The 57,671-nt window shown below is 54.5% G+C and carries 45 protein-coding genes, 1 tRNA gene and 3 pseudogenes (2 of these 49 cut by a window edge); 37 read left to right on the forward strand and 12 right to left on the reverse strand.

Annotation, left to right across the window (positions count from 1 at the left end):
- From csgC to ACT3RR_RS04895, 4 genes are all read left to right on the forward strand, one after another.
- Positions 1–199, forward strand: the 3' portion of a protein-coding gene (gene csgC, locus ACT3RR_RS04880; protein WP_496199859.1) for a curli assembly chaperone CsgC. Its footprint begins 131 nt before the window's first position; 199 of the gene's 330 nt are visible here — the last part of the coding sequence; its start codon lies off the left edge, out of view; its stop codon occupies positions 197–199.
- Positions 200–726: 527 nt separating this feature from the next.
- Complete coding sequence (locus tag ACT3RR_RS04885; RefSeq protein ID WP_496200059.1) at positions 727–2,355, forward strand: ShlB/FhaC/HecB family hemolysin secretion/activation protein; 1,629 nt, start codon at positions 727–729, stop codon at positions 2,353–2,355.
- A 17-nt stretch (positions 2,356–2,372) separates the two neighbouring features.
- On the forward strand, positions 2,373–10,769 hold the full coding sequence (locus tag ACT3RR_RS04890; RefSeq protein WP_496199860.1) for a hemagglutinin repeat-containing protein: 8,397 nt from the start codon (positions 2,373–2,375) through the stop codon (positions 10,767–10,769).
- A 4-nt stretch (positions 10,770–10,773) separates the two neighbouring features.
- Complete coding sequence (locus tag ACT3RR_RS04895) at positions 10,774–10,980, forward strand: hypothetical protein (RefSeq protein WP_496199861.1); 207 nt, start codon at positions 10,774–10,776, stop codon at positions 10,978–10,980.
- A 42-nt stretch (positions 10,981–11,022) separates the two neighbouring features.
- On the opposite strand, the gene ACT3RR_RS04900 is transcribed toward ACT3RR_RS04895, so the two are convergent.
- A complete protein-coding gene (locus tag ACT3RR_RS04900) occupies positions 11,023–11,235 on the reverse strand; it encodes a SymE family type I addiction module toxin (RefSeq protein WP_485901504.1) in 213 nt (70 codons plus the stop codon).
- 118 nt (positions 11,236–11,353) lie between these two features.
- On the opposite strand from ACT3RR_RS04900, the pseudogene ACT3RR_RS04905 reads away from it, so the two are divergent.
- The 7 genes and pseudogenes from ACT3RR_RS04905 to ACT3RR_RS04935 all read left to right on the forward strand — a co-directional run.
- Positions 11,354–13,390, forward strand: a pseudogene (locus tag ACT3RR_RS04905) (hemagglutinin repeat-containing protein); the annotation flags it as partial.
- A 111-nt stretch (positions 13,391–13,501) separates the two neighbouring features.
- Positions 13,502–13,906, forward strand: a pseudogene (locus ACT3RR_RS04910) (deaminase domain-containing protein); the annotation flags it as partial.
- A complete protein-coding gene (locus tag ACT3RR_RS04915) occupies positions 13,903–14,271 on the forward strand; it encodes a hypothetical protein (protein WP_485901502.1) in 369 nt (122 codons plus the stop codon). The pseudogene ACT3RR_RS04910 and the gene ACT3RR_RS04915, both read left to right, overlap by 4 nt.
- 99 nt (positions 14,272–14,370) lie before the next feature.
- Positions 14,371–14,574, forward strand: a pseudogene (locus ACT3RR_RS04920) (VENN motif pre-toxin domain-containing protein); the annotation flags it as partial.
- A 269-nt stretch (positions 14,575–14,843) separates the two neighbouring features.
- The gene (locus ACT3RR_RS04925; RefSeq protein ID WP_496199862.1) at positions 14,844–15,431 is read left to right on the forward strand and encodes an Ail/Lom family outer membrane beta-barrel protein; all 588 of its coding nucleotides are present in this window, start codon (positions 14,844–14,846) and stop codon (positions 15,429–15,431) included.
- A gap of 233 nt (positions 15,432–15,664) precedes the next feature.
- Complete coding sequence (locus ACT3RR_RS04930; protein ID WP_496199863.1) at positions 15,665–16,228, forward strand: hypothetical protein; 564 nt, start codon at positions 15,665–15,667, stop codon at positions 16,226–16,228.
- Between the two features lie 139 nt (positions 16,229–16,367).
- Entirely contained in the window at positions 16,368–17,156 is a 789-nt protein-coding gene (locus tag ACT3RR_RS04935; protein WP_496199864.1) for a hypothetical protein, read from the forward strand.
- 96 nt (positions 17,157–17,252) lie between these two features.
- On the opposite strand, the gene pbpC is transcribed toward ACT3RR_RS04935, so the two are convergent.
- Both pbpC and ACT3RR_RS04945 read right to left on the reverse strand, forming a co-directional pair.
- On the reverse strand, positions 17,253–19,610 hold the full coding sequence (gene pbpC / locus ACT3RR_RS04940; protein ID WP_496199865.1) for a penicillin-binding protein 1C: 2,358 nt from the start codon (positions 19,608–19,610) through the stop codon (positions 17,253–17,255).
- A gap of 3 nt (positions 19,611–19,613) precedes the next feature.
- Positions 19,614–25,595, reverse strand: a complete 5,982-nt coding sequence (locus tag ACT3RR_RS04945) for an alpha-2-macroglobulin family protein (RefSeq protein ID WP_496199866.1) — start codon at positions 25,593–25,595, stop codon at positions 19,614–19,616.
- Between the two features lie 227 nt (positions 25,596–25,822).
- Here ACT3RR_RS04945 and ACT3RR_RS04950 point away from each other — a divergent pair, with 227 nt between their 5' ends.
- Both ACT3RR_RS04950 and ACT3RR_RS04955 read left to right on the forward strand, forming a co-directional pair.
- Positions 25,823–25,948 carry a hypothetical protein gene (locus tag ACT3RR_RS04950; RefSeq protein ID WP_496199867.1) on the forward strand — a complete coding sequence of 42 codons (126 nt, stop codon included), beginning with the start codon at positions 25,823–25,825 and terminating at the stop codon, positions 25,946–25,948.
- 150 nt (positions 25,949–26,098) lie between these two features.
- Positions 26,099–27,352 (forward strand): chitinase ChiD, encoded by a 1,254-nt coding sequence (locus tag ACT3RR_RS04955; protein WP_353502828.1) that lies wholly within the window; start codon positions 26,099–26,101, stop codon positions 27,350–27,352.
- Positions 27,353–27,427: 75 nt separating this feature from the next.
- Here the strand turns inward: ACT3RR_RS04955 and ACT3RR_RS04960 are convergent, their stop codons facing one another.
- The 5 genes from ACT3RR_RS04960 to ACT3RR_RS04980 all read right to left on the reverse strand — a co-directional run bounded on the left by ACT3RR_RS04960 (position 27,428) and on the right by ACT3RR_RS04980 (position 29,830).
- Complete coding sequence (locus ACT3RR_RS04960) at positions 27,428–27,556, reverse strand: hypothetical protein (RefSeq protein WP_396132376.1); 129 nt, start codon at positions 27,554–27,556, stop codon at positions 27,428–27,430.
- A 28-nt stretch (positions 27,557–27,584) separates the two neighbouring features.
- On the reverse strand, positions 27,585–27,953 hold the full coding sequence (locus ACT3RR_RS04965; RefSeq protein WP_496199868.1) for a VOC family protein: 369 nt from the start codon (positions 27,951–27,953) through the stop codon (positions 27,585–27,587).
- A gap of 93 nt (positions 27,954–28,046) precedes the next feature.
- On the reverse strand, positions 28,047–28,655 hold the full coding sequence (locus ACT3RR_RS04970) for a hypothetical protein (protein ID WP_496199869.1): 609 nt from the start codon (positions 28,653–28,655) through the stop codon (positions 28,047–28,049).
- An 89-nt stretch (positions 28,656–28,744) separates the two neighbouring features.
- Positions 28,745–28,819 (reverse strand) — tRNA-Arg (locus ACT3RR_RS04975).
- 90 nt (positions 28,820–28,909) lie between these two features.
- A complete protein-coding gene (locus ACT3RR_RS04980) occupies positions 28,910–29,830 on the reverse strand; it encodes a formate/nitrite transporter family protein (protein WP_496199870.1) in 921 nt (306 codons plus the stop codon).
- 182 nt (positions 29,831–30,012) lie between these two features.
- Here ACT3RR_RS04980 and ccmA point away from each other — a divergent pair, with 182 nt between their 5' ends.
- The 10 genes from ccmA (at position 30,013) to mlaA (ending at position 38,138) form a co-directional block, all read left to right on the forward strand.
- Positions 30,013–30,639: a cytochrome c biogenesis heme-transporting ATPase CcmA gene (gene ccmA, locus ACT3RR_RS04985; protein WP_496199871.1), complete on the forward strand. Its 627-nt coding sequence runs from the start codon at positions 30,013–30,015 to the stop codon at positions 30,637–30,639.
- 22 nt (positions 30,640–30,661) lie between these two features.
- Entirely contained in the window at positions 30,662–31,321 is a 660-nt protein-coding gene (gene ccmB / locus ACT3RR_RS04990) for a heme exporter protein CcmB (RefSeq protein ID WP_353502819.1), read from the forward strand.
- 269 nt (positions 31,322–31,590) lie between these two features.
- Positions 31,591–32,325: a heme ABC transporter permease gene (locus ACT3RR_RS04995; RefSeq protein ID WP_034791913.1), complete on the forward strand. Its 735-nt coding sequence runs from the start codon at positions 31,591–31,593 to the stop codon at positions 32,323–32,325.
- Positions 32,325–32,603 carry a heme exporter protein CcmD gene (gene ccmD / locus ACT3RR_RS05000; RefSeq protein ID WP_034791911.1) on the forward strand — a complete coding sequence of 93 codons (279 nt, stop codon included), beginning with the start codon at positions 32,325–32,327 and terminating at the stop codon, positions 32,601–32,603. Before ACT3RR_RS04995 ends, ccmD begins: the two co-directional genes overlap by 1 nt.
- Positions 32,600–33,094 carry a cytochrome c maturation protein CcmE gene (gene ccmE / locus ACT3RR_RS05005; RefSeq protein ID WP_396132383.1) on the forward strand — a complete coding sequence of 165 codons (495 nt, stop codon included), beginning with the start codon at positions 32,600–32,602 and terminating at the stop codon, positions 33,092–33,094. Before ccmD ends, ccmE begins: the two co-directional genes overlap by 4 nt.
- Positions 33,091–35,064 carry a heme lyase CcmF/NrfE family subunit gene (locus ACT3RR_RS05010; RefSeq protein ID WP_396132384.1) on the forward strand — a complete coding sequence of 658 codons (1,974 nt, stop codon included), beginning with the start codon at positions 33,091–33,093 and terminating at the stop codon, positions 35,062–35,064. The genes ccmE and ACT3RR_RS05010 overlap by 4 nt, the downstream gene beginning before the upstream one ends.
- Entirely contained in the window at positions 35,061–35,612 is a 552-nt protein-coding gene (locus ACT3RR_RS05015; RefSeq protein ID WP_496199872.1) for a DsbE family thiol:disulfide interchange protein, read from the forward strand. Before ACT3RR_RS05010 ends, ACT3RR_RS05015 begins: the two co-directional genes overlap by 4 nt.
- On the forward strand, positions 35,609–36,133 hold the full coding sequence (locus ACT3RR_RS05020; RefSeq protein WP_496199873.1) for a cytochrome c-type biogenesis protein: 525 nt from the start codon (positions 35,609–35,611) through the stop codon (positions 36,131–36,133). Before ACT3RR_RS05015 ends, ACT3RR_RS05020 begins: the two co-directional genes overlap by 4 nt.
- Complete coding sequence (gene ccmI, locus ACT3RR_RS05025; RefSeq protein ID WP_496199874.1) at positions 36,130–37,341, forward strand: c-type cytochrome biogenesis protein CcmI; 1,212 nt, start codon at positions 36,130–36,132, stop codon at positions 37,339–37,341. Before ACT3RR_RS05020 ends, ccmI begins: the two co-directional genes overlap by 4 nt.
- A 32-nt stretch (positions 37,342–37,373) precedes the next feature.
- The gene (mlaA, locus tag ACT3RR_RS05030; RefSeq protein WP_353502813.1) at positions 37,374–38,138 is read left to right on the forward strand and encodes a phospholipid-binding lipoprotein MlaA; all 765 of its coding nucleotides are present in this window, start codon (positions 37,374–37,376) and stop codon (positions 38,136–38,138) included.
- Positions 38,139–38,228: 90 nt separating this feature from the next.
- On the opposite strand, the gene fadL is transcribed toward mlaA, so the two are convergent.
- Entirely contained in the window at positions 38,229–39,506 is a 1,278-nt protein-coding gene (gene fadL, locus ACT3RR_RS05035; RefSeq protein ID WP_353502812.1) for a long-chain fatty acid transporter FadL, read from the reverse strand.
- A 415-nt stretch (positions 39,507–39,921) separates the two neighbouring features.
- Between fadL and ACT3RR_RS05040 the strand changes: the two genes are divergently transcribed.
- The 4 genes from ACT3RR_RS05040 (at position 39,922) to sixA (ending at position 44,860) form a co-directional block, all read left to right on the forward strand.
- Positions 39,922–40,254 (forward strand): YfcZ/YiiS family protein, encoded by a 333-nt coding sequence (locus tag ACT3RR_RS05040; protein WP_496199875.1) that lies wholly within the window; start codon positions 39,922–39,924, stop codon positions 40,252–40,254.
- A gap of 157 nt (positions 40,255–40,411) precedes the next feature.
- Complete coding sequence (gene fadI / locus ACT3RR_RS05045) at positions 40,412–41,725, forward strand: acetyl-CoA C-acyltransferase FadI (protein ID WP_353502810.1); 1,314 nt, start codon at positions 40,412–40,414, stop codon at positions 41,723–41,725.
- Positions 41,722–43,872, forward strand: a complete 2,151-nt coding sequence (fadJ, locus tag ACT3RR_RS05050) for a fatty acid oxidation complex subunit alpha FadJ (RefSeq protein ID WP_496199876.1) — start codon at positions 41,722–41,724, stop codon at positions 43,870–43,872. The genes fadI and fadJ overlap by 4 nt, the downstream gene beginning before the upstream one ends.
- A gap of 505 nt (positions 43,873–44,377) precedes the next feature.
- Positions 44,378–44,860, forward strand: a complete 483-nt coding sequence (gene sixA / locus ACT3RR_RS05055; RefSeq protein ID WP_353502808.1) for a phosphohistidine phosphatase SixA — start codon at positions 44,378–44,380, stop codon at positions 44,858–44,860.
- Between the two features lie 78 nt (positions 44,861–44,938).
- Here the strand turns inward: sixA and smrB are convergent, their stop codons facing one another.
- On the reverse strand, positions 44,939–45,484 hold the full coding sequence (gene smrB / locus ACT3RR_RS05060; protein ID WP_034791862.1) for an endonuclease SmrB: 546 nt from the start codon (positions 45,482–45,484) through the stop codon (positions 44,939–44,941).
- A 215-nt stretch (positions 45,485–45,699) separates the two neighbouring features.
- On the opposite strand from smrB, the gene prmB reads away from it, so the two are divergent.
- From prmB to ACT3RR_RS05090, 6 genes are all read left to right on the forward strand, one after another.
- Positions 45,700–46,632 (forward strand): 50S ribosomal protein L3 N(5)-glutamine methyltransferase, encoded by a 933-nt coding sequence (gene prmB, locus ACT3RR_RS05065; RefSeq protein WP_353502806.1) that lies wholly within the window; start codon positions 45,700–45,702, stop codon positions 46,630–46,632.
- Positions 46,633–46,703: 71 nt separating this feature from the next.
- Positions 46,704–47,789 (forward strand): chorismate synthase, encoded by a 1,086-nt coding sequence (gene aroC, locus ACT3RR_RS05070; protein WP_353502805.1) that lies wholly within the window; start codon positions 46,704–46,706, stop codon positions 47,787–47,789.
- A 25-nt stretch (positions 47,790–47,814) separates the two neighbouring features.
- Positions 47,815–48,669 carry a penicillin-insensitive murein endopeptidase gene (gene mepA, locus ACT3RR_RS05075; RefSeq protein ID WP_496199877.1) on the forward strand — a complete coding sequence of 285 codons (855 nt, stop codon included), beginning with the start codon at positions 47,815–47,817 and terminating at the stop codon, positions 48,667–48,669.
- 46 nt (positions 48,670–48,715) lie between these two features.
- Complete coding sequence (locus ACT3RR_RS05080; protein WP_154145402.1) at positions 48,716–49,516, forward strand: sulfite exporter TauE/SafE family protein; 801 nt, start codon at positions 48,716–48,718, stop codon at positions 49,514–49,516.
- 107 nt (positions 49,517–49,623) lie between these two features.
- On the forward strand, positions 49,624–50,181 hold the full coding sequence (locus tag ACT3RR_RS05085) for an elongation factor P hydroxylase (protein WP_353502802.1): 558 nt from the start codon (positions 49,624–49,626) through the stop codon (positions 50,179–50,181).
- 32 nt (positions 50,182–50,213) lie between these two features.
- On the forward strand, positions 50,214–50,498 hold the full coding sequence (locus tag ACT3RR_RS05090) for a YfcL family protein (RefSeq protein WP_353502801.1): 285 nt from the start codon (positions 50,214–50,216) through the stop codon (positions 50,496–50,498).
- Positions 50,499–50,549: 51 nt separating this feature from the next.
- Here ACT3RR_RS05090 and mnmC read toward each other — a convergent pair whose 3' ends face one another.
- Entirely contained in the window at positions 50,550–52,586 is a 2,037-nt protein-coding gene (gene mnmC, locus ACT3RR_RS05095; RefSeq protein ID WP_496199878.1) for a bifunctional tRNA (5-methylaminomethyl-2-thiouridine)(34)-methyltransferase MnmD/FAD-dependent 5-carboxymethylaminomethyl-2-thiouridine(34) oxidoreductase MnmC, read from the reverse strand.
- Between the two features lie 169 nt (positions 52,587–52,755).
- Here mnmC and fabB point away from each other — a divergent pair, with 169 nt between their 5' ends.
- From fabB to ACT3RR_RS05115, 4 genes are all read left to right on the forward strand, one after another.
- A complete protein-coding gene (gene fabB, locus ACT3RR_RS05100) occupies positions 52,756–53,976 on the forward strand; it encodes a beta-ketoacyl-ACP synthase I (protein ID WP_034791854.1) in 1,221 nt (406 codons plus the stop codon).
- A 229-nt stretch (positions 53,977–54,205) separates the two neighbouring features.
- Complete coding sequence (locus tag ACT3RR_RS05105; protein WP_496199879.1) at positions 54,206–54,646, forward strand: DUF2946 domain-containing protein; 441 nt, start codon at positions 54,206–54,208, stop codon at positions 54,644–54,646.
- A 93-nt stretch (positions 54,647–54,739) separates the two neighbouring features.
- On the forward strand, positions 54,740–56,200 hold the full coding sequence (locus ACT3RR_RS05110) for a PepSY-associated TM helix domain-containing protein (RefSeq protein WP_496199880.1): 1,461 nt from the start codon (positions 54,740–54,742) through the stop codon (positions 56,198–56,200).
- 214 nt (positions 56,201–56,414) lie between these two features.
- On the forward strand, positions 56,415–57,536 hold the full coding sequence (locus tag ACT3RR_RS05115) for an SLC13 family permease (protein WP_496199881.1): 1,122 nt from the start codon (positions 56,415–56,417) through the stop codon (positions 57,534–57,536).
- Here ACT3RR_RS05115 and pdxR read toward each other — a convergent pair.
- Positions 57,519–57,671, reverse strand: partial view of a MocR-like pyridoxine biosynthesis transcription factor PdxR gene (pdxR, locus tag ACT3RR_RS05120; RefSeq protein ID WP_496199882.1) — the end only. 1,329 nt of this gene lie beyond the right edge of the window; the window shows 153 of its 1,482 coding nt (coding positions 1,330–1,482); the start codon falls outside the window, past its right edge; it ends in the stop codon at positions 57,519–57,521. The genes ACT3RR_RS05115 and pdxR overlap by 18 nt on opposite strands.

A 57,671-nucleotide genomic window follows, 5' to 3' on the forward strand; every position in this document is an offset into this window, starting at 1 on the left:
CGTCTCACATCGCGCCGAGCAGGGGCAGAGCACCAGCCGCCAGCAGGGAAGTATCAACCTCGCCGCCAACAAAACCCTCTCTCTCGGGCAGATGCGCATCGCGATGCAAAAAGGGGATTGGACCCAGGTGACGGTCACGTTAACCAATGGTCAAGGCTTAAGGCTGGAGAGGCAAATCATTGTGCCAAATAATAGTTAATCCCCGACTAATAATAGGCGCACCCAGAGCAGAAATTCTTTTCATTCACACACTCATCGAATAATTTCACTGCCAAATATTATTTAACCTTATATATCTCTAAGGATAAATGACGATTTACCATGAGGAGCTCGTGACGAAAACAGTTGTTTTTTTCTGATTAGATTTTTGCTTTTTGCCGACGAGATGGCCCGTTCTGTAAGGGTTTGTAGCACAAATGGCTGGTTTATAAGAATAATCCTAATTCATAAGTTGTTAATTTTACTTAGGTAGGTTATTTCGCTTCGTAAAGAAAAGGAAATTTATTGTAAACCAAATTTACATTGGCATAATGCGATGGATTAAGGACGCTTGACCTTTGGATTAATAATAAGGATATTTCCGTGCGCCGCCCCGCTATTAATACTGCCTGCCAGTCACTGGTTATTTCTCTTAGCCTGTTTATTAGCAACAGCCATGCTGCACCTATTACCGGGCCTTCTCCTTTTCGCGATCAGCCTTTAACGGACGGGACTAGCCAACAGGCGATGGCGCCTCCGGGCAATTTACGCGCGGCGGGGGACCAGCAGTTTATTCACCAACAGGAACAGCAGCGTGCATTGCAGCAGCGCCTGGCACCTGATGCGCCGGACGTGCGCCTTTCTCCCCCTGCCAGCAGTTTTGGCCGCATCAATTTTCCGCAGGAAACCCCGTGTTTTACCCTCTCCCAAGTCCGGCTGAGTGGTACCGAGGCCTTGCCGCATTGGCTGCCGCTACAGCACATCAGCAATCAAGCCGTAGGCAAATGCTTAGGGGGGAAAGGCATCAACCTGTTGATGAGCACTTTGCAGAACAGGTTAGTGGATCATGGGTATATCACTACCCGAGTGCTGGCTCCGTCGCAGGATCTGAAAAGCGGCGTGCTGCAGCTGGTGGTGGTGCCCGGCAAGACCCGTCAGGTGAAATTAACGCCAGACAGCGACCATTACGTCACGCTCTACAGCGCATTTCCTGCCCATGAAGATCAGCTATTAGATTTACGCGATATCGAGCAGGGCTTAGAGAATCTGCAGCGCCTGCCGACGGTGCAGGCCGACATGGAAATCGTGCCCGGCGAGCAGCCAGGGGAAAGTGATATTGCGCTGCGCTGGAAGCAGGAAAAAATGTGGCGCGTCGCGGCGGGCCTTGATGACTCAGGCACGCGCAGCACCGGCCGCTATCAGGGCACCGCGACCTTATCGCTGGATAACCCATTCTCACTCAGCGACCTGTTTTACATTTCCGGTACCAGCAGCCTGCCTCACAAAAGTGGCAAGAGCACGGGTAACGTCACCGGGCACTATTCAGTGCCTTTCGGCTACTGGATGTTTGGCCTGACGGCCAACAGTTACGAATACAACCAGACCACCGCCGGGCTTAATGGCGATTACCGGTATCGCGGTAAAAGTAAAAATCTCGATTTTCAGGTTAGCCGCATGTTGCATCGCAACGGTAGCCAGAAGACCACGCTGACCTATGACGTGCTGGCGCGCGAGTCCAGAAACTACGTCAATGATACTGAAATCGAAGTGCAGCGCAGGCAAACGGCGGCGTGGCGCTTGGGCTTACAGCATCGTCACTATATTTCGCAAGCCACCCTCGACACGGGCATTAGCTATCAGCGCGGTACCCGATGGTTTGGCGCTACGCCTGCGCCAGAAGAGTATGGCGGCTACGCCACGGCGCTAAGCAAAATCGTCCAGCTTTCCGCCCAGCTTGATGTGCCTTTTGCCATCGCCAATCAGAAATTTCGCTACAACGTGCAGTATCAGCGCCAGTACACCGACACTCACCTGACGCCTCAGGATCAATTTGCTATCGGTAACCGCTGGACGGTACGCGGCTTCGACGGTGAACTCACCCTGAATGCCGATCGCGGCTGGTTTGTGCGTAACGACCTGGCATGGGTGACGCCGCTGCCTTCCCAAGAGCTTTATCTTGGGGTGGACTATGGCGAAGTGGGCGGCAACGGCACGCAATATTTGGTGGGCAATCACTTAGCGGGCGGCGCAGTTGGGGTGCGTGGCAGAGCTTTCAGGGTCGGTTATGATCTGTTCGCCTCGGTGCCTTTCTCCAAACCTGACGGTTTCTCAACGGATCCCGTCTCGCTGGGCTTCAACCTCAACTGGTCGTATTAGGGTAAGGACACTCTGCCATGAACAAACATCTCTATCGCATCATTTTTAATAAAGCCCGTGGCCTGTTAATGGTGGTGGCGGAAATTGCTTCGGCAGGCCGAGAGGGTGGACGCCGCGTGCGCCGCAGCAAGACGGCTATACGCCAATGTCGCTTGAGCAGCCTGTCCTGCGCCATGCTGGCGCTCTTTGGATCGGTGGTGCTGGTCAACAGTGCTCAGGCGGGGATCGTGGCCGACGGTCAGGCGCCGAGTAACCAGCAGCCGAATATCGTCAGCACCGCCAACGGCACTCCGCAGGTCAATATTCAAACTCCAAGCGAAGGGGGCGTTTCCCGCAACACCTACAGCCAGTTCGACGTCGATCAAAAAGGGGTGATCCTTAATAACTCGCGAAATAACGTGGCGACGCAGCAGGGCGGAATGGTGCAGGGGAACCCTTGGCTGGCGCGCGGCGAGGCGAAAGTGATCCTCAATGAGGTCAACTCGCGCGACCCGAGCCAGCTTAACGGCTATGTCGAAGTCGCAGGCCGTCAGGCACAGGTCGTGATCGCCAACCCGGCGGGGATCACCTGTAACGGCTGCGGCTTCATCAATGCTAATCGCGCCACCATGACCACCGGGCAGGCGCAGCTCAACAATGGCCAGCTCACCGGGTTTGATGTTGAACGGGGCGAAATCGTGATCCAGGGCGCTGGGATGGACAGCAGCCGTCAGGATTACACGGACATCATCGCCCGCTCGGTGAAAATTAACGCCAACTTAGTGGCAAAAGATCTCAAGGTGACGGCAGGCCGCAACAAGGTAGATGTTGATCATCAGCAAATCGATAAAAAAGCCGCGGACGGTTCACCACGGCCGATAATGGCGGTAGACGTCGCCCAGCTCGGCGGCATGTACGCCAATAAAATTCGCCTGATCGGCACCGAAGACGGCGTCGGGGTGCATAACGCCGGTAATATCGGCGCGCAGGCGGGCACTCTGGTGGTCACCGCCGATGGCCGTATTGAAAATAGCGGGCAGATGAGCGGTCAGGCGGGCGTCGCTATTGCTGCTAACGGCGTGATGGAAAACAGCGGCGCGGTGCGTTCCGGCGCCGATGCCAACCTGATTGCGACGGGCGACCTGCACAATAGCGGCGCAATCACCGCCAATAACCATCTGCAAACAAAAAGCGCGACGTTAAATAGCGAGCAGGGAAGCGTGCTGGCGGCGGGTGTTAACCAGGACGGTAAGCTGGCAGGAAGTAGCAATCTCACCCTCGATGCCTCGGGGCAGTTACGAGCTCAGGGGCAAAACTTGGCCTCCGGCGACCTGACGGCTCGCGGGCAGGGCGTCGATGTGCGCCATAGCTCGACCAGCGGCAATAACGTCACTCTGGACGCCGGGCAGGACGATCTGCAGACCGGCAGCGCGCAGGTTGCGGCGCAACAGCAGTTGACCGCGCGCAGTGGCAAAATGCTCAATAACGACGGCGGAAAGCTGCTCGGTGATAAGCTAAATATCAGCGCGGGCTCCCTTTCTAACCAGCAAGGCGCTATTGCGCAATTGGGCAGTGATTCCCTGCAACTCTCCCATCAAGGCTCCCTTAACAACCGTGGCGGCAGCATTGCCAGCAACGGCAAAGATCTCAAAATCAAAGCCTCGCAGATCAACAATCAGGGCGGCAAAATCTTGCACGCCGCCGACGGCGACCTGTCACTGGAAAGCGCTAGTCTGCAAGGGGAGCAGGGCCAGATGCTCTCCAACGGTCATTTGACCATTAACAGCGGCGATGTCCTGCTGGATGGCGGCACCACCTCTGCCGATCAATTCACTCTGACGGCTAATCGACTCTCTAACCGCGAAGGCAAAATCTTGCAGACCGGCAGCGGCGCGATGACGCTCAAGGTATTTGACGGCGTGGATAATCAGGCTGGGCAAATTGCGGGCAATGGCAATCTCGACCTGAAAGCCGCCAGCCTGAATAACCAGCAAGGGCAGCTCGGTGCGGGGCAAACGCTTACCCTAAACACTCGCACGCTGAGTAACCAGCAGGGGAACATTGCAGCACTTGGCGATATGCAGTTGACCAGCGTCGGGCTAAACAATGACGGCGGGCTGGTGCAGTCGGGCGGCGGTATGGCTCTTGAGCTTCAGGGGGGAGCCTTAAGTAACCGCAATAGTGGCGATAATCGCGGGATTGTTAGCCGTGGGCCGATGTCGATCAACAGCGGTTCACTCGACAACCAGCAAGGGCTTATCGCAGCAACGGGCGATTTACGGCTGACCTCCGCTGATTTCAACAATCTCAACGGCACGCTGGCAAGCGACGGTGAACTGAACCTGACGACCGGGCAATTCACTAACCAGCAGGGGCTGGTGCAGGCCGCCCATAACTTAAGTTTCAATAGCCGGAATCAGGCAGTTGATAACACCAACGGCGTCCTGAGCGCCGGTAAAAACCTGAATTTATTGACCGGCGCGTTGCTTAATCAGGCCGGACAGATCCGCACCGGCGGTGATGCCAGCATCAATACGCAGGGGCAGGCGCTGAATAACGCGCAGGGTAATATTGCCGCAGGCGGAAATGCTCAACTTGATATTGCCGGGCTGAACAACCGGGGCGGGAAACTTCAGGCGGCGGGCAATGCCTTGATCAATGCCTTTAACGGCCTGGTGGATAATACCGCCGGTTTGATTCGCAGCGGCGCGACGGCCACCGTAAACGCCGCGCAGATCGCCAACCGTGATACCAAAGCTCAGGACACCGGGCTTGAAGGCCAATCGGTTCGCCTGAGCAGCGACTCCCTCGACAACACCCAAGGCGCGCTGCGCGCCAATGACCTGCTGGATATCCATACCGGCTCGCTAAACAATGCCCAAGGCCTACTCTCTTCCGCCGATACCTTAACGCTGGCTGGCAATGGGCTGGCGCTGAGCAACACCGGCGGCACGCTGATTGCCGGTAAAAACCTGCAATTATCGGCCTCGTCAGTAACCGGCGACGGGAGCCTGCTGTCGCAAGGGGCGATGACGCTGAATATGGCTCAGGGGTTCAACAACCAAGGCGACGTGATTGCCAACGGCGACCTGAATTTCAATATCGGCCAGGGGCTGGAAAACAGCGCGCTGATCAAAGCCGGTGGCACGCTCAACCTCAACGCCGCCAGTGTAAACAATGGCGCAACCGGGGAGATCAGTGCCGCGCAGAACCATATTCTAACCTCGGGCGACGTCACTAACCGTGGGCTTATCGACGGCAATCTGACCCATATTCAATCGGCGACGCTGAACAATATCGGCAGCGGGCGCATCTATGGCGACCATATCGCCTTGCAGGCCGGCACCCTCAACAATTTGGCGGAAAACGGCACCGCGGCGACGATTGCCGCCCGCGATCGTCTGGATATCGGCGCGCAGACCGTCAACAACCGCGACCATGGCCTGATTTTCAGCGCTGGCGACGTGGCCGTGGGCGGCCAGCTAAACGACCAGTGGCGGGCAACCGGTCAGGCGTCAGTGTTCAACAACAACAGTTCGACGCTGGAGTCGGTGGGCAACATGGTGTTGAACATCGGCGAAATAAACAATCTCAACGATCACTTCGAAACGGAAGTGGTGGTAACAGAGGATTCGCCACATCACGAGGCGGTGTTAAAAGGTTCGACTCAACGCTATGACTGGAGTGACGTTGATACATCATGGAAAAACAAGTACGGCGTTCATGATGCGATCATGCCCGATGGCTCGCGCAGCAATGAGTTTTATGAATACCAGTACCAGCGCACCATCAAGGAAACACAGGTAAAAGAGAGCGATCCGGGGCAAATCATCGCCGGGGGTGATCTGACTATCTACAGCAACCAGCTTAATAACATTAATAGCCGGGTGATGGCTGGCGGCACCTTGGGTGGACAAATCGACGTTCCCAATAACGTCAGCACGCCAGGTGAGCGCACCATTACGGATGTCGGAACCCAGACCCGCTGGTACGCGAAAAAAACCAAACGCCGTTTTGGTGGCACCAAGACCTCACAAGGCAAGGACAGCAATAACTACAGCCCTGATGTCATCATTCAAGCTGTTGATTTAAAAGCAATGGTCTATGCCGAGCATACCCAGATAACGGGCAGCGGCACCACCATTGCCGGGCGGGATACATCGACGCTTAATCAGCAGGCGGGCAGCGCGGGCGCGGTGAACAATGGGTCGACGCTTCAGCCCATCAACCCTCCCGCCGGGCAGATATTTGAGATCCAGCCGAAGAATAATCTGGACACAGTTGTGCGCATCACCAGCCCGAACCTCACGCTGCCGGACAACAGCCTGTTCCAGCTGCACGGCGACGTGACCAGCCATTACCTGATCGAGACTGACCCGCGCTTCACCAACCAGAAGCAGTGGCTCGCCAGTGACTATATGCAGAATGCCCTTGGCCAAGATCCCGATCATATGTTGAAGCGTTTGGGTGACGGCTTCTACGAACAGCGGCTGATCCGCCAGCAAATTGCCGACCTCACCGGCCAGCGTTATCTGGCGGGATACAACAACGATACGGATCAGTACAAAGCCTTGATGGACGCGGGTATCGCTTTTGGGAAGCAGTACAACCTGACGCTAGGCGTGGCGCTCACTCCGGCACAGATGGCCTTACTGACCAGCGATATGGTGTGGCTGGTCAAGCAGGATGTGACGCTGCCGAACGGCTCCGTGCAAAGCGTGCTGGTACCGCAGGTTTATGCGCGAGTGAAAAAAGGCGATCTTGATGGCAGTGGGGCGCTGCTCTCAGGCAACAATCTAGTGCTAAATAGCCAGAATGACTTAACCAACAGCGGCAAAATTCTTGGCCGGGAAGTGACGCAGATTAATGCCGATACGCTCAACAACGGTGGTTTTATCGGCGGGAATCAGGTCAATATCAATGCTCGCACCGACATCAACAACCTCGGTGGCACCCTGCAAGGTGGCGACAGTCTGGTGGCGATTGCCGGGCGCGACATTAATGTCAGCAGCACCCTCGCGGGCAACGACGCGAATCGATATCTCGACCGTGCGGCGGGTATCTATGTGCAGAATGACGGAGGTAAACTTGGCCTGCAGGCCTTGAATAATATCAACCTGACGGCGGCGCAAATCAGCAACACCGGCGCGGACAGTCAGACCAAGATCATTGCGGGCAATGACCTTAACCTTGCGACTCTCAATACGACGCATACTGAGAACAGCGACTGGGGCAAAGATAACTATCGTCACCTGACTCAGAACCAAGACGTGGGTACGCAGATCAACGTCGGCGGTAACCTTGGCCTGAGCGCGGGGCATGACCTGAATGCCAAAGCCGCGTCGGTGACCGCCAAAGACAGCATCACGGCGGTGGCGGGTAACGACATCAACCTGACCGCCGGTAATGACTCCTATCATCTGACCGAGCACAGCAAGCAGAGCAGCAAAGGCATGCTTTCCAGCATGTCGCTGGAGACGCACGACGAAGTGCGTAACCAGAGTGCGCTGGGCAGCAACATCAGTGGCGACAGCGTCACCCTGCAGGCGGGGAATAACCTGCTGGTGCAGGGCAGCAAACTGGCGGGTACTCGCGACGTGAACCTGCTGGCGGGCAACGACCTCAACATCACCGCCGCCGACCAGTCGCGTCAGGAAACGCACCTGCGCGAAGAGAAGAAAACCGGCCTGGCCGGCACGGGCGGCGTTGGGGTGAGCTATGGCAAGCAGAGCACCAAAATTACCGATGACGGCAGAACCCAGACCAGCGCGGGCAGCACCGTCGGCAGTACGCATGGCAACGTCAACCTCAGCGCGGGCAACGGCCTGACGGTAAAAGGCTCGGATGTCTTGGGGGGCAAAGACCTCAACCTGACGGGCAAAGAGGTCAACATTCTGGCGGCGGATAACCAGAGCGTGCAGACCCACACCGTTGAGCAAAAACAGAGCGGGCTGACGCTAGCACTGTCCGGCGCGGTAGGCAGCGCCATCAACAGCGCGGTGTCCAGCGCCAACGATGCCAGCACCGCCAGCAGCGGGCGTCTGGCCGCGCTGGATGGCATCAAGTCAGCCCTCGGTGGCGTGCAGGCGTATCAGGCCTCGCAGCTCGGCGAGGCGCAGGGCCAGGACCAGCAGAGCCTGTTTGGCGTCAACCTCTCCTATGGCAGCCAGTCGTCCAAGTCGGAGCAGACCCAGACCAACAGTCAGAGTCAGGGCAGCACCCTGACGGCGGGGAACAACCTCAACATCCGCGCCACGGATACCGACATTAACGTGCAGGGCGGCCAGCTGCAGGCGGGCAAAGATATGGGCCTGATGGCCAACCGCGACGTGAACCTGGTTTCGGCCACCAACACCTCGGTGCTGGACGGTAAAAATGAGAGCCACGGCGGCTCGGTGGGCGTCGGCTTAAACTTCGGCGGCAGTAACAGCGGCTTTACGGTGAACGCCAGCGCCAATAAGGGCAAAGGCTCGGAGAGCGGCAACGGCGTGACCCACACCGAGACCACCCTCAATGCCGGTAACAATCTGAACATCGTCAGCGGCCGCGACACCACGCTGACCGGCGCGCAGCTCACCGGCGACAAAGTCACGATGGACGTCGGCCGCAACCTGACGCTGACCAGCGAGCAGGACAGCGATAACTACGACTCTAAGCAGCAGAACGTCAGCGGCGGCGTTAGCGGCGGGCTGGGCTCGTTCAGCGCCTCGGCCAACCTCAGCCGCGACAAAATGCACAGCACCTACGACTCGGTGAAAGAGCAGACCGGCATTTTCGCAGGCAAGGGCGGGTTCGACATCACCGTCGGCGAGCACACCCAGCTCAACGGCTCGGTCATTGGCTCCACCGCCGATGCCGGCAAAAACCGGCTCGATACGGGCACGCTGGGCTTTGGCGACATTGAAAACCGCGCGGATTACCGCGTCGAGCACCAGAGCGTGGGGATGAGCACCGGCGGCAACACCGGCGGCCAGTTCGTCGGCAACATGGCGAACAGCCTGCTGGTGGGGGTGAATGGTAAAGGCAGCGACAGCTCGACCACCCAATCGGCGGTGTCCGACGGCAGCATTGTCATCCGCGATAAGGACAAACAGACGCAAAACGTCGCCGACCTGAGCCGCGACGTCGAGCACGCCAACCAGACTCTCTCGCCAATCTTCGACAAAGAGAAAGAGCAGCGCCGCCTGCAGGAGGCGCAGAAGATTGGGGAGATAGGGAGTCAGGTTAGTGATATTGCGCGGACGCAGGGTGATATCAACGGGCTGAATGAGGCGAAGAAAACTCACTCTGGCATGTCCGCTGATGAACTGCGCAAGACCGACGTCTACAAAGCAGAAATGGCGAAATACGGCACCGGCAGCGCTATTCAGCAGGGATTACAAGCTGCGACGGCAGCAATACAGGGGCTGGCGGGTGGTGATATGGCGAAGGCCATTGCCGGAGGCGCGGCACCGTATCTGGCGGAGGTGATTAAACAGGTTGCGCCGGATGAATCCAGCCGTGTAATGGCCCATGCCGTCGTTGCCGGAGCGCTGGCAGCAGTACAGGGCAACTCAGCCGCAGCGGGTGCGGCAGGCGCTGCGACGACAGCCTTAATGGGTGAAGCGATAAAAAATGCGCTGTATGGCGATATCCCTGTCAGCCAACTGAGCGAAGAGCAAAAACAGACGCTGGTTGCTTTGGGAACCGCAGCGGCAGGGCTGGCAGGCGGTCTGACCGGCGACAGTTCAGCCAATGCCATGGCAGGAGCGCAGGCAGGTCAGAACGAAATCAGCAATAATATGGCGAGTATCGGGCTGATCCAACAAATGACGGCACATGCGATCATGAGCTCAGCGGCGATGGCGGAAGCAGGCAGCCAAAACCCGGATGACCAGGCGGCACTGGCGCTGACAAAAGCCGCGAAACAGGGGCTGAGCGCGGGTTGCCTGGCGAATGACGCTTGCGTGATAATGGCGATAATAGCAGTGCAGAGCCAGTCTGACTCGGACAAAGGCAGTACGCCGAATATTGGGAAAGATCTGTCAGATGCCGATAAAGCTGAGCTTGGAGGGACGGGTTCAGGAACGCCGGGTGGTTGGGGGCCGGAGGATGAAGAGAAGGCTAGGAATAGTGATGCTCATAGTTCCACTAGTGGAAAAGATCTAAATTCTGAGTTAGTCGGTGAGGAAATATCCAATGGTCATGCGTTCGATAAACATGTCATCGAACAAGGCGAATTCAAGGAATTGGGGATCTCGACTAAAGAGCAGTTTGCTGCCCATATAGAAAAAGTAGTCAGGGATCCTACATCGAGCAAAAATTTCAGTGGTGGTCGTACAGCATATTGGGATGAATCGTCAGGTACAGTCGTTATCCGTAACCCTAAATCGGCAGATGGTGGGACTGCGTTCAGGCCAACCAATGGCAGAGCATACTACGATAATTTAAGGTGACTTTATGGAATTAGTAAAACTGGAAGGGCGTGGTGCAGTAGTGACATTAAATGAATCTGAATTATTGATGTTGAATGCTGCGCTTAATGAAATCTGTAATGGCATTGATATTCAGGAATTTGATACCCGAATTGGCTCTTCTAAAGAGTCTGTAGCAAATCTTCTGGGAAAGATCGGTGGGGTTTTAGATCAAATAGAATCGTCTAACTAAACAGAAATCCCGGCCAAGTCGCCGGGATTTTACTTTATAGCCTCAGTCGCCCACCTCAGTCCTGATCACCAGACACCCGTTCTCCGCCGTAATACTCACCGGCTGGCCGGTACTAAAGCCCAGCTGTTCCAGCCATTTACCCTTAATCGTCAGCTGCGGGCTGGGGTTCGGTCTGCCGCCGTTAGGGCGGTAACCGACGGTCAGGAAATAGCTGACGCCTTCAGATAAGTCAAACGACTCAACTGAAAGCGTCAAGCCATGTATGATTATTATAAAACAATAAGTTGCGTTTTTTTGGCGCTCATTTTAATGCTGCATTTGTCGCGGTTGCTCTTTAACATGGTTAGAAAATTGAGTAAGTAACGACCGTCGTGAGGATATCGGGCTTATCGCCAAGCGCGACGTCAATCTGTGGTCTAGCCTCAACACCTCGGAGCTTGACGGCAGCAACGAGAGCCACGGCGGCTCGGTGGGCGTCGGCTTAAACTTCGGCGGCAGTAACAGCGGCTTTACGGTGAACGCCAGCGCCAATAAGGGCAAAGGCTCGGAGAGCGGCAACGGCGTGACCCACACCGAGACCACCCTCAATGCCGGTAACAATCTGAACATCGTCAGCGGCCGCGACACCACGCTGACCGGCGCGCAGCTCACCGGCGACAAAGTCACGATGGACGTCGGCCGCAACCTGACGCTGACCAGCGAGCAGGACAGCGATAACTACGACTCTAAGCAGCAGAACGTCAGCGGCGGCGTCAGCGTAGGCACGGGCGGCAGCGCGTCAATCAACCTCAGCCGCGACAAAATGCACAGCACCTACGACTCGGTGAAGGAGCAGACCGGCATTTTCGCAGGCAAGGGCGGCTTCGACATCACCGTCGGCGGGCACACCCAGCTCAACGGCTCGGTCATTGGCTCCACCGCCGATGCCGGCAAAAACCGGCTCGATACGGGCACGCTGGGCTTCGGCGACATTGAAAACCGCGCGGATTACCGCGTCGAGCACCAGAGCGTGGGGATGAGCACCGGCGGCAACACCGGCGGCCAGTTCGTCGGCAACATGGCGAACAGCCTGCTGGCGGGGGTGAATGGTAAAGGCAGCGACAGCTCGACCACCCAATCGGCGGTGTCCGACGGCAGCATTGTCATCCGCGATAAGGACAAACAGACGCAAAACGTCGCCGACCTGAGCCGAGACGTCGAGCACGCCAACCAGACCCTCTCGCCAATCTTCGACAAAGAGAAAGAGCAGCGCCGCCTGCAGGAGGCGCAGAAGATTGGGGAGATAGGGAGTCAGGTCGCGGACATCGCCAGAACGCAGGGTAAAATAGCGGAAGAAAAAGCGCTGAAAGATCCGAACGCTATCCAGGCGGCGAAAGAGGCGCTGGCGGCAAAAGGTAACCTGACGCCGACAGACAAGCAGGTCACCGATCAGGTACGCAATACCGCATCAGCCAGTTATGGCACCGGCAGCGTATTGCAGCAGGGAATACAGGCGGCCACGGCGGCGATACAGGGGCTGGCGGGCGGAGACATGGCGAAAGCCATCGCGGGCGGCAGTGCGCCGTATCTGGCTGAAGTTATCCATAAGATGACCACCGACCCGGTGACCGGCAATGTAGACCGCACGGCAAACCTGATGGCGCACGCGGTAGTCAACGCGGCGCTGGCCGCGGCGCAGGGCAACAACGCGGCGGCGAGTGCTGCAGGCGCAGTCAGCGGCGAAATGGTTGGGATGATCGCGCAGCAGATGTATGGTAAAAAAGCCGACGAGCTGAGCGAAAGGGAGAAACAGACCGTATCGACCCTGGCGACCTTGGCGGCGGGACTAGCAGGCGGCTTGACGGGCGATAGCTCAGCGGATGCCGTGGCGGGGGCGCAGGCAGGGAAGAATGCGGTTGAGAATAACTATCTGAGCGTCAATGAGAAATCAGAACTGGAGATACAGAAGCAAAAAGTCCAGAACAGTAAAGATCCGGCAGGGCGTGAGAAGGCGCAGCAAAAAGTTAATGAGCTGATCGAACTGGACATCAGCCGTGATCAGAAAGTGATTGATGCCTGTGGTAACGGTAAGGCTGCAAGTCCGGGATGCGCCAATGCAAGGCTGGAAGTTATTGCGGCGAAAGGCGAGTACGAAAATACGGGTAACTACTACTCGAAAGCCAGCCAACAATACTCGGATGCCTACAGCCAGATAGTGAACTTGCTGAATATCACCAGCGTTGATGCGCAGAATCAGCAGCAGGTGAAGGATGCGATGGTGAATTATGCCATGGTACAGCTTGACATAAGTAAAGCCACGGCAGAAGCATACATCGAAACTTATAATGGGATGAGGATTGTAGCGGCCTCTATGTCACCAGTTCTAGGTGCACCTGCGGCCAATAAATTGGCTGGGTTAGGTAAAGAAGTTGTCGCAAAACAATCAGGAGTTTCAGGGAGTACTGCAAACTGGAATAGCTATTTAGATAGTGAAAAAGCTATTCAGCAAAGTGCGCTGATGAAGCAGCAAGTGACTGATATCCGTGCTGGATTATCATCCACTCCGAAGCGTTCTGGTAACGTTGCTGTTGCCGATGTAAATATTCCGGGCATGCCAAAGCAAATGGCGGCGCATAGTGGAGTTGATGAAGCAGGTAAAGGGTTGGTAGGTGAAGGGAGTCAAAACTTCCAATATCAAACCTTGCCAAATAATAAAGGTATTCCTATTGGTAGAAACACCGATTCGGAATACAAAATTCTTGATAATCTTGCTGATCAGTTAGGTAGTAATACCTCAGCAAAAGGAACAGTTACCATCTTTACTGAACGTCCGGCTTGTGGCAGTTGCTTAGGTGTGGTTGAACAGTTCCAACAGAAATATCCTGACATCCAAGTTGATGTATTGGATAACAATGGTGTCTTGCTTAGACCGGGAGCTAAAAAATGAGTTACGAAAGAATTGATTATCAAGAAATTAAGCTATCTTTTTTAGAAAGTTGTTATAGTTGCTGTCGCCATAAGCTAAAAGATATTAACAGGGGCGGCTTAGGATGGGGAAAAGGTGAGCATGAGATAGGTTATGCCTACTATCAGTTTGAAACTGCTTACGAGTTACCTGTTGAAAAATTAATGTTAGAGGTTGTTACATTAATTTTATGGGCGGGGCGTTGCCCAGAACAATCTGAGATGTTGCATCGAAAAGAAATTAAACAGATTTTATCAACCCATTCGCTTGATGAATTGACGAAAAATCTATCAGAAGAAGAACGTGAAGATATTTTTTTCGACATGAAATTATTAAAACTTATATAGTAAGTAACCCCAGCTAGGGCTGGGGTTACTTTATTTAAGCCCTAAATATATATATCGACTTCTCGCCGCCGTAATAGAAGCAGACCAATAATCAAAGTCAACTCGACCACCAAATCGGCGGTGTCCGACGGCAGCATAGTCATCCGCGATAAGGACAAACAGACGCAAAACGTCGCCGACCTGAGCCGCGACGTCGAGCACGCCAACCAGACCCTCTCGCCAATCTTCGACAAAGAGAAAGAGCAGCGCCGCCTGCAGGAGGCGCAGAAGATTGGGGAGATAGGGAATCAGGTGGCTGACATTGATTGATGGCATTCATACATCAAATTGATAATAAGCCGTTCGTCTGCGGCTAGGATAATTCTATCCATGCTTAAATTATTTCTTATAATTAGCCTTAATTAGTTGGATCGGTGTTTTAATTAAAAAGTTCATCCGGTACTATTCACACCGATTGTATATCCAATTATGCAATTTTATTTATAATTCCGACTAACTACCAATCTATGTTGCTAATCCATGTCGGGTATGAATCATTACTTTTTTATAATATTTTTAGTTAAGGATAACACATGAAGTATGGCATATTATCTCTGGTAGTTTTAGCCGCTGTCGGCGTATCAAACGTTGCAAAGGCCGACTCACATACTATCAGTCTGGGCTATGCGCAAAGTAAGGTGCAAGACTTCAAGAATATTCGCGGTGTGAATGCTAAATATCGCTATGAGTGGGACTCGCGGGTAAGTATTCTCGGTTCATTTACTTATATGAGTGGCTCGAAGGATACATACGAGCGTTTAGGTCGAGATGTGACTGATAATTATGCTGCAATTAAATATTATTCTTTAGGTGTCGGACCTGTTTATCGTATTAATAAGTACGTAAGCGTCTATGGGCTTGCCGGACTGAATTATAGTAAGGTTGATTATCGCAATAGCTGGGGAGCTTATCAGGGCGCGTACCCTGGTGATAAATACGAGCATCAATATGATGGTAGTGGCAGTAAAAAAGTTGCTAACTTTATGTATGGAGCTGGTATTCAGATTAACCCATTATCTAATATCTCGGTAGATGTTGGATATGAAGGTTCAAGAGTAAATGATGGTTATAATAATTATTCGGTAAATGGGTTTAATGTGGGTGTGGGTTATCGTTTCTAATCTTTAGTATGGAGAAGTAACAAAGAAGTGAAATATTTCACTTCTTTATTTATTTCTTAATATAATAATGTTTTATTAAAAAATAGCAAAAAGCAGATGGGGAGTTGTGAGTGGGAGCGATATAGAACCACAATGTAAAAAAAGCTATGCCCCTAAAGGAATTTAACCTGACTCCGATAACCATATAAATGTAGTAGTGGGAAATGTTTTTATTTAAATAACAGGATGAAGTCATGACTTTTAGATTTTTTTATGCATGTCCCTTGGCTATTTTTCTTTTGTCTGGGTGTCAACTCGATACTCGCCATGCTTTTGTGGATTATACAGGGAATGATGCAGCCAAAATTAGAGTATTGGATAAAGGAACGATTGGGCTGAAAGTCTATGAGAAATCGGGAGATTGCTATAAAGAGGTTGACGCAAGAAAGCTTACTTCAACTTTCCATTTATCCTTACTGACTCAGGCAGATTACAGCGTGGGAACGACCAAAACAGTTGGAATGACCCCTTCTCAAAAATTTAAGGGTAAGTCTGTAAAGGAATATATTATAAAATCAGGCCAATACTTAAAAATTATCAACTCTCTTCAAGAGACAAAATATAACGGCACTACCGAAATGCATCATCACTCTACCTACTTTGTTCCTGAAAGTAATCATCAGTATGAAATTCATGCTGAGTTGAGCGAATATAATTATAGCCCGGTTGCTGTAACAATTGAGGATTTAACAAGTAAAGATCCAATTAAAGGTTGGACTGGCACGATTTGTAAGAAAAGTGGCTTTTTCTCATTCTAGAATGAGTTTAAAAAGGTGATGTTTAAAAATATTTTTTCTGACTGATTTGGTTGAACAATGTTTTTCGGAGTGTAAAATTACCCCGTCTAACACTCTTAAAACACACAGATTCTTGCACGAAAAATCACAGGCCAAAACAATGACTGATACAGCAAAGATTGAAAAGGACATTAATCGTTTTGTTAAAAATGCCTGGGGGGCGGCGATACTGTCAGCGGCTATTAACCTGGGATTTACGCTTTACTTTTGGTCGGGGCTTGGGCATGGGTTGTTAGCCAATATTTATAGTATTGGTTACACCCTTGCTGCTGTTGCTTTGGCTTATGGGATTTATCGTAGAAGCCGTATTTGCGCGGTGGCTATGCTCTTGCTTTTCCTTTTAGTGAAAGCCTTAAATATATCGGCTAATAACACGGGTAGCACAATTATTGTGACGATGTTTATTCTTATGTTTTGTGGCGGGGTGGTGGGGACTTTCTTCCATCATCAGAACGTAAAGTCTAAGAACATAGTTAGTAAACACATGACTCTTGCTACCGTAGTTTGTGTTTTAGTCTCTCTTGGAGTGATGTTTGGAATGGGGGCTTTATTAACCAAAAGTGCCGATCAGGCTTGGGCGACGTTTGAGGCGCAGAGTCAGGCTGAAATCTCTAAATTATCACTGCCAGTCAGAATGGATTATTACACGGTTTTAAAAAGTGTTGAGATTAATAATAAGAAACTCATTTATACCCACGGCGTCGAAAATATAGATTTCAATGAGGTAGGTTTTTCAGCGCTGGATAAAAATAACAGAGCCATTTTTATTAAAGGTTTTTGCGCTACGCCGATGGTGCAACAATATGGTTTGACGGTTGACTATGTTTATAACCAAGGCTTGAGTGAGAAGACCTTATCTTATGACAAAACGGACTGTCCGACTGAATAACCGGAATGTCTAAACAGTCTGCGCCTCTCTCGGAAATACATTTTCATTCAAACCTCCCTAAAAAGGGGAGGAATAACCCAGTGGCTTCCCCGCCAATTAATTCACTATCTCAATTTTTATCAACCTTGAATCCCCGCGCCCGTGATCATCCACGGCCCTTATTCGATATTGGCCGTTATTCTCTGGCCGCCACTGCAGCGCGGTTTTACTGGCGCTGCTGCCGAGATAAATATCATCCACAAACCAATATATCGTTTTGCTATCCGCGTCCGTGGTGGCATTGAAGACAATCGCATCGCGGCCTTGCTGCGACTGGCGCAGGGTGTAAGTGGTGTTACGCAGTGGAGAAGTGATGCGCGGCGGCGAGCCGCTGACCGTATTGGTGTCACTCTTGCAGCGGTTGTTATTCGGCGGCGTGCGTTTGGGTAAACCGGCCTGTGCGAAAACGTTGGCCAGATCTGACGGCCAGAACTCAAACACCTCGGTGCGCGTCTGCTCTGGGTCATATGGCGGGCAGGCGACTTCCCCAGTTTGAATATCCAGCACTACCGGGCGGTAAATGGTATCGACCTTAATCGGCGATTTGCCCGGAATAAACCAGGTTTTGCCCTGCTGCTGGCACCACGGCGTCGGCAGGTCGCCGCTGGCGAGGCAGATATCCACCCGTTTTAGCTGTTTCGGCCACGGATGTTTTGGCTCGCGTAGGGTCGGGTAGTTGGCTTGAACGCTGTCGATAATATTGAAGAAAAGAGGTGCTGCGGCATCCGCGCCGATAAAGGCTCCGTTACCTTTACTGTCGAAATTCCCTTCCCAGACCACCAGCACGTAGGGGCCGAAAATCCCCGCCGTCCATGCATCCCGAAATCCCCACGAGGTGCCGGTTTTCCAGTACACAGGCAGAGAGGTCGGCCTTTGCGCCAGCGTGTCGCCCGGCCTGCGGTGCTGGCGCAGCATATCCAGCGTAATAAAACTGGCTTCATTGCTCAGCAGGCGAATCGGGGCAGGGGAGGCGTCCTGCTTTTGCAGCCGCAGCGGTTTGAGTTCCCCACGGTTAGCCAGCAGCGCGTAAAGCCGCGCCAGCTCTTGCACCGTGACTTCGCCGCCGCCGAGCACCAACGACAAACCATAGTGGCTTTCACTCGCCATATTAGCGACGCCGGACAGCCGTAGAAACTGATACAGCGTCGGGTTTTTGAGCTGGGAGGCGATGTACACCGCCGGAATATTACGGCTGAAGTTTAAGGCATCGGTGGCGGTAACCGGCCCGAGAAAGCGTCGGTCGAAGTTCTCCGGCGCATAAGCACCGAAGGAGGAGGGCACGTCTTTGAGAATGGTCATCGGGTGCAGCACGCCCTGCTCCAGCCCCAGCGCGTAGATAAAGGGTTTGAGTGTCGAGCCGGGCGAGCGTTTGGCATTGGTGCCGTTAACCTGCCCCTGAATATCCCGATTGTAGTAGTCGGCGGAGCCAACCAGCGCCCGCACGCCCATATCGCGCGTATCGACCAGCAGCGCGGCGGCGTTGTGGATCCCACGGCTGGCGTTGCGGGTGATGAAGGCGTCCACCTGCCGCTCGACCAGCTTTTGCAGCCCGGCGTCCAGCTCGGTATCAACCCGGCTTTGGGTGCCTTGCAGTGGCGGATGCTCTTGGCGAATCTGCTCGATGAAGTGCGGCGCGATATAAGGCATCTGCTCCGGCTGGCGCAGGCTTAGCGGCAGTTGAAACAGCGCGCTCTGGCTGCTGTCAGTGTCATAACGCCGCTGCCAGCGGGCAAACAGGCGATTGCGCGCCTGATTCAGCGCCTCGCCGAGCACGCCGGTTTTGGTGTCAATGCGATAACTCGGCGACTGCGGCAAAACCGCCAGCGTCAGGGCTTCCGGCAGGTTAAGATCGGCCGCCGGCTTGTTGAAGTAAATCAGGCTGGCCGCGCCAATACTCTCAATGTTCCGCCCATAAGGCGCGTAGTTGAGATAAGCCTCGAGAATGTCGTGTTTGGAATAACTCAGCTCGAGCTGCAGCGCGCGAACAATTTGCCAAAGCTTGCCGGACGGCGTGCGGGTGTTGAGATGCCAGCGCATGCGCGCCAACTGCATGGTCAGCGTCGAGCCGCCTTGCTGCTTGCCGCCAAGAATATAACTACGCCAGAAGCCGCGCAGCAGGCTGGCAGGGTTGAAGCCGGGATGAAAGTAGAACCAACGGTCTTCATGCAATTGAATGCCCTGAATCACGCGCGGGGAAATCTGCTCCAGCGGCGTCCAAGTGCGATATCGCTCGTCATTGGCGAGGGTGATGCGCAGCAGGGTGCCGTTGCGGTCGTAGTAAGTGCTGGAAAAAGGCAAGCCGTGGGACAGCGGCGGATGAGGCCACAGGCGGCAGCCGACGAAGAAGATAGCCAGCAAAAAAACGGCCATAAGGCCGTTTTGTAGGAGACGTTTTAGGCTAAAAGTCTGAGTCATGCGTTACTTTTTAGCATCCGCCGGAACCACCACGATATTTCCCGAACCTACCGACAGCGCCTGAACCTCGCGGTCGTACATGGCTTCGCCGAAGGCTGGAGGGATCACGAAGCTGCCGGTATTGGTCGATTTAATCTGATAAACAAACTCCTGCACCTCGGTGCTGGCGCTGCCATAGATAATCACCCGGTCGTCGCGCACGTCGCTGTAGTCCGGCTGCCAGGTTGAACCGTCGGCGGCGATTGGCGAACGCCAAACGTTATCGGCCTGCGCCTCGCTGTCGCCGTTCTCGCCTTCGTTTTCCGGCTCTGGCGCAGCCTGCTGCACCACTTCAAAGCCGCCCGGCAGCAAATCGACAATCGCCAGATTACTTTGACCTTCCTTCGCATTGGCGCGGATCTTCAGATGGACATTGATCTTCTCGCCCAAAGTGACCTGAGTAACCGGCTTACCGTGCTCGTCGGTGTAGTCACGGGTGATTTCCAGCCCGCGAGAGATGGCTTTCTGAGGCGCGGCCACGTCGTAGCCCGACTGCGTCACCACGTACCAGGCCGGTGCGTCGTTCTGGTTGCTGAATTCAATCGAGCGCGCCGAGGCGTTAAAATCACCTTTGGCGAACAGCCCTTGCAGGGTTGAAATCACCTCCGGCTGCGCCTGCTTCTCTTTACTGATAGCGCTGATGCTCAGGCCATCGGCGCTCGACTGCTGGGCGATTTGGCTTGAGTAGCTGTCCAGCGCCAAGATGCTCATGGCGGAGGAGTAAGTGGTGTAACGCTCCTCTTTCAGCGCTTTCACCATATTCTCCAGCACCTGCGGCGGAATCGAAGCGGCCTTTTCCGGGAAGTGGCGGGTGATCAGGTACAGGCGAGTGGCGTCCTGCACCAGCGGGTCGAAGTAGTTCTGCGACCACCATGCGCTGTTGTACGCCTTGCCCAGCTCATTCCAGCTCGGCTGCAACAGCTTATTGGCTTCGTCATCCATTTTCAGCAGGCGATATGACGAGGCCAAATAGAGCGCGCTCAGGTCGGTTTGCCAATTGTTGGCGTAACCTTTTTGCAGACTGTCCTGTACCGATGCCAGCGCGTTGGTGGTGACTTCCCCTTGCAGCGTCAGTAAGTAAACCGCGAAGGCGCGCAGGCGCAGATGGTACAAGTCCTCATAGCCGCTGGCGGCCTGTTCGCGCAGTGCGCTATTGGCCTCTTCCAGCATGCCGGCAGGGATGGCGTAGCCGGACGATTTTGCCAGCAGCATATACTGCACGACATATGGCGTGATAAACGGATCGGCGACCGGCGAGGCCTGCCATAGACCAATCGCGCCGCTGTTGTTCTGCCGCGAACGCAGGGTGCGCAGCATGTTGTTCAACTGGCTGTTCACCTCGGCCTGACTCAGCTTGCCCTTGAGCTGCGGGTACTTGCTTTGCAGCACCAATGGGATCGAACGACTGACAATCTGCTCAGAGCAGTAATAAGGATAATCCGCCAGATACTGCGCCAGCCCGCTGGTCAGCACCAACGGCGAGTTCGACACTACCGCCTCGCGCTGGGCATAGGCATCGAACATGCTGCGCAGATTGTCGACACTCTGGGTTTTGCCACTCATGCGGCCCATCACCGACTGGGTGCGGAACGGTATCGCCGGACGCACGGAGGTGCTGATGGTGCGGCGGCTGCTCTTGTCGGCGTAATGAGCGTCGAAGACCAGTGGCGCATCCCCCAGCTCGGCCTTGGCGCGCAGGCGGAAGGTCAGATTGCCTTCGCGCTTGGCGGCTAGCGACAGCGACTGCTGGGCATCGCCCACCACCTCGAGCTGTGGCGGCGGGGTCAGCTTAACGGCGATATCCACCGGCTGGTCGCTCGCGCCTTCAAGGTTATTGCTCACGCCAACGCTGATGTCAAACTCATCCCCCGGTGCCACCATAGAAGGCACATTTGGCGTCATGATGAAGTTATCGCGCACCGTGGCGTTGGTCTGCGCCATCCCGATTTTGTCCGGCGTGACCGAAATCGCCATCACGCGGATTTTGCCGTTAAAGTAGTCCGGCACCGGGTAGTCAAAGCGCGCCTGACCATTGACCGGCACGATGCCAGACCAGTAGGCCACCGGCTTATCGCGTTTGCGTTTGAACGGGTTGAGGTGCAGATCCAGCCCTTCACCGGCGTCGCCGCCCGGCGCGGAGGTCAGCGACATAATTTTGCTGAACTCCGGCAGGATCAGGTCGAGGATCTGCGCGCTGTCGACGCTCAGCTCGCGCTTGCGGAAGAAGAACTCCAGCGGGTCTTTCAGCTTGTAGCGCGCGACCTGCAAAATCCCTTCATCCACCGCGAACACCACCACGTTTTGCGGCGAGTCGGTGTTGACGGTGATCGGCAGTTTTTCTCCCGGTTTAATCACTTCAGGCGTGCTGAGTTGTAAACCGGCTTTGCGGGCGCTGGTGCTGATTTTGAATGGCATCACGCCGTAGCTCAGCGGGCTCATAAAGATTTCATCGGAATTCACATCGCGCACGAACTGCACGTTGATGTAGCCATTCCCCTCCATGCCTGCTGGCACGCGAATCTTCTGTACTGAACTGGTGGTGGAGCTTTTAAACCACTGCCAGCTATAGACTTTATCTTTTTCGATGGTGATTAGGCCACTGCCGGTGTAAGGCGCGTTGATGGCGATTTCAATCTCTTCGCCCGGCTGGTATTCGGCCTGATTAAGTTTCAGTTTTAGCTCTGCGTTGCGGTCCAAAGAGCGGCTGAGGTTGGCATTGCCCGCCACGCTGTAAGAAACGCGGTTAAGCACCTGACCCTGCGCGGTTTTCACCACCAGCACTAAGTCGCCGGGCTGCTGGGTCGGCAGGCGGAAATCGCTGCCTTCGGCGGCAATCGCCAGCGGCTGCTCGGAGAGCTGCACTTCGCGCATTTTCGACTGATATTTATAGACGCCCGAATCCTGCTTGGTCAGCACTGACACGGTTTTTTGCTCAATCAGCGACAGGCTGAGGTCCGGCAGGGCAATCTTCGCCAGCGACGGATTAATCGCAATCAGATTGAGATGGCGCTCGGCGTCCTTGTTGATGTAACCCAAGTCGCCGTCGGCCTTCACGCCGACTAAATAATCATAAGGCGACACCAGCACGCGGGCGGTGGCGGCCACCGAGCGACCACTGCCCGCGGTGAAAGCTTCGGACAGCAGTTGCAGCTGATAGGTAGCATCAGCATAGGCTTTGAGATCCAGCGGGATCGCGGCTTTACCCTCGAGATCGGTGGTTTGCTCCTGCAACTCGGTGTCGAAACCGTCGTTGTTAGTGCGATTCTCGTAGAACAGGTAGTCCGGGTATTGGTCAAAGCTCGGATACATAGGGCGCAGAGTCAGTTTGGAGGTCACACGGCGGTTCTGCGCCGGGGTGCCAAACAGGTTTTGCACATCAATATTGGCTTGCAGCTCCGACGGCTTGACCCAGCCCTGTTTGCGGTCCGGCGTCAATTGCAGTTTGACCTTCAGCTGGTCCGGCTCGAACTCTTTGACATTGACCGCCACGTGGCCGAGTAGGGTGGTGGCGTCGTTATTTTTGCCAATCAGGTAGAGATAGACATTCCACTCGCCGGTTGGCGAACTTTCGCTGGTGGTGTAGCTCAGCTCGTTGAAGCCGCTGGCGGTGAGTTTGAGCGGCTGAGTGCTCATCAGCGTGTCGCGCGGGTCGCGGATTTCGGCACGAACCGGCACCCCCGCCAGATTATTGCCCCACTGGGCGGTGCGGGTGATCAGGCCAATGTTGAAGGTGTCGCCGGGGCGATACACGCCACGGTCAGAGAACAGATAGCTGCTCAGCGTGCGCGGGTCAGACGGCGTTTGCTCGCCGCTGACGTCAAAGCGCGACAGGTCTAAACCGCGATCGTTGTAGTCGCTGGTCGGCAGGAAGGAGACGTCTCCCTGCTTCTCGACCAGGAACATTACCGGCTGGCGCTCATTTTTGTAGACATCCAGCGCCGGGAAGCGAGCGTGGCCTTCTGCGTCAGTGGTTTGGGTGAGCAGTGCCACGCCGTTCTTACCAATGACCGACACCTTGGCGTCGCTGACCGGCAGGCCGGATTGCACTGACTGCACAAACACGTCGCGGGTTTTGTCCTGCGAGCGTTTGCTGATGATGCCCAAATCGGTGATCACCACGAAGCGGGAGTCGCCCACCTGCGCGTCGCTACTCTCGCCGTCTTCGCTGTACTCTTCTTCCGGCTGGCCTTCTTCTGGCTGCTCGGCCTTTTTCGCCGGATCCCACGGGGTGAGGGTCAGCAAGAACACGCCGCGACGGGCGTTCGGGTTGTCTGACAGATAGCGCGACAGGTCGATGCCTTGATAGCTCACTTCGCCCGGCTTCTGGTTGTCCACCGCGTGGGTGTATTCAAAGTGCTCGGTAAAGTATTCATCGCCCAGACGGTTGAACTCCGCCGAGGAGTATTGACTGCTTTTGAAGGAGACGATGTGCTGCAACTGGCTTGGAATAACCCGTTTGATATCCAGCTTGAGGCCCGGCACGTTGCGCGCCGCCACGCTGATTTGCTTCTCGCCGTTCATCGACAGCAGCGAGCCTTGCGACATAAAACTCAGCGAGGTCGGGTAGTCCGGCACCGCCACCACGCGATACTGCTTCTCCGGCATCTTGTAGCCGCCGAATGAGGTCAGCGCGTTATTGATTTCCACCAGCAAGTAGCGATGGGCCGGGGCGTCAAAAGTGAAGCTGAACTGCGGCTGATACTCCTGCTCGGCGTCGTTTAACGCCAGCTTGACCGGCGCAGATTGGTTGATGATGCCAGTATCGATGTCGGACATCGACCACGGGTAGATAGCGTCCTGGTCATCATCGCCGTATTTCGGGTTCTTTTGCGGCAGCAGCCAGGCTTTGACCGCGGCACCGATCTCTTTGTCTTTAACGCCATCGCTGAGAGCGACCACCAGCGCGCGGCTGCCTTGGTTGTCGTCGGAGTTCACCACGGTGGCGGCCACGTCGGCCACGCTGAGGCTATACAGGCTCGGCACAGTAACCCAGTCATCCTTCTTGCCCGCCGTCGGCTGCGAGGCCACGCTGGCCTTCACGCCGCTATCAATGGCCACGTGCACCGATCCGCCGTGCTCTAAGGCTTTCAACGGTTCAGAGTGGACCCAGGCATTGAGCTTTTTCTCGTCATACACCAGTGAGAAGTTGAGCTTTTTCTCCGGCGTCCCTTTGCCTTCAATCAAACCCAATGAGATGCGTTTTTCGAAACTCGCCACGTCCACCGGCGCGTTGAACTGCACGCGGAAAATCGCGCTGCGCTTCTGGGCATCCTGCGGATCTTGGTAGTACTCGGCCTGACCTAACTGATAGTCGAATGAGGGCGCGTTGGCGCTGTACTCGGTCTGTTTAATTTTGATTTGCGGCGCCAGCAACTTGTCGGCGTCGAGCTTGATTTTATACGCCGAACCCATAGGCAGCGCGGCTTTCGGGGTGAAGACCAGCGTTGCGGCATTGCGCCATACCCATTGGCCTGCAACGGCTGGCGACAGGCTTACGCCTTGCTCGACGGCTTTCCCCACCAATGTGATAGGCGCAGCGGCATGGCTGAAATAGAGAATGATCTCCTGCGGCGGACGGTTCTGCGCGTTGTAGTTCACCCGCTCCGGCCCGGCGACGCGCACCGTGGTTTGTTGATAAACCATAGGGGCAGGTTCAATGGGTTGAGGGCGGTTGAGCCAGGCGTGATAGCCGTAAAAACCTCCGACAGCCAGCAACACCAGCAGCAAAAGTCCGGCGGCGACTGATTTTGGATGGCTATCCACCCCCTTTTCCGTAGCGAGGAAACCTTTCTTCACGCCCGCCACCCATGCAGGGGAGCGCCACTGAATATTGCCAATCAGCGGGCGCAGCACCAGCCCCACCAGCCAAACAATTTTGGCCAATAGCCAGCAAACACCTTTAAGTAAAGTGAAGGGCAGACGAAGCAAAAACCGTAATAAATCCATTATTTGAACCTTTTTTCCACAAGCCAAGGATCGGTATCACTGCGCGCGGCGACAGGCCAAGGCGATTAAAAAGCTCAGGCTATCGGGCTGGCAGGAGGGCTCACCACATTTGTAAGGAATGGTAAGTAAAAGCAAGAGAAATAGCGAATAAAACCATCGTTATTTAACAGCTCAATAACGAACAATTTTCCTCTTCTCTGCTGCGCCTCGACGGCGGCAAAGACAGCGTGGGCGGCACGGCGACCTTCAAAAAAGACGTGTCGCTCTATGCAGAAGTAGATTATCGCAAAGAGATAAACAGCAATGGTGCCAAGGGCTGGGGCTACACCGGCGGGGTGCGCTGGACGTTCTAACCATGACTTATTAAGTCCATAATATCGGTCACAATTCTGTCATGAATATCTGCTTTGACAGGCCAGCGATGCTAAGGTTAGGTGGTTGTTTATTCGCCACCTCACTTTAGGTCGCGGTATTTGTTTTTAAAATGTCAAAGAGGCTTATTTATGAAACTTTTACCCCTTCTCGCGGTATTACCCTTGCTGTGCGCGTCAGTTGCCTCAGCCAACTCTCTCATGTCAGTGGGCTATTTCAACGGCGGCGGTGACGTCACTGCCGGCCCGGGGGGCGACATCGATAAACTCGACGTTCGCCTGATAACCCATCTCAACTACTCATTTGGTTTGGTTTACAACAATGAGGCGGGCGAAACCAACGCCGCGCTGAAAGACCCTGCCAAGTTGCACCAGATTTGGCTGTCACCCAAAGTTGAAGCCGATCTGGCAAAAATCCCCGCTTTGCGTAAACAGAACCCGAACCTGAAAGTGCTGCTTTCCGTCGGCGGCTGGGGCGCGCGCGGTTTCTCTTCCGCCGCAGCTACCCCGGAAACGCGCAAAATCTTCATTGATTCCGCAGAACAGATCGTAAAAAAATATGGCCTTGATGGCATCGACCTCGACTGGGAATATCCGGTCAACGGCGCGTGGGGACTGGTGGACAGCACGCCTGCCGACAAAGATAACTTCACCGCCATCTTGAAAGAGCTGCGTGAAAGATTTGGCAAACAGAAGCTGGTGACCATCGCCGTCGCCGCCAGCGCTGAAAGCCCGAAAAGCTGGATTGACGTCAAAGCCATCGCCCCGTCGTTGGATTACATCAACCTGATGACCTACGACATGGCCTACGGCACGCAGTACTTCAACTCCAACCTGTATGACTCGAAAGAGTGGCCAACCGTCGCGGCGGCGGATAAATACAGCGCAGATTTCGTAGTGAATAACTACCTCGCGGCGGGGCTGAAGGCCAGCCAGATGAACCTCGGCATAGGTTTCTACGGGCGGGTACCAAAACGCACCATGGAGCCTGGCATTGACTGGACCAAGCCAGACGCGCAGAAAAATCCGGTTACTCAGCCGTCGTTTAGCCCGACCGAGATTGCCTTGTTCAAGTCGCTGGGCTATGACCTGACCAAAGATACCTATGTGAAGTACAACGACATCGTCAGTAAACTGCTTAACGACCCGCAAAAACGCTTCACCCAGCACTGGGATGATGAGGCGAAAGTGCCGTGGTTGTCGATCAAGTCTGCCAAGGGCGATCCGCTGTTTGCTATCTCTTACGAAAACCCGCGCTCGGTGGCTATCAAAGGGGAATACATCAAAAGCAAAGGGTTGGCCGGGGCCATGTTCTGGGAGTTTGGTGCCGATGATAACAACCAGTTAGCCAGAACCCTGGCCGATACGCTGGGCGTTAAACACTAAGATAGAAATGCTTTAAGTCATCAAACTAATCAGCCACTTACTGGGTAAGTGGCTTTTTTGTGGCTTACGCAAAGGTCAGAATAGTGAATCAAGATAAGTCATGAATTCGCTGAGCTTTACCGACATCCCGCCGACGTTAAACAGCAGCGCAATCCACAGCAGCAGCAGTAAAAATACTAAAATCTCTAAAAACCGGTAAAACACGCGCTTCCCTCGCTAAGTGTCTAGATTATCAGCCCAAGTCTTCACCAATCGCCATCCGATGCCCGTCCGGCGTCGCAATAGTGAATTCGCGCATGCCGTGTGGCGTGTCGGCAATAGGCTGAATAATGATCGCGCCCGCGGCGGTAAATTCATCATAAAGTGCAGTAGCATCATCAACATGCCAATACCCAAAGTAACTATGGTCGCCCAACGCCGAAGGCGCAATCGCATCCGGGCAATCCCCCAACATTATCCGCACTCCCCCCCGCACCGCCAGCTGCCAGCCACCTCCCTCCGGCCAGGCAAGGTTAAACCCCAACGCATCCCGGAAATAAGCCGAAGTTTTGGCGAGGTTGGGGACGGCAAGGACGTAGGAGAAGGGGGTTAGGTTGGGCATGTTGGTGGCCTTAATTATTTTGGGGGAGGATTCGTTTTAAAATTTCTTAAATCAATATAGCACTATTTTTTTATTCTAATGAGACGGATTTTTTTACTCTTTTTCCATATTAATATATCCCTTGGAGTAAATTACTTTGCCATTTGATAAGCTTATTCTCATTGCTATTTTTTTATAGTTAAATCTATAGTTCTTAGCCGTTTCCCTTTCATTTTTCACCCATTCTCTTTCAGTACCTTTGAATATAATGATTAGACTATCATATGGTGCTATTGCTACAGGTTTATCAGGGGTTATATTCGGAAGGTAGTTGGCTGTGCGGTAAAGCACCTTCAGATCCCTGCGAAAAAAATTATTAGGTTTTATTATCCCAGAGCCTTGGTCGTGCATTGCACCCATCAATAGTCGTGAGAGAATTTTGCTTCGCTGTATGAGTCCACCTGTTACTATTTGAACCCTCTCAACATATATTTTTGAAAGTGAATGGTTACTTATAATTAAATGGATTTTAAATTTGTCTTCATCTAAGGTTATTTCATTTTCAATGTCGCCTATATATCTTGTGCAATGCTTGGCTCGCACTTTTATTCTATAAGGTTTAAATCCAAGATAGAGTGCAATAAAGGCGGCTAAAAATGTCGCGAAAGCAGAAACCCAAGAGCCAATTGCCGAGAATAAAGCAATTTTATCCTGAACTGACATTGTATTTCTCCTGCAGCATTAAAATGCTTATTGGTAAGTAAAATCTGGAAATTTTGTGATAAGAGAGTGGAAATTACAACAGGAAAAAATGGTGTCCCCTACAGGAATCGAACCTGTAACTAGCCCTTAGGAGGGGCTTGTTATATCCGTTTAACTAAGGAGACACGGGCGGCTTGGGAAAGCGCCCGCGTAGTATACTCGTTTTTGCCACAATAATAAGGCGTTAGGCGGTCGTTTGGTTGTTTCGTCGCCAGTTATTGGGCTTTCTGTTGGTTTTCCTGCTTGTTCTTGGCTCTCTTCTGCTGCTTGGCCTTGTTCTGGTTGCTCATGTCATTGCGGATTTGGGCATGGCTGATGAGCGCGAAGATAAAGGTGCCGCCGATGATGTTCCCGGCGAGGGTTGGCAGGGCGAAGGGCCAGATAAACTGCTGCCAAGGGATTGCGCCGGTAAACACCAGATAGAGGATTTCCACCGAGCCGACCACAATGTGCGTCAGGTCGGCGATGGCCACCAGATAGGTCATCAGCATGATCACCCACACTTTGGCCGCGCCTGCCGAGGGCAGCATCCACACCATGGTGGCAATCAGCCAGCCGGAAATAATGCCGCTGACAAACATCGCCGTCGGATCTTTCTTCATGATCTCCAGGCTGATGCTGCGAAAGGCCGCGTCGGTATCGGCGTCGAAAAACGGCACCAGGTGGAAGGCCAGCGCGGCGCAGGCGCAGCCAATCAGATTGCCGCCGAGCACCCAGCTCCACAGGCGTAGCAGCAGGGCGCTGTTTTTTAGCGTCAGCTTATGCATCACCGGCAGCACGGCGGTGACGGTATTTTCGGTGAACAGCTGCTGGCGAGCCATGATGACAATAATGAAGCCCGCGGTGTAACCGATATTCTCGATGAAAAAGCGTTCTGGCGACTCCGGCAGGCGGGCGTGCAAAATGCCTTTGGCCATCATGGAGGCGCTAATCGACAGCCCTGCGGCTACCGCCGACCAGAACAGCGCCAATCCGTCGCGCTCCAGCTCCTTCTCTCCCTCTTGGCGAATCTGCTCGTGAACCGCCGCCGCGCGCGAGGGCAGGTTCTCTTCATCAACTTCAATCTCAGTGCCTTGCGCATGCTCCTCGCTATCGACATCGTTCTCTTTATTCTGCTGTTTTGTGGCTTGATTCATGGTGTTTCCCCAGAAGTTTTGCGAGGCATCGCGGAAAAATAAAACCGTTTTAAGCATAGGACAGGGATGGTAGTTATGCTGCAAGACAGACGGGTAGTGGCAGGAACCACTGCAACCTCTGGCTGCGACGCATAGGATGCTTATGATATGATGTACCCTTGTGAATTTTACGGGATATTCCGATGTTTGAAGCCGTTAACCTGAGCTGCGTGCGCGACGAGCGCCCCCTGTTTAGCGACCTGAGTTTCACCATCGAGCCCGGTGATATGGTGCAAATTGAAGGCCAGAACGGCGCCGGGAAAACCAGCCTGCTGCGGATTTTGGCCGGGCTTTCTTCACCGGACTCCGGCGAAGTGCGCTGGAAGGGTGAGAATACTCGCCGCCAGCGCGACCTGTTCCATCAGGATTTACTCTTTCTCGGCCATCAGCCGGGGATAAAGTCAGTACTCACTGCGTATGAAAATCTGGCATTTTATCAGTCGGTTGATGGCAAAGTTGATGGCGACGCTCTGTATCAGGCATTAGAAAATGTCGGCCTGCTGGGCTATGAAGATGTCATCGTGGCGCAGATGTCCGCCGGGCAACAGCGCCGCGTTGCATTGGCGAGACTATGGCTGACGCGTGCGCCGCTGTGGATCCTTGATGAACCTCTGACGGCTATCGACAAGCAGGGCGTGGCGACACTGATCGACCTGTTCGAAATGCACGCCGGACGAGGCGGTATGGTAGTGCTTACTACCCACCAAGACCTACAGGGCGTGAGCCGCGACGTGCGCAAGCTCCGCCTGACTAACGCAGAACTGCTATGACTCGATTAGGGAAGTTGGTCTAATGTTTATTAAAGTCCTGCGCCGCGAACTTAAAATCGCTTTTCGTAAAAGTGCGGAAATCATCAACCCGCTGTGGTTCTTTATAATTGTGATCACCCTGTTTCCACTGGGGCTGGGACCGGAACCACAACTGCTGGCGCGCATTGCGCCGGGCATCGTCTGGGTCGCGGCACTGCTCGCCTCGCTGCTGTCACTGGAGAGGTTGTTCCGTGATGACTTCCTCGACGGCACGCTGGAGCAGCTACTATTGTTACCATCCCCGCTAGCGCTAACGGTTCTAGGCAAAGTATGTGCTCACTGGGTGGTCACCGGGCTGCCGTTATTGATTTTATCTCCGGTGATTGCATTGCTGCTGTCGCTGGATTTCAACACGTGGAAAGCCGTCGCGCTGACCATTTTGCTAGGAACGCCGACCCTGAGTTTTATTGGTGCCATTGGCGTGGCGCTGACCGTGGGCCTGCGCAAAGGCGGGGTGCTGCTTAGTTTGTTGGTATTGCCGCTGTATATTCCGGTGCTGATTTTTGCCACAGGTGCCATCGACGCCGCCTCTATGGGCATGCCGCTCGGCGGATATCTGGCAATTCTTGGCGCGATGCTGGCGGGAAGTGCGACACTCGCACCGTTCGCCACGGCGGCAGCTTTGCGAGTCAGCATTCACTGACCCGTCATACTTCGAGCTTCAGCTCGAAGTATGACGGGTCAATATTATTCCGATCAATTTGGGTAAATTTACCTGTAGTTACAAATTGGCAGAAAAAGCGCAACCTTTGACTAACATCACACTTCTCTATAGGGAACAATATAGGGAAGGGGTATTCAGTGCGAATAAATAAGTGCGGATAGAAACCGGTTCCATCTCTTACCGCGCAATAGGCCAATAACGGTCCACGCGCCCCAGTGAAAGTCTTTTTAGAGTGAGCAACGATAACAATGTGGAAATGGTTACATCAACTCGCGCGACCCGAGCGTCTTTACTCGGTCTGCGGCCGGTTTATTCCGTGGCTCGGCATTCTGGGATTAGCCTGTTTGCTAATTGGCTGGGTCTGGGGCTTTGGCTACGCGCCGCCTGATTACCAGCAGGGTAACAGCTATCGCATCATGTACATTCACGTCCCGGCGGCTATCTGGTCGATGGGGATTTACAGCGCGATGGCGATAGCCGCCTTTATCGGGCTGGTGTGGCAGATGAAAATGTCTGACTTAGCCATGGCCGCCATGGCACCCGTCGGGGCCGTCTTCACCTTTATTGCGCTGGTCACCGGCTCCGCCTGGGGCAAACCTATGTGGGGAACTTGGTGGGTGTGGGACGCGCGCCTGACTTCCGAGCTGGTGCTGCTGTTCCTCTATCTGGGAGCCATCGCCTTATACCACTCCTTTGAAGATCGCCGCCTTGCCGGGCGCGCTGCGGGTATTTTAGTACTGGTCGGCGTGGTCAACATTCCTATCATTCACTACTCGGTGGAGTGGTGGAACACCCTGCATCAAGGCTCGACCAACATGCAGCAAACCATCGACCCAAGCATGCGTTACCCGCTGCGCTGGGCCATCTTCGGCTATCTCTTCTTCTTTATTACGCTGACGCTAATGCGCCTGCGTAACCTTATTCTTATTCAGGAGCGCCTGCGCCCGTGGGTGGCCGAATTGGTTAATAAGGAGCGCCGCTGATGAACGCCGCATTCTCAAGCTGGCAGGCATTCTTCGACATGGGCGGCTACGCCTTTTATGTCTGGCTCTCTGTCGCAGCCACGCTGATTTCTCTGATTGCCTTAGTGGCGCACACCATGGTGCAGCGTCGGCAAATTCTGGCTGACGTTCGCCGTCGTCAGGCGCGGGAAAAGCGCATTGTGCAATCCAAACGAAACCCTACTAATGAATCGCCAGCCGCGACGAAGCCGGCTGTACCTCGGTTGAAACCGGACGCGTCCGGGGAGAAGTTATTGTGAATCCACGTCGTAAAAAGCGCCTTTCGCTGGCGCTGGTGGTGCTGGTCGGCCTTGGCCTGAGCATCTCTCTGGTGATGTACGCCCTGAGATCCAACATTGATCTGTTCTATACGCCAACCGAGATTCTGCAAGGTAAAGGTGAAAACCATGAGATGCCGTTTGTCGGCCAGCGCCTGCGTATTGGCGGCATGGTGATGCCCGGCTCGGTAAAGCGCGATGCCAAGAGTTTGCAGGTCAGTTTTAAAATTTATGACGCTCGTGGCGCGATTAGCGTGACCTACAACGGCATCCTGCCGGACCTGTTCCGCGAAGGGCAGGGCGTCGTGGCGCAGGGTGTGATGGAAGCCGGTAACGTGGTCAATGCTCAGCAAGTGCTGGCGAAGCATGATGAGAAATACGTGCCGCCAGAAGTGGAAGATGCAATGAAAGATGATAACAAAGCCCCGGCTGCGGCCTACGCGGGTAACGATAAAGGAAGTGTTCGCTCATGATGCCGGAAATAGGAACCTTTTCCCTCTGTCTGGCTTTAGGTCTGGCGATACTCCTAAGTATTTACCCACAATGGGGCGCGGCGCGGCAAGATAACCGCATGATGGCGATGGCGCGCCCGCTCTCTTACGGCATGTTCGCCGCCATTACGCTGGCCTTTATCATTCTGGTTCACGCCTTTGTGGTGAACGACTTTACCGTCGCCTATGTGGCGAATAACTCCAACACTCGCCTGCCGGTCTATTACCGCATGGCCGCCACCTGGGGCGCGCACGAAGGCTCGCTGCTGCTGTGGGTGCTGCTGCTGAGTTGCTGGACGCTGGCGGTGGCGCTGTTTAGCCGCCGCATGCCGCAAGACGCCGTGGCCCGCGTGCTGGCCGTCATGGGGATGATCACCGCCGGCTTCCTGGTGTTTATCCTGCTGACTTCTAACCCGTTTATTCGCACTTTGCCGGGCTTCCCGGTGGACGGCAGCGACCTTAACCCCGTGCTGCAAGATATTGGGCTGATTTTCCACCCGCCATTGCTGTATATGGGATATGTCGGCTTCTCCGTGGCCTTCGCGTTTGCCATTGCCTCGCTGATAGCGGGCCGACTGGATACCGCGTGGGCGCGCTGGTCGCGACCTTGGACGACGGCGGCATGGGTGTTCCTGACCATGGGCATCGTGCTGGGCTCGGCATGGGCTTATTACGAATTAGGCTGGGGCGGCTGGTGGTTCTGGGATCCGGTAGAAAACGCCTCGTTTATGCCTTGGCTGGCAGGCACGGCGCTGATCCACTCGCTGGCGGTGACTGAAAAACGCGGCACCTTCAAAGCCTGGACCGTGCTGTTGGCCATTACCTGTTTCTCACTCTGCCTGCTGGGGACCTTCCTGGTGCGCTCGGGCGTGCTGGTGTCGGTTCACTCCTTCGCCTCAGACCCAGCGCGCGGCATGTTTATTCTGGCCTATCTGGTGATCATCATCGGCGGCTCGCTGCTGCTGTACGCCATTAAAGGCAACTCGGTGCGTGCGCCAAGCCGCCACGAACTGCACTCGCGCGAAAGCTATCTATTAGGCAATAACGTGCTGCTGGTAGCCGCCATGCTGGTGGTGCTGCTTGGCACGCTGCTGCCGCTAATTCACAAACAGCTCGGCATGGGCAGTATTTCCATCGGCGAACCTTTCTTTAATACCATGTTTACTTGGTTGATGGCCCCGCTGGCCCTGCTGTTGGGCATCGGCCCACTGGTACGCTGGCGTCGTGACGAGCCAAGCAAGCTGTGGCGTCGCCTTGGCGTGGCGCTCGTGGTGACTTTACTGTTGTCGATTCTGCTGCCTTGGCTACTGCAGGACAAAATCGTCGGCATGACGGTGGTCGGCCTGCTGATGTCGGTATGGGTGATTGTCCTAACCTTGATGGAGCTGCACGAGCGCGCCACTCATCGTCATACCTTCTGGCGCGGGTTGACCCATCTTTCCCGCAGCCACTGGGGCATGGTGCTGGGGCATCTGGGCGTCGCCGTCACGGTGATTGGTATCGCCTTTAGCCAGAATTACAGCGTCGAGCGTGATGTGCGAATGAAAGCGGGCGACAGCGTGGATATCCACGATTATCACTTTGTTTTCCGCGACATGCGCGACATCCAAGGCTCCAACTATTCCGGTGGCGAAGCCAATATCGACGTCACCCGCAACGGTAAACCTGTCACCACCTTGCATGCTGAAAAACGCTATTACAGCGTGGCGCACACCATGATGACCGAGGCGGCAATTCACGGGAATCTGGCGCGTGACCTGTATGCCGCGCTGGGTGAAGAGATGGACGACGGCTCTTGGGCCGTGCGCCTGTACTACAAACCTTTTGTGCGCTGGATCTGGCTCGGCGGCATCTTCATGGCCTTTGGCGGCGTGCTCTGTATTCTCGACCCGCGTTATCGCATGAGCAAAAAACTCAAGCGTCAGGGCAAAGCGGAGGCTGAAGAGGCATGAGTCGCAAACTGCTATTTATCCCCCTGGTGCTGTTTTTGGCGCTGGCCGCGGCCTTTATGGTGCAACTGACCCGTAACGCCAACGGCGATGACCCGACCCTGCTGGAGTCGGCGTTGATCGGCAAACCGGTGCCGGTATTTAAGCTGGAATCGCTGTCGCAGCCGGGCAAAACCTACGACCAGTCGGTGCTGCGCGACGGCAAGCCGATTCTGCTGAATGTCTGGGCGACCTGGTGCCCGACTTGCCGCGCCGAGCATGAATATCTCAATACGCTGGCGGTGAAAGGCATCCGCGTGGTGGGGCTGAACTATAAAGATGACCGGCAGAAAGCAGTTAACTGGCTGAATACGCTGGGTAATCCCTATGCGCTGAGCCTGTACGACGGCGACGGCATGCTGGGCCTTGATCTCGGCGTGTACGGCGCGCCGGAGACTTTTCTGGTCGACGGTCAGGGCATCATCCGCTACCGCCATGCTGGTGATATGAATGCTAAAGTGTGGCAAAACGAAGTCCTGCCGCTGTACAAAAAATATGGCGGTGACGCATGAGAGCCGTCACTTCACTTTGCGCACTGATCCTCGGTCTGACTTTGAGCTGGGCGGCCTTTGCCGCCATTGATACTTACCAGTTCAAGTCGGAAGCGCAGGAGCAGCAGTATCGGCAAATCACCGAGCAACTTCGCTGCCCGAAGTGCCAGAACACCAGCATCGCGGCCTCGGATTCGATCATAGCGGCCGATATGCGTACCAAGGTTTATCAATTACTTAATGAAGGCCAAACGCGCGAGCAGATTGTGCAGTATATGGTGGCGCGATACGGTAACTTTGTGACCTACGAACCGCCAGTTACGCCTTCCACGCTTATTTTATGGCTGGGTCCTCTGCTGTTTGTACTGATCGGCGCGTCGGTGATTGTCATGCGCGCGCGTCGCCAGAATGGACAAACAGGGTCAGAAACATCGGTGAAACAGGGCGTGTCAGCGTCAGAGCTTTCAATAAAAGAACAACAGCGGCTGGCGCAGTTACTGACTGATGTCACGAAGACAGAGAGCGACGGGAAAGGATCATGAGTATTTTTTGGCTGACTATTGTAGTGATGCTTATTATCGCGCTGGCACTGTTTTTGGTGCCGGTGATGCGTCGCGACAGGGCAGAACACACGTCGCGCGATGCGCTGAACAAAGCTTTTTACCAACATCGTCTGAGCGAGCTTGAGCAAGACGAAGAGCAGGGCGTGGTTGACGAGCGCCCGCAGCATATTCGCGAATTGCAGGAAAACCTGCTGAGTGATATTCCCGAAGAACAGCAGCGCGCCGCGCAGCCAATTGGCCGCTGGACGCTGGTGCCGGGCGCACTGTTACTCGTGCTGGTCACGCTGGGGTTCTACCTCTATTCCGGCGGTTTAACCCAGGTCAGCGCGTGGAATAATGTCATGCAGCGCATGCCAGATTTACGCCACCGCGTGGCCGATGACAATGCGCCAGCCTTAACCATGAATGACGTGCAGGATCTCGGCTTAGGGCTGCGTACCGAATTGCAGCGCGACCCGAACAATGCGCAAGACTGGATGATGCTCGGCCGCGTGGGTATGGCGCTGGATAATGCCAATACCGCGACGCAGGCTTTTGCCCATGCTTACCAGCTTTCGCCGAACAATATGGACATCAAGCTCGGATATGCGGAAGTGTTAACTCGCTCCGGCGATCCGCAAGATAACATTAGCGGCGGCAAACTGTTGCGCAGTATGCTGGAACAAAATCAGGGCAACCTACGCGTCCTGAGTTTGCTAGCCTACAATGAATTTGAGCAGGGGCATTATCCGCAGGCCATTGGTGCCTGGGAGCTAATGCTGAAGATTCTGCCGGCCGGGGATAAACGCGCTGAAATGGTTCGCGCCAGTATTGAGCAGGCGAAGGCCAAATCGGGGCAGAACTCCGCTAAATTGGCGGTTAACGTGACGCTGTCTGATAACGCCGCGAAGAGTATTCCGCAGCAAGGCACGGTATTTATTTCGGTCACCGATGGCAGTAGCCCGGTGCCGATTGCCGTGAAGAAACTGCCTCTGAGCCGCTTCCCGCTTGCCATGACAATGGATGATTCCAATGCCATGATGCCGGAAAGATTGCTTTCTTCGCTGCATCAGTTAAAAGTACGCGTTCGAATTTCACAAAACGGACTGGCAACGCCAGCCGCAGGTGACTGGTACGGCGACAGTCCGCTGACTGATTTTTCCGGCAATGGACAGGTCAGCATTGAGATTAATCAGCAGGTTCCCTGACAGCGGAACTGAAGAAAAATAGGGAGATATCCATGAACTTACGCCTGACTGGGCTGGCGTTTGCGACCGCGCTGCTGGTGGGTTGTGCCGGTACATCATCGGACAGCGAACCGCAGGGACGTTCTGATCCGCTTGAAGGTTTCAACCGGACAATGTTCGACTTCAACTACAACATCATGGACCCTTATGTGCTTCGTCCTGTTGCTGTGGCGTGGAGAAACTATGTCCCGATGCCAGCGCGTAACGGGATGACCAACTTCTTCGATAACCTCGATGAGCCAGCCAGCATGGTGAACGCCTTCGCACAGGGTGATCCTTACCGTGCGATGATCCACTTTAACCGTTTCTTCCTTAACACCCTGCTGGGGATGGGCGGCCTGATTGACGTAGCGTCAATGGCTAACCCGAAACTGGCGAAAGAAGAGAAGCGCGGCTTCGGCACGACTTTGGCACACTATGGCGTAGGTTATGGCCCTTACGTGCAGCTTCCGGCTTACGGCAGCTTCACTCTGCGTGACGAAGGCGGCGACACTGTCGATTACCTCTACCCGATGCTCAGCTACCTGACCTTCTGGATGTCGGCCGGTAAGTTCGTGCTTGAAGGTGTTGAAACCCGTGCCGAATTGCTCGACTCCGATGCTATCTTGCGTAACTCGTCTGACCCTTACCTGATGGTGCGTGAAGCTTACTTCCAGCGTCACGACTTCCTGGCAAGCGGCGGCAAGTTAACGCCGCAGAACAACCCGAACGCCGCGGCGATTCAGGATGATCTGCAAAGTATCGACTCAGCTAACTGATTCAGATGCTGCCCATGAAAAAAGCGCCTTTCGGCGCTTTTTTTGTGTCTGGCAATCAACAATCTAAGCCAGCTATTGCAAGCTGTCACATTAGAAACTGTAGTTGAAGTTAGCGCCGTACAGCATCGCGGTACCTTTGGCCTGGAACTCATAGTTCGGCACGCCATTCGCCACTTTCTCGCTGATGTTAACCGTCTGGCCGTGCATGTAAGACACACCCAGGTCAACAGACGCATCTTTGTTGAACGCATAAGTAGTACCGGCGCTTATCCAGAAACGGTCTTGGTCAGGAATCGAGATGGTGCGGTTGTCTGCTGGAACCGGGCTATCATCGAAGGCGATACCGGTACGGAAAGTCCAGTTATCGTCATAGTAATAGGTGGTACCCAGCGCGATGCGGTAGGCATCGTGATAGTTTTCTTCTTTTTGGAACAGCGTCTGGCCGTTGTTGCCAGTGGCTTTCAGCTCCTGGAATTCGCTCCAGCTGGTGTAAGCCAGGCTATAGTGAATCGCCCATTTCGGTGCCACTTTGTTATAACCTGAGATTTCCCACATTTCTGGCAAGTTCAGTGTCAAAGAGCCAGGAATAGTGCTGCCGCCGGTTCCGCCCGCCTGAACTGGGACGCTGTTGCGGTAATCGCCTTTAAAGTCGATATCCACTTTGGAACGGTAAGTGAAACCGTAGCGGTTATTTTCATCCACTTCATACAGGATACCGGCGTTCCAGCCATAACCCCATTCGTCACCTTTCAGGTGAGCAATCTCGGTTTTTGCCGGAAGCTGGCCGCGAGACTGAATTGGGCCAAGTTCACCCGCGGTACGGCTGATTTTCGCTTTGGCCCACACGGCGTCGAAGCCTAAACCTAAGCTGAAGTGCTCGTTAACACGGTACGCGGCGCTTAAGTTGTTGTTGATGGTGATCAGGTCGGTTTTGCCGCCTAAAGGACCTGCCGCGTAGTTGTCATTGAACTCGGTCGCCAGACCGTAGTTGGAGGTGGAAGATGCTCCCAACGCCCACTTGTCGTTCAACGGCAGAATAAAGTGCAGGTTCGGCACCCACTGGTTTGGCGCGATGTTATCGGCGTCAGTGCTGTTGCCAGTGATTGGCGAGCGACCCGTAATATTGACGTCAGGCGCGACGTAAATCGCACCGCCGGAGAAAGAAGGGCGATCAAACATGGTCATGGTTGCCGGGTTTCGGCTGCCAGATGCTGCGGTATCAGCAATGGCCCCTTCACCTGAAAACGAACGGCCAAGACCGGCTGCGGTGTATTCATTTAACTGAAAACCGGCCGCATACACGTTTGAGGAAACAATTGCCACTGCAGCTGCCAGAGCTGATCTTTTCAACAGGTTTTTCTGGTTCATGACCAAAACCTCAATTTTATGTTTTTATCAAACAATGTTACATCAAGTAACAATGAGCGCGGGATTGTAGGGTTCGTTCTCAGTCTGACAAATCAGACCAGTGAGCGAAGTATAGGTCCGACCTGTACACATGTTGCAATGATGTTTCATGGATATTTCCAATTTGATGCCAGAAATTAGATCCGCTTAACAAAAAACATACAGCTCCGGCGGAACTTAATAACTTGGAAGATAAAAATTGGTGACATTTATAACCTTTTGAATTTATTTCTGTGATATTAGTCACTTAAAAGACACACAAAAAGTAAGTGCTAGGCGTAGCGGCTGAGCAGGCGTAAAATAGTGGATGAAAATACACCTTTGAATGACCAACAGGGCCGACCGCCAAGGCGTAAATTTGGCCCAGGAGAAGATTATGTCCGAAGCAACTTTGTCATCGAAATCCACCCAGCCTCTGCACTCCATTAACAAATGCGGCGCGGAAGAAACGGCGGCCTGCTGTTGCGTTGACGTCGGTACTATCATGGACAACACCGACTGCACCGCCTCCTACAGTCACGTTTTTGCCAACGAAACCCAGGCCAATGAGATGTTAAATAGCCTGACCGCCAAAGCGCGCGCGGTGGAATCTGAGCCTTGCGTCATTGATAGCCGAATTGAAAAGGTTGAAGGCGGCGTCGAGCTGAATATCGACTTCACATTCTCTTGCCAAGCCGAAACCATGATCTTCCAGCTGGGATTGCGCTAATCCCCTTCACAAAAATGAGCCAGTTCTTCAAGCCGCGACCCCTGTGTCGCGGTTTTTTTTTGCAGTCGCTCGCAGTTCCCTCCTTTAGGCATTTGCTAAATGTAAACATATGGTTAAAACTGACTTATCAGGTCTGACCTCTTAATTTGGAGTCCGTATGAATAAGGTTATCCCGCTGGTGACGCGTGAAGGCGATCGCATTGCGATTGTCGATGGTTTACGCACGCCATTCGCTAAGCAAGCCACGGCGTACCACGGCATTCCGGCGGTGGATTTAGGTAAGATGGTGGTCAGTGAGCTGCTGGCGAAAAGCGGCATTGACCCCCAAATCATTGATCAGCTGGTGTTTGGGCAGGTGGTGCAAATGCCCGAAGCACCGAATATTGCGCGCGAAATCGTGCTCGGCACCGGCATGAGCGTCTCGACCGACGCCTATAGCGTCTCCCGCGCCTGCGCCACCAGTTTTCAGGCCGTGGCCAATGTGGCGGAAAGCATCATTAGCGGCTCGGTCAGTATCGGCATCGCCGGGGGCGCGGACTCCTCTTCGGTCTTGCCGATTGGGGTCAGTAAACGGCTGGCTCGCACTTTAGTCGATGTGAATAAAGCCCGTACGTTGTCACAGCGCCTGGCGCTGTTTAGCAAATTGAAATTCCGCGACTTGCTGCCGGTGCCGCCCGCCGTGGCCGAGTACTCCACCGGCCTGCGCATGGGTGACACCGCCGAACAGATGGCGAAAACCCACGGTATTTCCCGCCAGCAGCAGGACGAACTGGCGCACCGTTCCCACACTTTAGCGACTCAAGCGTGGGAAAATGGCTATCTTGATTCGCAGGTGATGGCCGCCCAAGTGCCGCCGTACCGCGACGTTTTGCAAAAAGACAACAACATCCGCACCCAGTCTGAACTGAGCCAATACACCAAGCTGCGTCCGGCGTTTGACCGCCGCCACGGTACGGTCACTGCGGCGACCAGCACGCCATTAACCGACGGCGCTGCGGCGGTGCTGATGATGAGTGAATCCCGCGCGCGCGAACTTGGCCTAAAACCTCTGGGTTATCTGAAAAGTTTTGCCTTCGCCGCCATCGACGTTTGGGAAGACATGCTTCTTGGGCCAGCCTATGCCACGCCGATTGCCCTGGACAGGGCAGGGCTGACGCTCGGCGATTTAGACTTAATTGAGATGCACGAGGCTTTCGCCGCGCAAACGCTGGCAAACATCAAAATGTTTGCCAGTGAGACGTTCGCCCGTGAGAAGCTGGGCCGTGAACAATCCATCGGCGAAATAGACTGGGAGAGATTCAACGTGCTCGGCGGTTCACTGGCCTATGGCCATCCTTTTGCCGCCACCGGGGCGCGCATGATCACCCAAACATTACACGAGCTTCGCCGTCGCGGCGGGCGTTACGGGCTGACCACTGCCTGTGCGGCGGGTGGTTTAGGTGCCGCAATGATTCTGGAGGCAGCCGAATGACCGACGATCTGTTCTTACTGGAGAACCAGCCCGATTCTGCATTCAAACTGACCTTTACCAACCAGCACGTTGGCATCATCACCATCGACGTGCCGAATGAAAAGGTGAATACCTTAAAGGCTGAATTTGTTGAACAAATCGGCAAGATTTTGCAGAAAGCCCAACAATACTCGCAGTTGAAAGGCTTGGTGCTGATTTCCGGCAAAACCGACTCTTTTATTGCCGGGGCCGATATCAGCATGATCAGCGGCTGTAAAACGGCCCGCGAGGCCAGTGAGTTAGCCACCAAAGGCCAGACGGTGATGTCGCACATTTCGGCATTCCCGGTGCCGGTGGTGGCCGCCATTCACGGAGCCTGCCTCGGCGGCGGGCTAGAGTTGGCGCTGGCCTGCCACGCGCGAATCTGCTCACTGGACGATAAAACCCAGCTTGGCCTGCCTGAAGTGCAGCTTGGCCTGTTGCCGGGTTCCGGCGGCACGCAGCGACTGCCAAGGCTGATTGGCGCGCCGAAAGCGCTGGATATGATGCTCACCGGGCGCAGCATTCGCGCCAAGCAGGCTCAACGAATGGGGCTGGTGGACGACGCCGTGCCGCAATCTATTCTGCTGCAAACCGCCATCGATCGCGTGCTGCAAGGGCGCAAAACCCGTGCACCTCTGCCTTGGCAGGCGCGTTTGGCGGGCGGTCCCTTGGGCAAGGCACTCCTATTCTCGGTAGTTCGCAAGAAGACCCGGGCTAAAACCCACGGTAACTATCCCGCTACCGAAAAGATCATCGACGTGGTGAAACAGGGGCTGGATAGCGGGCGTACCAGTGGTTATCAGGCCGAGGCCGAAGCCTTTGGCGAGCTGGTGATGACGCCACAGTCGGCGGCGCTGCGCGGCTTGTTCTTTGCCTCCACGGCGCTGAAAAAAGAGCGTGGGGCAGACGCCGACCCGCTGCCACTGCGCCGAGTCGGCATTCTCGGCGGCGGGCTGATGGGGGGGGGTATCGCCAATGTCACCGCCACGCGCGCGGGCCTGCCGGTGAGGATCAAAGACATTAATCAGGAAGGCATTCGCCACGCGCTGAAATACAGCTGGGATCTGCTAGAGAAGCGCGTTCGCCGTGGTCGACTGAAAAAGGCCGAGCAGCAGCGGCAGATGATGCTGATTTCCGGAACCACGGATTACAGCGGCTTTGAGCGCGTCGATCTGGTGGTCGAAGCCGTGTTTGAGGATTTAGCACTGAAGCAAAAAATGGTCGCCGAGATAGAACAAAACGCCTCTGAGCATACGGTTTTTGCTTCAAACACCTCTTCTTTGCCGATTCACGACATTGCGGCCACCGCCAGTAGGCCGCAGAACGTGATTGGGCTGCACTATTTCAGCCCGGTAGACAAAATGCCGCTGGTGGAAGTGATCCCGCATGCAGGAACCAGTGAGCAAACCATTTCGACCACAGTCGCGCTGGCGAAGAAACAGGGAAAAACGGCGATTGTGGTGGGCGATAGCGCCGGGTTCTATGTAAACCGCATTCTCGCTCCTTACATTAATGAAGCGGCGCGCTGCTTACTCGAAGGGGAGCCGATTGAACACATTGATAAGGCTCTGGTTGATTTAGGTTTCCCGGTCGGGCCGTTGCAACTGCTGGATGAAGTGGGTATCGACGTCGGCACCAAAATCATCCCGATTCTGGTGAATGCTTTAGGCCCACGTTTTGCCGCGCCGCGCGCGCTGGACGCCGTGCTGGAAGACGACCGTAAAGGGCGTAAAAACGGCAAAGGCTTCTATCTATATGCGGATAAAGGCCGACCGGCGAAGAAGAAACAGGCTGACCCGGCGATTTACCGTTTGCTCAACCTGTCGCCAAAACAGCAGCAGGGCGGGGAGTTGATCGCCCGCCGCTGCGTGATGCTGATGCTCAACGAGGCGGTGCGCTGTCTGGACGAAAATGTTATTCGCAGCGCCCGCGATGGCGACATTGGCGCGGTGTTTGGCATCGGCTTCCCGCCGTTCCTCGGCGGCCCGTTCCGCTACATTGATCTGCTTGGCGCGGCAGAGGTGCTAAAAACCTTGCAGGGCCTGCAACAGCATTATGGCGAGCACTTCGCGCCATGCCCTGGCCTGATACGCCGAGCGCAAGAGGGCAGCCGCTTCTATTCATGATGTGGTTGGTCATGATGCTGTTCGCGGTAAAAAGCGATTGATCGACTGATGATGAAAAGCTTTCATGCCGGAATTATTTCAGCGCGCATGAAAGCTCATCATCCTGTGACAACGATCACGGCTTATGTCGCGTTTTCGCGGGAATCTGGCAGGGTCTGTTTCCAGATACGGTAATGAGTCAGATAATGCATCTGTGCGAAAAGAAATCGAAAAGAAATATTGTTAGCCGTAGGCAAACTGGTGAGGTTTGCAGCAAGCGTTTGAAATACATCCGATATGATTAATAAGTAGGCAAACTAGTTTACAAGTGGAATCAGTTGATGTAAAAAACAGCGTTTTCTTTACGTGAAGTTTCAGGCAAAATGCCCGGCCGCCATAGAGAGACGGCGCGTTAGGTGGCTGTGGTTTGCCCTTCAGGCTTTCAACGAAAGCATCGGGCAAAGGGTGATACAGCACGCAAGGCGTTTCTGTATAGCGCTATTTTTGTTAACAAAAGCGGTGCAATATGCAAGTTGTGATTATGCGTCACGGTGAGGCAGCTCTTGAAGCAGCCAGTGATTCGGCAAGACCTCTTACCGAGTGCGGATGTGACGAATCAGTACATATGGCGGCGTGGCTGAAAGGTCGCGCAATCAATATTCAGCGTGTTTTGGTTAGCCCGTATCTACGTGCGCAGCAGACGCTGGAAAAAGTGAAACAGGCCATCGGTCTGCCCGATGAGGTGGAAGTTCTGAAAGAACTGACTCCGGGGGGCGATCCTGCCGTCGTCGCGCAAGAGCTCCATGCGCTGGCGCTGGAAGGTGTGAGCAGCGTGTTGGTGGTTTCACACCTGCCGCTGGTGGGGTATCTGGTCGCCGAGTTGTGCCCGGGCGTTTGCCCGCCGATGTTCGCCACTTCTGCGATGGCCAGCGTAGAGTTAGACGCTGAAACCGGCAAAGGCACCTTTGACTGGCAGTTCAGCCCTTGTCAGGTGATGGCGAAAGTATAAAACCTTGCTCCGCTAAAAATGAAAAAGCACAGCTCAGGCTGTGCTTTTTTGCTTTCTGCTTTTGCGAATCAGTGGCGGTTACAGCTCTTGCTGCTTATCATCCAGCTCAATCAGCACTAACAGTGCGGCGGTTCCGCCCAGCTCTTTAGGTGCCTGATGGAAGGCTAACACGTCGGGATGCTGCGCCAACCACAGCGGCGTCTGTTGCTTGAGGATGTGCTTGCCGTGACCGTGCATCACGCAGGCGCAGTGCACGTGCTCGCGGCGACAGGCGGCAATCAGCGCGCCCAGTTCCTGCTTGGCTTCGTGCTGAGTCAGGCCGTGCAAATCGAGGAACAGCTCCGGCGAGTAGTCGCCGCGGCGCAGCTTCTTCAACTCGAAATGGCTGACATCGGGGCGCACGTGGCGCACCGGGCCTTCTTCCTGCAACATCGGCTGGAATTCATCGGAGAAGTAGTAAGTCGCGTCAACCTGTTCTTGCAACAGCTTTTTTGGCGATACTTCGGTCACTTTTTTACGCACCGGACGATGAGTAATAGTGTCATTTTGCAGGCGTTTAATCCCCGGCACGGCTTCACGGAAAAGCAGCTTTTCCTCCGGGCTTAGCGCATGTTTTTTCTTCATGGATTCGTCATCATTCTTAGCACATTTTCACAGTGTACCTGCGCATTAGTCGAGGGTTAACAAAAACTCAGACTTAAATTCCCATCACTTCTCGCAACAACTTCCTATAGCTGCTGATTTGTCCCCGGCTTCGTGGCAAACTATGCGGCAAATTAGGTACTGTAAACCCACGGTTAAAGGGCTGTTAAAAGCCAGCCTGCCGTCAGGAGAGAAAATTGGACAAAATATTCGTAGATGAAGCCGTAGGCGAGCTTCACACCATTCAGGACATGCTGCGTTGGACAGTAAGCCGCCTGAACGCCGCTAATGTTTATTATGGCCATGGTACCGATAACCCGTGGGATGAAGCCGTGCAGCTGGTGCTGCCAAGCGTGTTCCTGCCGCTCGACATTCCAGAAGATATGCACACCGCGCGCCTGACCTCCAGTGAGCGCCATCGCATCGTTGAGCGCGTGATCCGCCGCGTTAACGAGCGTGTACCGGTCGCCTACCTGACTAATAAAGCCTGGTTCTGCGGCATGGAGTTTTACGTTGACGAACGCGTGCTGGTGCCGCGCTCACCGATTGGCGAACTGATCGACAATCGCTTCTCCGGCATCCTGCGCGACAAGCCGCAGCACATTCTCGACATGTGTACCGGCAGCGGCTGTATTGCCATCGCCTGTGCCTATGCCTTCCCGGAAACGGAAGTCGACGCGGTAGATATCTCTGCCGACGCGCTGGCGGTGGCCGAACGCAATATCGAAGCCCACGGCGTAGAGAACTGGGTGACGCCAATTCGCTCCGACCTGTTCCGTGAACTGGTGTCATTGCAGTACGACCTCATCGTCACCAACCCGCCATACGTTGACGAAGAAGATATGTCAGACCTGCCGCAGGAATATCGCCACGAGCCCGAGCTGGGCCTGGCTTCCGGCACTGACGGTCTGAAGCTGACTCGCCGCATTCTGGCCTGCGCGCCAGACTACCTGACAGAGCAGGGCGTGCTGATTTGTGAAGTGGGTAACAGCATGGTACATCTGATGGAACAGTACCCAGATATTCCATTTACCTGGCTGGAATTCGAAAACGGCGGCGACGGCGTATTTATGCTGACCAAGCAGCAGTTGCTGGATTGCGCTGAGTATTTCACTGCTTACCGCGACTAAAAAATTTTGGGTGACGGGCCTCGCAGCCGGTCACCTCATCAAATAAACAACATAATGGTTAAGGAGCCGTGATGGCAGGGAACAGTATTGGGCAGTTTTTCCGCGTCACCACTTTTGGCGAATCCCACGGCGTGGCCTTGGGTTGCATCATCGACGGCGTGCCACCGGGCATTCCGCTGACCGAAGCAGATTTGCAGCACGATCTCGATCGCCGCCGTCCGGGCACGTCGCGTTACACCACTCAGCGCCGCGAACCGGATCAGGTGAAGATCCTCTCCGGCGTGTTCGAAGGGGTGACTACTGGCACCAGCATCGGCCTGATCATCGAGAATACTGACCAGCGCTCTCAGGATTACAGCGCAATTAAAGACGTTTTCCGTCCGGGACACGCTGACTACACCTATGAGCAGAAATATGGCGTGCGCGACTACCGCGGCGGCGGTCGTTCTTCTGCCCGTGAAACCGCGATGCGCGTTGCCGCAGGTGCCGTCGCCAAGAAATATTTGGCGCAAAAATTTGGCGTTAAAGTCCGTGGCTATCTGGCACAGATTGGCGATGTCAGCTGTGAGCTGAAAGATTGGGATTTGGTCGAAACCAACCCCTTCTTCTGCCCGGATGAGTCCAAGCTGGAAGCATTGGACGAACTGATGCGCGAGTTGAAAAAGGCCGGTGACTCTATCGGCGCGAAAATTACCGTGATGGCGGAAAACCTGCCAGCGGGCCTCGGCGAGCCGGTTTTCGACCGTCTTGACGCTGATTTGGCTCACGCGCTGATGAGCATCAACGCAGTGAAAGGTGTGGAAATTGGCGACGGTTTTGCCGTAGTAACCAAGCGCGGCAGCGAAAACCGTGACGAAATCACACCAAACGGCTTTGAAAGCAACCACGCGGGCGGCATTCTCGGCGGTATCAGCAGCGGCCAGCCGGTTATCGCGCATATCGCGTTGAAACCGACCTCCAGCATCACCGTTCCGGGGCGCACCATTAACCGCCAAGGCGAGCAGGTGGAGATGATCACCAAAGGTCGCCATGACCCTTGTGTGGGCATCCGCGCCGTGCCAATCGCTGAAGCGATGATGGCTATCGTGCTGATGGACCACTTGCTGCGCCAACGTGCGCAAAACGGTGACGTGAACTCAAGCGTTCCACGCTGGTGATTAGCTAATCAAAGATGGTAAACCGATGAAACCTGCTTTCATGACGGCAAATTTGTTTAAAACGGCCTGCGCGGGTCTGCTGGCGCTGGCGTTTTGCGCGCCCGCTCTGGCGGTAACGCCTTGGCAGAAAATCACCCATCCGGTGGCTGGATCGCCGCAGGCCATCGGGGGTTTCGCCAACGGCTGCCAGATTGGCGCCCAGCCTCTGCCACTAAACTCGCCTAATTACCAGGTGATGCGCACTGACCAGCGCCGCTATTTCGGCCAGCCTGATCTGCTGGCTTTTATCAAACGTCTGGGACTTCAGGCGACGGATAAAGGCCTTGGCACCATGCTGATTGGCGATATGGCGATGCCAGCCGGTGGTCGTTTCAGCAGCGGACATGCCAGCCACCAGTCGGGTTTGGATGTTGATATCTGGCTGCAACTGCCGCGTCAGCGCTGGAGCGAGCAGATGCTGCTCAAGCCGCAGCCTATTGATTTGGTCAATGCTGACGGTAAAACCGTCAATCAGCGACAGTGGCAACCACGCATTGAAACGCTGATCAAGCTGGCCGCGCAGGACAGCGACGTGACGCGCATCTTCGTCAACCCGGCCATCAAACAGCAGCTGTGTGCCGATGCGGGAACGGATCGCGCGTGGCTGCATAAAGTTCGTCCGTGGTTTGGCCATCGTGCGCACATGCATGTCCGTCTGCGTTGCCCTGCGGGCAGCCTGGAATGTGAAGATCAGGCGCCACCTCCGCCGGGAGATGGTTGCGGCGCGGAACTGCAAAGTTGGTTCCTGCCACCGAAACCGGGCACCGGTACACCAGTGAAAAAAGAGCCACCTCCGTTGCCGCCGTCTTGTCAGGCGCTGCTGGATAAACACGTGCTCTAATCGCTATTGAACATTCCCCGCTTTATAGAGCGAGACAAAAAGAAAAATGGATTGGTTGATTGTTGCCCCTTGGGTAGTAGGCGTTCTGTTTTTAGTGGCTGTTTTAGCGGGGTTTATTGATTCAATAGCCGGTGGCGGTGGGCTACTCAGCTTGCCGGCACTGCTGGCGGCGGGTGTCTCTCCCGCTCAGGCGATTGCCACCAATAAGCTGTCGGCGGTAGGGGGATCTTTTTCCGCTAGCCTGTACTTTGTGCGCCGTGGGGTGGTGAACCTTAACGACCAAAAGCTCAATATTGCCTGCACCTTTGTTGGCTCGGTATTGGGCGCGATTTTGATTCAGCACCTGCGCGCAGACATGCTCCGGCAGATCCTGCCGCTGCTGATCATCTGCATTGGTCTCTATTTTCTGCTGACGCCAAGATTGGGCGAAAGCGATCGTCAGCGCCGCTTATCCGCGCTGCCTTATGCATTAGTCGGTGGCGGCTGCGTTGGTTTTTATGACGGCTTCTTCGGGCCGGGGGCGGGCTCTTTCTACGCGCTGGGCTTTGTGACGCTGTGCGGCTTTAATCTTGCCAAAGCCACGGCACACGCCAAAGTGCTGAACTTCACCTCTAACTTTGGTGGCCTGCTGTTTTTCATCATGGGCCACAAAGTGATTTGGAGTATTGGCTTGGTGATGCTGGCCGGGCAGTTTATCGGCGCGCGCCTCGGCGCTCGCATGGTGTTATCTAAAGGGCAGAAGATGATCCGCCCGATGGTGGTCTGTGTGTCAACGGTAATGAGCTGTAAGCTGATTTATGACAGCCACGGGGCGGAGATCTACCAGTGGCTCAGTTTGCACCTATAGCAACAGGCGAGTCACTGAGGCAAATCACTGATCAACATCAGTAAAAACAATATTCAAATAGGGGAGTATTTGCCCCTAATTTCACTTGATAGAGTTTCGCAGCAACTATGTCCGATTCAACAGAAACCCATAATTATCATCAATTAATCCAGATTTTTGATTCCTGCTTCTATGAGGAATTCAACACCCGGCTGATTAAAGGTGATGACGAGCCAATTTACCTGCCCGCCGATGAACAGGAAGATTTCAATCGCATCGTTTTTGCTCACGGCTACTACGCCAGCGGGCTGCATGAAATCTCCCACTGGTGCGTGGCGGGGGCCGAGCGCCGCAAGCTGGTGGATTTCGGTTACTGGTATTGCCCGGATGGCCGTGATGCGCAAACGCAAAGTGAATTCGAGAAGGTGGAAATTAAGCCCCAGTCCTATGAGTGGCTATTTTGCGCCGCCGCCGGGTTCCGCTTTAACGTCAGTTGTGACAATCTGAGCGGCGATTGTGAGCCGGACCGCGTGGCTTTCCACAATAAGGTCCGCGAAGAAGTGCTGCGGATCTTGCAACAAGGCGTCCCAGAAAGACCGGCGCGCTTTATAAAAGCGTTACAATCGTTTTACAATACGGCACCTTTGACGGCGGCAGATTTCCCTGCGCTGCAACCGCTAGAATGAATTTCTGAATATTGAATAATTGAGGATGATTGATGATCGCAGAATTTGAAGCGCGTATTTTGACGCTGATTGACGACATGGTTGAAAGCGCCAGCGATGATGAGCTGTTCGCCAGTGGCTATCTGCGAGGCCATCTGACCGTGGCGGTTGCCGACGCGGAAGAAAACGGCGAACACACTGCCGAAGCATTGAAAATTCGTGTCCGACACAGTCTGGATAAGGCTATTCAGGCCGGAGAGCTCTCCCCGCGCGATCAGGTTCTGGTGCTCGGCATGTGGGAAAATCTCTATCAGGCGTCTCTGCCAGAAGCCAAATAATCAGTCATACCTTGTAAAAACAAAGGGCCGCCAGGCCCTTTGTCAATTCTGTCAGTTCTCTTCACTCACCACCGGCTTGCCTTTCAGCAGCTTTCTTACCCACATGCGATGTGGATTAAGCGCCGCCAGCGTTTCGCTATCGAGCGGCATCGGCTCCCCTGAAATTTGCGCCGCCAGCACTTCCGCCGCCAGCGGGGCCGAGCTTAGCCCACGCGAACCCAGCGCCCCAAGCAGGAACAGGTTGCGATGATAAGGCGCATCGGCCACCGGCTGGCCGCGTTTTACGGCAATATCCAGTTTCTTGTAGGTTTCCAGCATAGCGTCATAATCGGCTACTGCGCCCACCATCGGGAGATGGTCGCGTGTCGCACAGCGCACGCCGTTTCGCGCCTCGCCGCTACTCACGTCGACTGCTCGTGCCCAGCCGGCTTGCGGCAAGCAGTCAATCAGCCGCTGGCGGTTCTGCTGCTGATCGTCTTCGCGATAAGCCGTCGACTTGTCAGCACGGTGATAGCTCGCGCCGATACAGTGATGCTGATTCGCTGGGTTAACCGGGGTGAGGTAGCCGTCATAGCACAGCACCTGTTTAAGCTTTTGCAGCTCAGGCGTGGTGGGAATATGTGAAACCTGACCGCCGACGGCGTAGACCGGCAGCTTCTCGGTTTGCTGGAAATCAGTAATATTCGCCCCGTTTGCCAGCACCAGGCTGTCATGCACTAGGGTTTCGCCATTGGCGAAGGTCAGCGCCCAGAGGCTGTCCTCGGTCTGTCGTAACGCCGTGACCGGCTGGTTGAAATGTGCCTTTAGCCCGCGCGTCTCGGCCAGTCGGATTAACTCCGTGGTGAGTTGAGCGGGGCAGAGCCAGCCCCCCAGCCCATAGCTGATCCCGCCGTGATGACACGCTAAGCCGCAAGCTTCGGTCAGCTGCTGCTGAGTGAGGGCGGTGGCTAGCTCGGCGGGCAGTTCGCCTGCGAGGATCTTATCAATTTTCCCTTGACTCTTGGCGTCATAGCCAATCTGGCTTACGCCGCACCACTGATGGTCGAAGGCCACGCCACTTGCTGCTAAAGCCTGATACTGGCGACGGGCGAAGGTGAATGCGTGGGAGAAAAATCGCTCCAGCGCGTCGCCTTTACCATTAAGTAAGGGGTAAACCGCGCCCTGACGATTCCCCGAAGCTCCCTGAGCCGGTTGGTCATCGGCACAATAAAGAGTGACGTTAAAATCACGCCGCAGCAGCGCCAGTGCCAGCACGGCACTGGCGACGCCACCGCCGATTATGGCAATGTTTTGGGTGTTTTCCGCCGCCGGTCTCTGATACCACGGAGCCGAATGTGGCAGATTTAGCGGATTATTCATCACGCCGCTAAGCATATGTTTCTTTTGACCGAACCCTTTCACTTTCTCGACGTCAAAGCCTGCATCGAGTAAACCGCGACGGACAAAACCGGCCACGGTAAAGGTTGCCAGCGTACCTTGCGAGCGTGAAAGCCGCGCCATATTGGCGAACAGCTCGGGGGTCCACATATCGGGGTTTTTAGAAGGGGCAAAACCGTCTAAAAACCAGGCGTCAACCTGTTGATTCATACTGCTGTCACAAGCCGGAAGCAGGGTAGTAACATCGCCGAACCACAGGTCGAGAGTGATGCGCCCGTCGTCCAGCAGCAGGCGATGGCAGCCGGAAAAAGGCAGCGGCCATTGGGCAACAAGTTGTCTGGCATAGTCGGCAAGTTCAGGCCACTGGTTTAAGGCGGCAGTCAGGTCATTTACGGACAGTGGAAATTTCTCGAAGCTAATGAAATGCAGGCGTTTTAGACGAGCTTCGGGCTGCTGCTGGGTAAAGTCATCAAAGGCTTGCCACAGAGTGAGAAAGTTCAGGCCGGTGCCAAATCCGGTTTCTGCAATAACGCAGACCGAGCGCGGATGTTCGGCAAAGCGTTGTGGGAATCCATTACCGTTTAGAAAGACGTGGCGTGTTTCCAGCAGGCCGTTTTGGTTGGAAAAATAGACGTCATCAAAATGTCGGGAAACAGGTGTACCCTGTTCGTTCCAACTTAATTCGGCGGGCTGGATTGGAGTGTGGCTCACATGAAACTCCCTCAGTTCAAGGCGATGCCGAAGTTTAACGGCCAGTTTGACCTCGCGCAAATTTACTGCGATTTACACAAGGAATTGCTGATCGGACTTGTTCGGCGTACAACTGTACGCTAGAGTGCGTCACGAAATCCCGAATAGTTAATAGTACAAGAGGTATTAAATGAAACGTGCAGTCATTACTGGCCTGGGTATCATCTCGAGCATCGGTAACAACAAGCAGGAAGTACTTAACTCCCTGCAAGAAGGGCGCTCAGGGATCACCTTCTCGCAAGAGTTGAAAGATGCCGGAATGCGTAGCCATGTCTGGGGTGATGTTAAGTTAGACACCGCAGGGCTTATCGATCGTAAGGTCGTGCGTTTCATGAGTGATGCTTCTATCTACGCTTATCTGTCCATGCAGCAGGCTATCGAAGATTCTGGCCTGACGCCTGAGATGGTTTCTAACGAGCGTACCGGCCTGATCGCAGGTTCCGGTGGTGGTTCACCACGTAACCAGGTTGCGGGTTCTGACGGCATGCGTGCTAAAGGTCTGCGCGGCGTAGGTCCATACATGGTGACTAAGGCGATGGCGTCTGGCGTTTCTGCTTGCCTCGCGACTCCGTTCAAAATTCGTGGCGTTAACTATTCCATCAGCTCTGCTTGTGCGACCTCTGCTCACTGCATCGGTAACGCGGTAGAGATGATTCAGCTCGGTAAGCAAGACGTGGTGTTCGCTGGTGGCGGCGAAGAGCTGTGCTGGGAAATGGCCTGTGAGTTCGACGCTATGGGCGCACTCTCTACCAGCTACAACGACACTCCAGATAAAGCTTCCCGTACTTACGATAAAGCCCGTGACGGTTTCGTCATCGCTGGCGGCGGCGGTATGGTTGTTGTGGAAGAGCTGGAACACGCTCTGGCACGTGGCGCGCACATCTACGCAGAAATCGTGGGCTACGGCGCAACATCTGACGGCGCAGACATGGTTGCTCCATCAGGCGAAGGCGCAGTGCGCTGTATGAAGATGGCAATGCAGGGTGTGGACACCCCGATTGACTACGTCAACGTACACGGTACTTCTACTCCAGTAGGCGATGTGAAAGAACTCGGCGCAATCCGCGAAGTGTTCGGCGCTACAACACCAGCACTGTCTTCTACTAAAGCCATGACCGGCCACTCACTGGGTGCTGCGGGCGTGCAGGAAGCCATCTACACCCTGCTGATGGCTGAAAATAACTTCATCGCGCCAAGCATCAACATCGAAAACCTCGATGAGCAGGCTGAAGGTATGGACATCATCACTAAGCCAACTCAGCGCGAGCTGACTACCGTGATGTCTAACAGCTTCGGCTTCGGCGGTACTAACGCCACGCTGGTTATGCGTAAGCTGAAAAACGACAAGTAATCTCGTCGTTCTCTTTGAAAAACCCGCCATCGTGCGGGTTTTTTTATGCCCGCCGTTATACTCCCCAATGCCTCAACAGCTACAAACTACTTAACTAATCAGGTACAATTCCGCCGCTTTCTTTTCACTCAATAGATACTTTTATAACTAAGATGCAATGCTCTCACTTAGCCAGATAAAGCACAGGCACACTCTTTTTCCTGCCTGGCTTGGGATTCTGGCCATCCTGATGTTATTTATCGCGCCGGTGGTGTCAAAATCACTGGTGGCTGCTGGCATGTCGCATTCGATGATGCCTGGCATGGCGATGACAGAGATGTCGATGGCAGAAATGCCTATGGCATCGATGGATATGTCAGAGATGTCAGAGTCCGACATGCCGATGTCGCATGACGAGATGGCTGAACAGGCTGATACTGCGGCTCATCAAAACTCTATGCCCATGCACGATATGGGGCTGGGAGTGATGATGCCCGGCGACATGAGTGACGCAGCCTGTGGTTACTGCGTACTTTTAGTCCACCTGCCGCTGTTGCATATGTTAGCGCTGCCGATGCTGTGGGTGTCTAACACCTCCAGCCGCGCACCGCCGCGCCTCGCAGCCGTTCGTCCTGTTCCCACTGCTTTCTACCCTGACTCTCAGCCTCGCGCCCCTCCTGCTTTTAAATAGCTTTTTGTTTCTTCTATTAAACATCGTCTGAACAGTGCCGACCTGGCTTTGCTGTTCTGCACCTGCTATTTAAACACTCAGGAAACATTCTTGATGAGCCATCCTGCAAGCTCTACCAAAATGACGGCCAAAGCCGCGTCCATTGCGTTACTTAAGCGTATCCATTTCTATATCGGTTTGTTCGTCGGGCCTTTTATCTTTGTCGCCGCGCTGACCGGCACGCTGTATGTACTTACCCCTCAGCTTGAAAACCACTTGTACGCCAACGAGCTTTTCACTTCCGCGAAAGGCGACGTGCAGCCGATCTCTCGGCAAATTGAAGCTGCGCTGGCCATTGATGGCGATCAGGCGAAGATCGCTGCGATTCGTCCAGCCCCTGCGCTGGGGGAAACCACGCGGGTCATGCTGTCCGACCCAAGCCTCGGCGCGTCCAAAACCAAGGCAATATTTGTTGACCCCGTGACGCTGGATATCAAGGGTGAAGAGACCGTCTATGGCACCAGCGGCATCCTGCCTTTACGCACCTGGCTCGATGAGCTTCACCGCGAGTTGCTGCTAGGCGATATTGGCCGTAATTACAGCGAACTCGCCGCTTCATGGCTGTGGGTTGCGGCACTGGGCGGCATTCTTCTATGGGCAACCAGCCGACAGAAAACCCGTGGCAACCGTAAGCTTACCGGCACGGCTGCCAAGCAGCACATTAGCCGCCGCTGGCATACCTGGCTTGGCATCACGCTGCTGGTTGGCATGCTGTTTCTGTCGGTAACGGGCCTGACATGGTCACAGTGGGCCGGGAGCAATATCAGCATCCTGCGTGAACATATGGGCTGGATGACCCCTTCGGTCGCGACCACTCTGGCAGGCGAAAAATCGGCTCCTGCGGGTGAACATGCCGAGCACCAGATGAGTGATATGAGCATGGCAGATATGCCTGACATGCCCGATATGGCAGCTCATCACATGCCAGCAAAAGTTGAGCCTGTTAATGTTTTGCCGATCACTTTCGATCAGGTCATCGCCGCCGCGCGTCATGCAGGGATCACGGCTAACAAAATAGAAATTCGCCCGGCTTATGCGGCGGATAAGGCCTGGACGGTGACGGAAGTGGACCGAAGCTGGCCGACCCAGGTCGATGCCGTATCGGTTAACCCTCAGACAATGGCGATTATTGACCATACCGAGTTTGCCCATTTCCCGCTGCTGGCGAAGCTCACTCGCTGGGGCGTTGATGCCCATATGGGTATTCTGTTTGGCTTCTGGAATCAGGCTATTCTGGTGCTGTTCGGCATTGGGCTGTGCGTGATGATTGGCTGGGGCTACCGCATGTGGTGGCTGCGCCGTCCGGCGATGAACAGCGGCCCGCATCCGGTGGTAACCCTGATTCAAACGTGGCGCCAACTTCCTGCCAGCCTGCAATGGCCAATTGGGCTGATAGCACTGGCTCTCTCCATCAGCCTGCCAGTGATGGGGGTAAGCCTGCTTATCTTCTTGCTGATTGATGTGCTCCGTTGGCTGCGACATAGAAACCGGCTCCAAGCTGTTGCGGTGAATTAATGAGCGCCGACTTTAGCTCGCAGCGTGCAAATAACAAGCTGAAAAGCGAGCGGAAATAAGGGATTGCGAGCCTTCTCGCAAATTATTGACGAGACCCTCAGCGGCCTCGTTTTTTATTACGAGGTTTGCTGGAAAACTCATTTTTGCAGTAGCGGGCCGCAACGTCTTCGGGTAACGTCAGCGCAATCGACAGGGTCACTCATTGCGGAAAACTATGCTGGCAACTTTCTTCACAACATTACTCAAGCCCTTCTTAAGTGACCGTTTTTTGCACGTCTTATTGCTACTGGGTGTGGTATTGACTCTTTTCCAGCCGGAGAAAATCCACCAATTTGCACAATTTGTAGATTGGTCAACTATCGTCACGCTGATTGGGTTGCTGATGCTGACCAAGGGCGTTGAGGTGAGCGGCTACTTTGATTTTGTTGGCCGTAAGATGATCAACAGCATCAACAATGAGCGCTATTTGGCGCTGTTTTTGGTTTGTGCCGCCGCGCTGCTTTCTACCTTTATGACCAATGACGTGGCGCTGTTTATCGTCATTCCACTCACGATCACCCTAAAAAAGCTCTCTACGCTGCCCGTCACGCGACTGATCATCTTTGAGGCGTTGGCGGTGAACGCGGGCTCCTTACTTACGCCTATCGGTAATCCGCAAAATATCTTGTTGTGGAACAAATCCGGCCTGTCATTTTTGGGGTTTATAGCCCAAATGAGCCCGCTGGCATTCGTCAGTTTTGCGGCATTATTGATAGTGACTTGGCTGAGTTTCCCAGCGATAAAGCTGAAAAGGCTGGAGAATAATCAGGGCTATCCATACCAGAAAAAACTGCTTTTTAGCTGTCTGGTGATGTATGTGGTGTTCATTGGCTGTGTGGATTTCGGCTTGGCGCTATATGGCCTGATTGCCGTGCTGCTGTGCTTTCTTTTGCTGGCGCGGCAGGTGCTGTTGCGCATCGACTGGCCGTTGATTCTGGTGTTTATCGCCATGTTTATCGACGTGCGGTTGATTGTCGGTTTAGACGCCGTGCGTGACGCGGTGAACCAGATTGCACACCTAAGCCCGGCGGGCGTTTACGCCCTTGGTATCGGGCTGTCGCAGGTCATTAGCAACGTGCCAGCTACCATTTTGATGATTAACTACGTGCCACCTAACGCCTTGCTGGCTTACGCCGTTAACGCTGGCGGTTTCGGCCTTGCGATTGGTTCACTGGCTAACCTCATTGCCCTGCGCATGGCCAACGATCGCAAGATCTGGCTCAAGTTCCACTATTTCTCCTTCCCATTCCTTATTTTAAGTGGCCTGAGCGGCTGGCTATTACTGGCTTGGATCTAAGGGCAGCTTGGCTAATCGATTAACCGCTGAGGTTATCTCTCCCGGCGTTAATGCCGAGAAGCCGAGCAGCCAGCCATCAGGTATTTGCTCCTGCGCGCCAGCTTCGGGCAGCCACAGCGGCGAAAGGCGTGGCGT

Origin of the sequence: Ewingella sp. AOP8-B2-18 (genome assembly GCF_052376015.1) — a bacterium.
Lineage (GTDB): Bacteria > Pseudomonadota > Gammaproteobacteria > Enterobacterales > Enterobacteriaceae > Ewingella > Ewingella allii.

Bases quoted from the DNA above. Each gene is read 5' to 3' on its own strand.
- smrB (WP_034791862.1), bottom strand. From the start codon at position 45,484: ATGAAGAAAAAACATGCGCTAAGCCCGGAGGAAAAGCTGCTTTTCCGT.
- ACT3RR_RS04965 (WP_496199868.1), bottom strand. From the start codon at position 27,953: ATGCCCAACCTAACCCCCTTCTCCTACGTCCTTGCCGTCCCCAACCTC.
- ACT3RR_RS05010 (WP_396132384.1), top strand. From the start codon at position 33,091: ATGATGCCGGAAATAGGAACCTTTTCCCTCTGTCTGGCTTTAGGTCTG.
- ACT3RR_RS05040 (WP_496199875.1), top strand. From the start codon at position 39,922: ATGTCCGAAGCAACTTTGTCATCGAAATCCACCCAGCCTCTGCACTCC.
- ACT3RR_RS05085 (WP_353502802.1), top strand. From the start codon at position 49,624: ATGTCCGATTCAACAGAAACCCATAATTATCATCAATTAATCCAGATT.
- ACT3RR_RS05020 (WP_496199873.1), top strand. From the start codon at position 35,609: ATGAGAGCCGTCACTTCACTTTGCGCACTGATCCTCGGTCTGACTTTG.
- ccmI (WP_496199874.1), top strand. From the start codon at position 36,130: ATGAGTATTTTTTGGCTGACTATTGTAGTGATGCTTATTATCGCGCTG.
- ACT3RR_RS05015 (WP_496199872.1), top strand. From the start codon at position 35,061: ATGAGTCGCAAACTGCTATTTATCCCCCTGGTGCTGTTTTTGGCGCTG.
- fadI (WP_353502810.1), top strand. From the start codon at position 40,412: ATGAATAAGGTTATCCCGCTGGTGACGCGTGAAGGCGATCGCATTGCG.
- ACT3RR_RS04935 (WP_496199864.1), top strand. From the start codon at position 16,368: ATGACTGATACAGCAAAGATTGAAAAGGACATTAATCGTTTTGTTAAA.
- ccmB (WP_353502819.1), top strand. From the start codon at position 30,662: ATGTTTATTAAAGTCCTGCGCCGCGAACTTAAAATCGCTTTTCGTAAA.
- ACT3RR_RS05080 (WP_154145402.1), top strand. From the start codon at position 48,716: ATGGATTGGTTGATTGTTGCCCCTTGGGTAGTAGGCGTTCTGTTTTTA.
- mepA (WP_496199877.1), top strand. From the start codon at position 47,815: ATGAAACCTGCTTTCATGACGGCAAATTTGTTTAAAACGGCCTGCGCG.
- pbpC (WP_496199865.1), bottom strand. From the start codon at position 19,610: ATGACTCAGACTTTTAGCCTAAAACGTCTCCTACAAAACGGCCTTATG.
- ACT3RR_RS04980 (WP_496199870.1), bottom strand. From the start codon at position 29,830: ATGAATCAAGCCACAAAACAGCAGAATAAAGAGAACGATGTCGATAGC.
- ACT3RR_RS04925 (WP_496199862.1), top strand. From the start codon at position 14,844: ATGAAGTATGGCATATTATCTCTGGTAGTTTTAGCCGCTGTCGGCGTA.
- fadJ (WP_496199876.1), top strand. From the start codon at position 41,722: ATGACCGACGATCTGTTCTTACTGGAGAACCAGCCCGATTCTGCATTC.
- ACT3RR_RS04945 (WP_496199866.1), bottom strand. From the start codon at position 25,595: ATGGATTTATTACGGTTTTTGCTTCGTCTGCCCTTCACTTTACTTAAA.
- fadL (WP_353502812.1), bottom strand. From the start codon at position 39,506: ATGAACCAGAAAAACCTGTTGAAAAGATCAGCTCTGGCAGCTGCAGTG.
- ccmA (WP_496199871.1), top strand. From the start codon at position 30,013: ATGTTTGAAGCCGTTAACCTGAGCTGCGTGCGCGACGAGCGCCCCCTG.
- ACT3RR_RS05115 (WP_496199881.1), top strand. From the start codon at position 56,415: ATGCTGGCAACTTTCTTCACAACATTACTCAAGCCCTTCTTAAGTGAC.
- ACT3RR_RS04885 (WP_496200059.1), top strand. From the start codon at position 727: ATGGCGCCTCCGGGCAATTTACGCGCGGCGGGGGACCAGCAGTTTATT.
- mlaA (WP_353502813.1), top strand. From the start codon at position 37,374: ATGAACTTACGCCTGACTGGGCTGGCGTTTGCGACCGCGCTGCTGGTG.
- fabB (WP_034791854.1), top strand. From the start codon at position 52,756: ATGAAACGTGCAGTCATTACTGGCCTGGGTATCATCTCGAGCATCGGT.
- ACT3RR_RS04955 (WP_353502828.1), top strand. From the start codon at position 26,099: ATGAAACTTTTACCCCTTCTCGCGGTATTACCCTTGCTGTGCGCGTCA.
- ACT3RR_RS05105 (WP_496199879.1), top strand. From the start codon at position 54,206: ATGTTATTTATCGCGCCGGTGGTGTCAAAATCACTGGTGGCTGCTGGC.
- sixA (WP_353502808.1), top strand. From the start codon at position 44,378: ATGCAAGTTGTGATTATGCGTCACGGTGAGGCAGCTCTTGAAGCAGCC.
- ACT3RR_RS04915 (WP_485901502.1), top strand. From the start codon at position 13,903: ATGAGTTACGAAAGAATTGATTATCAAGAAATTAAGCTATCTTTTTTA.
- ACT3RR_RS04930 (WP_496199863.1), top strand. From the start codon at position 15,665: ATGACTTTTAGATTTTTTTATGCATGTCCCTTGGCTATTTTTCTTTTG.
- ACT3RR_RS04995 (WP_034791913.1), top strand. From the start codon at position 31,591: ATGTGGAAATGGTTACATCAACTCGCGCGACCCGAGCGTCTTTACTCG.
- aroC (WP_353502805.1), top strand. From the start codon at position 46,704: ATGGCAGGGAACAGTATTGGGCAGTTTTTCCGCGTCACCACTTTTGGC.
- ACT3RR_RS05110 (WP_496199880.1), top strand. From the start codon at position 54,740: ATGAGCCATCCTGCAAGCTCTACCAAAATGACGGCCAAAGCCGCGTCC.
- ACT3RR_RS04895 (WP_496199861.1), top strand. From the start codon at position 10,774: ATGGAATTAGTAAAACTGGAAGGGCGTGGTGCAGTAGTGACATTAAAT.
- ccmD (WP_034791911.1), top strand. From the start codon at position 32,325: ATGAACGCCGCATTCTCAAGCTGGCAGGCATTCTTCGACATGGGCGGC.
- ACT3RR_RS04890 (WP_496199860.1), top strand. From the start codon at position 2,373: ATGAACAAACATCTCTATCGCATCATTTTTAATAAAGCCCGTGGCCTG.
- ACT3RR_RS05090 (WP_353502801.1), top strand. From the start codon at position 50,214: ATGATCGCAGAATTTGAAGCGCGTATTTTGACGCTGATTGACGACATG.
- ACT3RR_RS04970 (WP_496199869.1), bottom strand. From the start codon at position 28,655: ATGTCAGTTCAGGATAAAATTGCTTTATTCTCGGCAATTGGCTCTTGG.